Origin of the sequence: Paenibacillus sp. Aloe-11 (assembly GCF_000245715.1) — a bacterium.
Classification (GTDB): domain Bacteria; phylum Bacillota; class Bacilli; order Paenibacillales; family Paenibacillaceae; genus Paenibacillus; species Paenibacillus kribbensis.
Genome location: NZ_JH601057.1, coordinates 129,374 through 187,044 on the forward strand (window position 1 = coordinate 129,374; position 57,671 = coordinate 187,044).

At 45.9% G+C, this 57,671-nt stretch carries 47 protein-coding genes and 2 pseudogenes; 7 read left to right on the forward strand and 42 right to left on the reverse strand.

Annotated features, from left to right (window positions below; all coding sequences use genetic code 11):
• From WG8_RS28720 to WG8_RS17855, 11 genes and pseudogenes are all read right to left on the reverse strand, one after another.
• A pseudogene (locus WG8_RS28720) lies at positions 1-530 on the reverse strand (penicillin-binding protein 2); the annotation flags it as partial.
• 124 nt (positions 531-654) lie between these two features.
• Positions 655-2,883 carry a methyl-accepting chemotaxis protein gene (locus WG8_RS17810; protein WP_043891216.1) on the reverse strand — a complete coding sequence of 743 codons (2,229 nt, stop codon included), beginning with the start codon at positions 2,881-2,883 and terminating at the stop codon, positions 655-657.
• Between the two features lie 224 nt (positions 2,884-3,107).
• Positions 3,108-4,439 (reverse strand): peptidase U32 family protein, encoded by a 1,332-nt coding sequence (locus WG8_RS17815; RefSeq protein WP_007431618.1) that lies wholly within the window; start codon positions 4,437-4,439, stop codon positions 3,108-3,110.
• Between the two features lie 30 nt (positions 4,440-4,469).
• Positions 4,470-5,399: a peptidase U32 family protein gene (locus WG8_RS17820; protein ID WP_007431619.1), complete on the reverse strand. Its 930-nt coding sequence runs from the start codon at positions 5,397-5,399 to the stop codon at positions 4,470-4,472.
• 11 nt (positions 5,400-5,410) lie between these two features.
• Positions 5,411-6,439: an endolytic transglycosylase MltG gene (mltG, locus tag WG8_RS17825; protein WP_043891217.1), complete on the reverse strand. Its 1,029-nt coding sequence runs from the start codon at positions 6,437-6,439 to the stop codon at positions 5,411-5,413.
• Between the two features lie 95 nt (positions 6,440-6,534).
• Positions 6,535-6,837, reverse strand: a complete 303-nt coding sequence (locus tag WG8_RS17830) for a DUF1292 domain-containing protein (RefSeq protein WP_007431621.1) — start codon at positions 6,835-6,837, stop codon at positions 6,535-6,537.
• Positions 6,834-7,136 (reverse strand): DUF1292 domain-containing protein, encoded by a 303-nt coding sequence (locus WG8_RS17835; protein WP_007431622.1) that lies wholly within the window; start codon positions 7,134-7,136, stop codon positions 6,834-6,836. The genes WG8_RS17830 and WG8_RS17835 overlap by 4 nt, the downstream gene beginning before the upstream one ends.
• Before the next feature lie 13 nt (positions 7,137-7,149).
• On the reverse strand, positions 7,150-7,566 hold the full coding sequence (gene ruvX, locus WG8_RS17840) for a Holliday junction resolvase RuvX (RefSeq protein ID WP_043891218.1): 417 nt from the start codon (positions 7,564-7,566) through the stop codon (positions 7,150-7,152).
• 9 nt (positions 7,567-7,575) lie between these two features.
• Positions 7,576-7,836: an IreB family regulatory phosphoprotein gene (locus WG8_RS17845; RefSeq protein ID WP_007431624.1), complete on the reverse strand. Its 261-nt coding sequence runs from the start codon at positions 7,834-7,836 to the stop codon at positions 7,576-7,578.
• Between the two features lie 137 nt (positions 7,837-7,973).
• Positions 7,974-10,607, reverse strand: a complete 2,634-nt coding sequence (gene alaS, locus WG8_RS17850; RefSeq protein ID WP_007431625.1) for an alanine--tRNA ligase — start codon at positions 10,605-10,607, stop codon at positions 7,974-7,976.
• A 354-nt stretch (positions 10,608-10,961) separates the two neighbouring features.
• Positions 10,962-12,029 carry an AI-2E family transporter gene (locus tag WG8_RS17855; RefSeq protein ID WP_007431626.1) on the reverse strand — a complete coding sequence of 356 codons (1,068 nt, stop codon included), beginning with the start codon at positions 12,027-12,029 and terminating at the stop codon, positions 10,962-10,964.
• A 212-nt stretch (positions 12,030-12,241) separates the two neighbouring features.
• On the opposite strand from WG8_RS17855, the gene WG8_RS17860 reads away from it, so the two are divergent.
• Complete coding sequence (locus tag WG8_RS17860; RefSeq protein ID WP_007431627.1) at positions 12,242-14,215, forward strand: methyl-accepting chemotaxis protein; 1,974 nt, start codon at positions 12,242-12,244, stop codon at positions 14,213-14,215.
• A 180-nt stretch (positions 14,216-14,395) separates the two neighbouring features.
• Here WG8_RS17860 and WG8_RS17865 read toward each other — a convergent pair whose 3' ends face one another.
• From WG8_RS17865 to cymR, 4 genes are all read right to left on the reverse strand, one after another.
• Positions 14,396-14,608 carry a hypothetical protein gene (locus WG8_RS17865; RefSeq protein ID WP_025718630.1) on the reverse strand — a complete coding sequence of 71 codons (213 nt, stop codon included), beginning with the start codon at positions 14,606-14,608 and terminating at the stop codon, positions 14,396-14,398.
• Positions 14,609-14,618: 10 nt separating this feature from the next.
• Entirely contained in the window at positions 14,619-15,140 is a 522-nt protein-coding gene (locus WG8_RS17870) for a PRC-barrel domain-containing protein (protein WP_007431629.1), read from the reverse strand.
• Positions 15,141-15,275: 135 nt separating this feature from the next.
• The gene (locus tag WG8_RS17875) at positions 15,276-16,427 is read right to left on the reverse strand and encodes a cysteine desulfurase family protein (RefSeq protein WP_007431630.1); all 1,152 of its coding nucleotides are present in this window, start codon (positions 16,425-16,427) and stop codon (positions 15,276-15,278) included.
• Between the two features lie 12 nt (positions 16,428-16,439).
• Positions 16,440-16,859, reverse strand: a complete 420-nt coding sequence (gene cymR / locus WG8_RS17880; RefSeq protein WP_007431631.1) for a cysteine metabolism transcriptional regulator CymR — start codon at positions 16,857-16,859, stop codon at positions 16,440-16,442.
• A 304-nt stretch (positions 16,860-17,163) separates the two neighbouring features.
• On the opposite strand from cymR, the gene mnmA reads away from it, so the two are divergent.
• Positions 17,164-18,285 carry a tRNA 2-thiouridine(34) synthase MnmA gene (gene mnmA / locus WG8_RS17885; RefSeq protein ID WP_007431632.1) on the forward strand — a complete coding sequence of 374 codons (1,122 nt, stop codon included), beginning with the start codon at positions 17,164-17,166 and terminating at the stop codon, positions 18,283-18,285.
• A gap of 138 nt (positions 18,286-18,423) precedes the next feature.
• Complete coding sequence (locus tag WG8_RS17890; RefSeq protein WP_007431633.1) at positions 18,424-18,663, forward strand: IS3 family transposase; 240 nt, start codon at positions 18,424-18,426, stop codon at positions 18,661-18,663.
• A 53-nt stretch (positions 18,664-18,716) separates the two neighbouring features.
• Here the strand turns inward: WG8_RS17890 and WG8_RS17895 are convergent, their stop codons facing one another.
• Genes WG8_RS17895 through WG8_RS17905 form a run of 3 tightly spaced genes read right to left on the reverse strand, consistent with a single transcriptional unit; the run spans position 18,717 to position 22,521 of the window.
• The gene (locus WG8_RS17895) at positions 18,717-20,486 is read right to left on the reverse strand and encodes a CocE/NonD family hydrolase (RefSeq protein WP_043891220.1); all 1,770 of its coding nucleotides are present in this window, start codon (positions 20,484-20,486) and stop codon (positions 18,717-18,719) included.
• 55 nt (positions 20,487-20,541) lie between these two features.
• The gene (locus tag WG8_RS17900; protein ID WP_083837595.1) at positions 20,542-22,257 is read right to left on the reverse strand and encodes an FAD-dependent oxidoreductase; all 1,716 of its coding nucleotides are present in this window, start codon (positions 22,255-22,257) and stop codon (positions 20,542-20,544) included.
• Positions 22,258-22,293: 36 nt separating this feature from the next.
• A complete protein-coding gene (locus WG8_RS17905; RefSeq protein ID WP_043891221.1) occupies positions 22,294-22,521 on the reverse strand; it encodes a 4Fe-4S dicluster domain-containing protein in 228 nt (75 codons plus the stop codon).
• 180 nt (positions 22,522-22,701) lie between these two features.
• On the opposite strand from WG8_RS17905, the gene WG8_RS17910 reads away from it, so the two are divergent.
• Positions 22,702-24,225 carry a PucR family transcriptional regulator gene (locus WG8_RS17910; protein ID WP_043891222.1) on the forward strand — a complete coding sequence of 508 codons (1,524 nt, stop codon included), beginning with the start codon at positions 22,702-22,704 and terminating at the stop codon, positions 24,223-24,225.
• A 168-nt stretch (positions 24,226-24,393) separates the two neighbouring features.
• On the opposite strand, the gene WG8_RS17915 is transcribed toward WG8_RS17910, so the two are convergent.
• On the reverse strand, positions 24,394-24,642 hold the full coding sequence (locus WG8_RS17915) for a zincin-like metallopeptidase toxin domain-containing protein (protein ID WP_052310873.1): 249 nt from the start codon (positions 24,640-24,642) through the stop codon (positions 24,394-24,396).
• A gap of 514 nt (positions 24,643-25,156) precedes the next feature.
• On the opposite strand from WG8_RS17915, the gene WG8_RS17925 reads away from it, so the two are divergent.
• Both WG8_RS17925 and WG8_RS17930 read left to right on the forward strand, forming a co-directional pair.
• Positions 25,157-26,902 carry an alkaline phosphatase gene (locus WG8_RS17925; protein WP_007431636.1) on the forward strand — a complete coding sequence of 582 codons (1,746 nt, stop codon included), beginning with the start codon at positions 25,157-25,159 and terminating at the stop codon, positions 26,900-26,902.
• Between the two features lie 189 nt (positions 26,903-27,091).
• A complete protein-coding gene (locus WG8_RS17930; protein ID WP_007431637.1) occupies positions 27,092-27,922 on the forward strand; it encodes a PPK2 family polyphosphate kinase in 831 nt (276 codons plus the stop codon).
• A 143-nt stretch (positions 27,923-28,065) separates the two neighbouring features.
• On the opposite strand, the gene crcB (WG8_RS17935) is transcribed toward WG8_RS17930, so the two are convergent.
• From crcB (WG8_RS17935) to WG8_RS18040, 23 genes and pseudogenes are all read right to left on the reverse strand, one after another.
• Complete coding sequence (gene crcB, locus WG8_RS17935) at positions 28,066-28,422, reverse strand: fluoride efflux transporter CrcB (protein ID WP_007431638.1); 357 nt, start codon at positions 28,420-28,422, stop codon at positions 28,066-28,068.
• On the reverse strand, positions 28,419-28,820 hold the full coding sequence (gene crcB / locus WG8_RS17940; RefSeq protein WP_007431639.1) for a fluoride efflux transporter CrcB: 402 nt from the start codon (positions 28,818-28,820) through the stop codon (positions 28,419-28,421). The genes crcB (WG8_RS17935) and crcB (WG8_RS17940) overlap by 4 nt, the downstream gene beginning before the upstream one ends.
• Positions 28,821-28,904: 84 nt before the next feature.
• A complete protein-coding gene (locus tag WG8_RS17945; protein WP_007431640.1) occupies positions 28,905-30,215 on the reverse strand; it encodes a replication-associated recombination protein A in 1,311 nt (436 codons plus the stop codon).
• Positions 30,216-30,502: 287 nt separating this feature from the next.
• Complete coding sequence (locus WG8_RS17950) at positions 30,503-32,644, reverse strand: HelD family protein (RefSeq protein ID WP_007431641.1); 2,142 nt, start codon at positions 32,642-32,644, stop codon at positions 30,503-30,505.
• Positions 32,645-32,896: 252 nt separating this feature from the next.
• A complete protein-coding gene (citG, locus tag WG8_RS17955; protein WP_007431642.1) occupies positions 32,897-33,784 on the reverse strand; it encodes a triphosphoribosyl-dephospho-CoA synthase CitG in 888 nt (295 codons plus the stop codon).
• 61 nt (positions 33,785-33,845) lie between these two features.
• Positions 33,846-34,376, reverse strand: coding sequence for a citrate lyase holo-[acyl-carrier protein] synthase (citX, locus tag WG8_RS17960; protein WP_007431643.1), 531 nt, complete (start codon positions 34,374-34,376; stop codon positions 33,846-33,848).
• 1 nt (position 34,377) lies between these two features.
• Positions 34,378-35,424, reverse strand: a complete 1,047-nt coding sequence (gene citC / locus WG8_RS17965) for a [citrate (pro-3S)-lyase] ligase (protein ID WP_007431644.1) — start codon at positions 35,422-35,424, stop codon at positions 34,378-34,380.
• Between the two features lie 113 nt (positions 35,425-35,537).
• Positions 35,538-36,710: an NAD(P)-dependent malic enzyme gene (locus tag WG8_RS17970; RefSeq protein WP_007431645.1), complete on the reverse strand. Its 1,173-nt coding sequence runs from the start codon at positions 36,708-36,710 to the stop codon at positions 35,538-35,540.
• Between the two features lie 54 nt (positions 36,711-36,764).
• Complete coding sequence (citF, locus tag WG8_RS17975) at positions 36,765-38,324, reverse strand: citrate lyase subunit alpha (RefSeq protein ID WP_007431646.1); 1,560 nt, start codon at positions 38,322-38,324, stop codon at positions 36,765-36,767.
• Positions 38,325-38,334: 10 nt separating this feature from the next.
• Positions 38,335-39,216 (reverse strand): citrate (pro-3S)-lyase subunit beta, encoded by an 882-nt coding sequence (citE, locus tag WG8_RS17980; protein ID WP_007431647.1) that lies wholly within the window; start codon positions 39,214-39,216, stop codon positions 38,335-38,337.
• Positions 39,217-39,510: a citrate lyase acyl carrier protein gene (gene citD / locus WG8_RS17985; protein ID WP_007431648.1), complete on the reverse strand. Its 294-nt coding sequence runs from the start codon at positions 39,508-39,510 to the stop codon at positions 39,217-39,219.
• Positions 39,511-39,555: 45 nt separating this feature from the next.
• The gene (locus WG8_RS17990; RefSeq protein WP_007431649.1) at positions 39,556-41,799 is read right to left on the reverse strand and encodes an ATP-binding protein; all 2,244 of its coding nucleotides are present in this window, start codon (positions 41,797-41,799) and stop codon (positions 39,556-39,558) included.
• A gap of 190 nt (positions 41,800-41,989) precedes the next feature.
• Positions 41,990-43,339 carry a 2-hydroxycarboxylate transporter family protein gene (locus WG8_RS17995; RefSeq protein ID WP_007431650.1) on the reverse strand — a complete coding sequence of 450 codons (1,350 nt, stop codon included), beginning with the start codon at positions 43,337-43,339 and terminating at the stop codon, positions 41,990-41,992.
• A 366-nt stretch (positions 43,340-43,705) separates the two neighbouring features.
• Positions 43,706-44,404: a response regulator transcription factor gene (locus WG8_RS18000; RefSeq protein WP_007431651.1), complete on the reverse strand. Its 699-nt coding sequence runs from the start codon at positions 44,402-44,404 to the stop codon at positions 43,706-43,708.
• Between the two features lie 440 nt (positions 44,405-44,844).
• Complete coding sequence (locus tag WG8_RS18010) at positions 44,845-46,662, reverse strand: ABC transporter ATP-binding protein (RefSeq protein WP_007431652.1); 1,818 nt, start codon at positions 46,660-46,662, stop codon at positions 44,845-44,847.
• 97 nt (positions 46,663-46,759) lie between these two features.
• The gene (locus tag WG8_RS18015) at positions 46,760-48,058 is read right to left on the reverse strand and encodes an NCS2 family permease (protein WP_007431653.1); all 1,299 of its coding nucleotides are present in this window, start codon (positions 48,056-48,058) and stop codon (positions 46,760-46,762) included.
• Positions 48,059-48,233: 175 nt separating this feature from the next.
• A complete protein-coding gene (locus WG8_RS18020; RefSeq protein WP_007431654.1) occupies positions 48,234-48,983 on the reverse strand; it encodes a tRNA threonylcarbamoyladenosine dehydratase in 750 nt (249 codons plus the stop codon).
• A gap of 151 nt (positions 48,984-49,134) precedes the next feature.
• Complete coding sequence (gene aspS, locus WG8_RS18025; RefSeq protein ID WP_007431655.1) at positions 49,135-50,913, reverse strand: aspartate--tRNA ligase; 1,779 nt, start codon at positions 50,911-50,913, stop codon at positions 49,135-49,137.
• Positions 50,914-51,002: 89 nt separating this feature from the next.
• The gene (hisS, locus tag WG8_RS18030) at positions 51,003-52,247 is read right to left on the reverse strand and encodes a histidine--tRNA ligase (RefSeq protein WP_007431656.1); all 1,245 of its coding nucleotides are present in this window, start codon (positions 52,245-52,247) and stop codon (positions 51,003-51,005) included.
• 645 nt (positions 52,248-52,892) lie between these two features.
• A pseudogene (locus WG8_RS28725) lies at positions 52,893-52,982 on the reverse strand (protease); the annotation flags it as partial.
• A gap of 49 nt (positions 52,983-53,031) precedes the next feature.
• Entirely contained in the window at positions 53,032-53,193 is a 162-nt protein-coding gene (locus WG8_RS27475; protein ID WP_007431657.1) for a hypothetical protein, read from the reverse strand.
• A gap of 133 nt (positions 53,194-53,326) precedes the next feature.
• Entirely contained in the window at positions 53,327-53,773 is a 447-nt protein-coding gene (gene dtd / locus WG8_RS18035) for a D-aminoacyl-tRNA deacylase (RefSeq protein ID WP_007431658.1), read from the reverse strand.
• A 139-nt stretch (positions 53,774-53,912) separates the two neighbouring features.
• Positions 53,913-56,090, reverse strand: coding sequence for a RelA/SpoT family protein (locus tag WG8_RS18040; protein WP_007431659.1), 2,178 nt, complete (start codon positions 56,088-56,090; stop codon positions 53,913-53,915).
• Between the two features lie 268 nt (positions 56,091-56,358).
• On the opposite strand from WG8_RS18040, the gene uraA reads away from it, so the two are divergent.
• Entirely contained in the window at positions 56,359-57,669 is a 1,311-nt protein-coding gene (gene uraA, locus WG8_RS18045) for a uracil permease (protein ID WP_007431660.1), read from the forward strand.
• Positions 57,670-57,671: the final 2 nt, after the last annotated feature.

Below are 57,671 nucleotides of genomic sequence, written 5' to 3' on the forward strand. Positions count from 1 at the left end.
CCAAGCCATTGCCTGCCAGTGGGGAGATCCGTATAGCGTTTCGCATAAGGAACAAACTCGATGAGTGAAGGGGCTAGCTTCAGCAGCTTGCCCGCTTCATTCGGCTTAATTTGTACGGGCTCTCCGCGCCCATCCCGCCATATTAGCGGTGATTGCAGACCTTTCCACTGTGTCAGCAGCTGCTTCTTGTTCGTCCGCCGCAGCCTGGCGAGCTCTTCGCCATGGAGAGCCGCTTTGCCGTCAACGTCGGGAAAAAGCACCGGTGCCCATACGACACCACCCGTCAATGGCTGTCCATATCGATCCGTGAGCTGTCCACGCCCAGAGTCGATAGCAATTCCCTCCTGACGCTGACGCACAGACATTTCCTTCAGCGAACGTCCCCCGTAAGCAGACATATGTATCCCCGCCGTCCCCTGAATCCAAGCCAGTCGGAATAGTAAAATTAGCAGCAGCACCGTCATCCCCAAGGCCATATATGCAATTCGACGTTTTTGCATGAAGCTGTTGCCACGCCTCGGCACACGCATCCTTCTTTCATCTTTTTCCAGTAGTATGTCCTGTAGCTAAAAAAGAAAACCCATTCCGCTTTTGAACACGGAAATGGGTTTCCTGCCATTATCATAAAATAAGCAATACATCATTTTGTTGCATTTACACCGTAAACCGCGAAAGCTGCTCCTTCAACTTCACGGATACGCCTTCCAGCTTATCAGACAAGCCTACCAGTTGATTACCGATATTTGCCTGCTCGTTGCTCAGGGAAGCGACTTCCTGCGAAGTGGCCGAGGATTGCTCAGCTACTGCACTTACATTGGTCATTGCCTCAGATAAAGTTGTCTGCGATTCACTCAATTCCTGAATGGATGAGGTGACCGTTCCCAATCGAAGCGCAAATTCTTCCATTTGCTGCTGCACCGATTGGAAAATGTCCGTCGTCACCTGCACGGCTCCCATCTGCTCACGGAACAGTGGATACACCTCGGATAATGCCTGCACCGTTTCATTCATCTCATTGATGATGTTGTTAATAATTCCTGAGGCCGTTTGAATGGCTTGACGTGATTGCTCAGCCAGCTGCCGAACCTCATTCGCCACCACCATAAAGCCGCGTCCGGCGGTTCCCGCCCGTGCCGCTTCAATCGTCGCATTCAGCGATAGAATATTCGTTTGCTTGGCAATATCCTGTAATACGTCCAGCACCTTAAAGACATCGGAAGTGGTCTGCTTCAGCTCATCTACCTTGCCTACCAGAGCATGCGTAGTTTCTTCTGTAACCCGCGTCTTGCTTAACAGGTTTTTCAGCTGAATCGTCCCTTTTTCACTGGATTGCTCAACCTCCCGTGCGGCCAAGCTCATTTCATGATTAGAAGCCATCACCACATCCATTTGCTGAGATATATTCCCGGTTAGTCCGCTGCCACGTTCAGCCTCGGTTGCCAAACTGGTGGAGCCATGAGCGATTTCCTCAGTTGCGGCTGCAATTTCCTTGGCTGAAATAGCCGTTTTCTTCGAGGCATCACTCAGTTCCGTCGCTGTATTCAGAACCTCCTGAGCCGACGCGTTCGTCTGCTCTACCAGCAATGTAATTTGCTCCATCATCATGTCAAAGCTGACAGACAACTGGCCAATTTCATCCTGAGCCTTGTAGTTCGTTCGGATTTGCAGGTTCCCTTTGGCACCTTCGACCATTAAATTTTTCAGATGGGTCAACGGACGCGCTACGAGGCGTACGATCCACAGGCCAATGAACAATGCAATGAGTGCAGCCACCGCAGCAAATATCCAGGTCGTCGTTAAAATCCCCCTAGCGTCTCTAACCAGCTCTGATACAGGTACTACACCCACGAGAATCCACTTGGAGGTTCCCAGCGTATTATGAACCGTAAGCACATTTTGTTCTTCCCCATTTGCTTCCTGCTCCATAAATTGAGTTCCTTCGATCCCTTCAAGCTTGGAAACGTAATCCAGCTTTTTCTTTCCTCCTGACAAGCTATCTATGTTGGAGCCTACAAATTCGCCCTTGTCTGTCACAAGGCTAATCATACTACCTGAGCCCAAATTAACACTTTTCAACTCGTCCTCCACCACACTGGACTTTAAATCCATAACCAGAACGTAGGTCCCTCCGAGCCCGGACATACTGTTCATGGAGCGTGCCAGACGAAAGGTCTTGCTTCCATTGTCATTCACCTGCGTAGGCAACCAAACAATTCCCTTGTTTTTCAGAATATCCTTAAACCACGCTTCCTGCCGTACATCCTTTTGTGTTCCGGTGCCCATCGCCGCCAAACTGGCTTCTTCCGGGTACAAGTACAATGAATCAATCGCTTTATTCGTAAAAGCAAGATTCGTTAACTTCTTGTTTACTTCACCCATAGCAACAAAAGATTCAAAAGAGTTCTTTTCTTGCTTTGCCGCCTTTTGCAGCTGATCACTTAATTCCGTATCAAAAAACACCTGTGTCGAGGTATCTTGAAAGCGTTCTAAAATAATATCAAGCTTTTCCGAGGTTTGCTGAACGGTTTGCTGATAAGCGGTAGCCGCATTTTGCTCAATCGTACTTTTTGCCCTGTAGTAAGAGATCATCCCCAAGCTGACCACAAATAACATAATTGCCGCAAAAAAGATCAGGAACAACTTCATTCCAACCGAACGGATCGGATTATAGTTTTTGACCAAATGCATGAAATCCTTACTGTACTTTTCCGGCTTAAGTAAACGCTTTAAATTATATGCGCTCTTACGGGTGGCTTTGGCTACCCAGGGAATAACTTTTGAGGATATCCCTTTATTCGCTGTAATGCCCTTCATGCCTTTCATGAGTTCTATTTTCTTCGGTTGCCTTTTTGAAGTCTTCCCTTCTTTTTTCCGAAAACCCATTCCTCTCACCTGCCGCCATATAATTAGTTTCCTGATCCACGTCATCCATTATGTATCTGTTATCTATATAACATCTATCGGAACTATTCGACGCGGAATGTAGCTTTCCTTTGAGGAATGACTAAATTTTGTGAAACTTTTTTCCTAGAAAGGTATTCAAAAAAAAGCCTCTCCAACCGATAGGAGAGACTTTTGAATCTTTTCACCCGCGACTTAGGGCCTATTCACTTCTTTTTACGCATCATATCAAAATACGATACAGGCTGATCTACCTTCATTTTAATCCGTTGAAGCGGGTGACGTGCAGCATCCAGCTCATTGCCTTCCTCATCCCAGATCGTTCCGACCTTTTGTTTAAAGAATGTTCCGTTCGGACCAAAAAATTCAATTTCATGATCCGGCTTAAAATGATTGCGCTGCTGAATCGTTGCGATGCCGCTCGCAGCATCATAATCCATGACCAATCCGGCAAAATCATAAGGTACTGCCTTCTCCTCCGGCTCATAAATATGATCCTCATGATCCGGTGTATCGTAGAAAAAGCCTGTATTCAGCGGACGATTGGCTGCCTTGTTAATTTCTTCAATCCATTCTGGCTTGAGCACATAATTTTCAGGATCAGCCATATAGGAATCAATCGCTTGACGATAGACATTCACGACCGTAGCCACATAGTGAATGGACTTCATGCGTCCTTCCACTTTAAAGCTGTCTACACCGACATCAATCAGATCGGGAATATTTTCAATCATGCACAGGTCCTTGGAACCCATTGAAAAAGCGTTATCGCCTTCTTCAAACAGCGGAAGCTGGTTAACGCCAAGCTGAAACTGTTTCAGCACATTGTTATCCTGCGCCTCTTCCTCAGATATCCACACCTCGCCCGGGCGGGCATCCTCGAACAGGTCGTATTTCCAGCGGCAGGACTGACAGCATCCCCCACGGTTGGAATCTCGGTCTGTAAAGTGATTGGACAGCACACAGCGACCGGAGAATGAAGAACACATCGCACCATGGACAAAAGCTTCGATCTCAATATCCACATGCTTTTTAATTTCTTCAATTTCTTCCAAGCTGGTCTCACGTCCCAAAACAACACGCGGCAATCCCTCATCCTTCCAGAACTTTACCGCTTGCCAGTTCAATGTGGACTGCTGTGTGCTCAAATGCACTTCCAATCCCGGAACAGCACGCAATGCCACAGATACAATGGCCGGATCAGCAACAATCACAGCATGAATGCCTACCTCGTACAGATTGCGCAGATATTCCTCGATCCCGGCAATATCTTCATTGTGAGCATAGATATTCGTCGCCACAAGCACCTTGGCACCGTACTTGTTGGCAAATTCTACACCTTCCCGCATTTCCTCAAAACTGAAATTGTCGGCGTTAGAACGCAGACCGTATTTCTGTCCACCAATATATACAGCATCCGCGCCATAGTGAACCGCAAACTTCAGCTTTTCCAGATTTCCGGCAGGAGCGAGCAGCTCCGGCTTATCCAGACGGTTCCGCTTGCCATTATATTTTCTCGTTTTGGTCAACGTTCCCATAACGTTCCCCCCTTGTGTGTTCATGTAATATTAATAAACCTGCTCTTTATAGAAAAATCCGAAGGATAGCTCCCGTTCAGGGTCTTGAAGACGGCGAACCTCGTCCAGCCAGCTTTCATCATATGCGTAAGCTTCCGGATCAGCTGTATAGGTGTCAATGGCTTTACGATAAGCACGAACAACTGCTGCATTGTAAGCCGTAGTTTTTAGCAGCCCTTCGATTTTAAAGCTGTGAACGCCTGCCTCCATCAGAATATGCAAATCCTCCATGATACAGAAATCGTCCGAGCTCATAATATGAGTCCCGTTCATATCCTCATAAATGGGGAACTTCTCTTCCTTCCGCTCGGCTTCAATCAGGAACAAGCCGCGCTTCCTGCCCAGATCGCCTTCTACCGGGCGTCCCTGATGCAGCATGTAGCTTTGTACAAGCTTACGCTTGGAATGATAAATATTGGTCATGCCATGTACCTGAACCTGTGCCTCCATGTTCAGCTTCGGAATCATTTCCGTAATTTCGTCCATACTGAGCTCACGGGCCAAAATAATGCGTGAGGCTCCCTTCTCCCCCCAGTAGTTAGCGGTTGCGTAATTGGTGGAAATCATTTCTCCGTTCCAAAACAGCTTCAAATGGGGGGCATACTCCTTTACCGCCATGAGTACCGACGGATCATTAAACTCAATGGCATCTATACCGCACCCAGCAAGTGTCTGCACATATTCGGGAATGAGCGGCAACAGCTCGTTCGTCATCAAATTTGTCATAGATACGTATACCTGTGCCGTATGCTTCCGTGCTTCTTCTACAACCTCACGGATTTGATCCGGTGTAAAATGTCCCGGTAGCCGCATGCCAAAGCGGTCATCTCCAATAAGCAATGCATTCGCTCCGGCCTTTAGCATTTGGCGGGCATCCTCCGGAGAGCTGGCGGTTACCAGCAGTTCGGGTTTGTAAGCCATGGGCTCACCTCCTATTTTGTCTTACGGTTACTTACCTGAATGTTATGCAAATGTTCTTTATATGTGGCGGCAAACAAATGTTCATGTGTTCCGTCTTTTTTGGTCACATAAAATAAATAATCCGTAGTTGCCGGCTGTAAGGCCGCCACTACTGATTTCAAACTCGGACTGGCAATTGGCCCTGGCGGAAGTCCCGGATGCAAATACGTATTATAAGGACTTTCTACAGCCAAATCCTTATAATACAGCCGTTCCTTCTGCTTATCCAGCATATATTGAACGGTGGCGTCAATTTCCAGCTTCTTGTCCTGTTTGAGTCGGTTATAAATGACTCCAGCCACTATAGGCCGTTCATCATCTACAACCACCTCGCGCTCCACCAAAGAAGCAACACTCAGCAGCTGATGCAGCGTTTCGCCCCGCTGCTTTAGCTTAGCCTCCAGGTCAGGTATGGTATTCAGACGTTTTTGCGTCTGCTCCAGCATCGCCTGAACAATATCCTTGGTTGTGCTGCCTTTTTTCAGCTCATAGGTTTCAGGGAAGAGATAGCCTTCCAGCGCATAGCGAAGCCCTGCCTGCTTCGGAATATCCCGCACCAGCGGGACATCAAAAGCAGACGGCTCGTTGGCCAACTGCAAAAATTGCTGCCGGTCCGCAAGTCCTTCTTTTTGCAGCTTATCAGCCATCTGTCTGATCGTATAACCTTCCGGTATTGTAAAACGAATCATTTCCTCTTTGACAACGTCCCCTGCCGATAGCTTGGCAATCAGCTGATCAAAGGTTATGCCAGGCTGCGCCTCATAATTCCCGGCCTGGAGTGCATTCCCTTGCTGTTTGAATTTTACATAAGCCTTAAACACAAGCGCATTACGTATAAGTCCCTTTTGTTCCAGTGTATCTGCAATAGCTGAGGTCCCTGTTCCCTTCACTACCGTAAATGCAACAGGCTGCGTTTTCGGCTGAACAGGCTGCATAGCACTCCAAATATAGAAAGCTGCTCCTCCTGCTATGATAACAAGCAGCAAAAACAGCGTGGTCATCCTCGTCCTTCGCTTCACATCCACTCACACTCCTTCACAGCCAAAAAGGGCGGACAGGTCCGCCCTTTCAGGTTTGATCTCCTCGTTATCCAGCCTTACAGCTCCGGCAGCGTACATTCATCGTACAGCTCGGAAATATCTTCCCATTCATCATCATCTTCGATGGTTGTGATGGAGACTTCGCCGTCTGTGGATGAGCTCACATGATATAGCTCATGCTCGCCTGCAGCAGCCCCAGGTCGACGTAATACAGCGTACCGTTGATTACCTACCTTGAACTCTGCTTCCAGCTCCATGCGTACCGCATGACCCTGTTCATCCTGCAACTCTACATCACCGTCGAATGCTTCCTTTAAATCAGAGGTCCAGCTTAGGTCTTCACGTGAATAGTTCGTCATTTCCCGTCTTCCTCGTCCTCTTCTTCCACAAATGTATTAAAGGTCTCTTCAACGATTTCCCACTCGGCATCGTCTTGGATCACATACAATTTAATATCATCGCCTTCTTCCTCATAACGGAAGGCGTAAACATCGGACTCATCAGCTTCAGGGTCCACTGGCGCAACCATCATGTACTTCGCTTCGGAACCGTCTACCTCAAACTTCATAATGACCTCGAACTCTTCTTCGTTGCCCTCGTCATCGGCAATATAAATAATTTCCGGCTCTTCTTCCATACCCACTTGATTTTCAGCCATTACGATATCCCCCTCACCTTGTACTGTGTGCGTCCAAATAGTTTTGCAAGATCAGGCTTGCTGCCAGCTTATCTACCACCTGCTTGCGTTTTTTTCGGCTGACGTCGGCTTCCAGAAGCGCACGCTCTGCCGAACGCGTCGTCAGCCGTTCATCCCAAAGGTGAACGGGTAATCCCAGCAACTCCTTGAGCCGGTTCGCAAACTCAATGCAAATCTCACCGCGTGGACCCACGGTTCCGTTCATATTTTTCGGCAAGCCTACAACCACCTCACCGATTTCATGGTCACGGATTAAATCTGCAATTTTACCGAACTCACTGTCGTCACCACGTCGTTCTATGACTTCCAATCCTTGGGCGGTCCAGCCGAAGGCATCACTTACGGCGACCCCAATTCGGCGGTCCCCGTAATCCAATCCCATTACTTTCATGCCTGTCTCCTAACGGTGCTTCGCCAGATAGAAACGAACCAACTCTTCAATCAATTCATCGCGTTCTTTTTTGCGTACCAGGCTTCTGGCATTATTATGCCGCGGCACATAAGCAGGATCACCTGATAACAAATACCCGACAATCTGATTGATTGGATTGTATTCCTTTTCTACCAAAGCATCATATACGGTCAACAAAATTTCCTGAGCAGAAGCTTCCTTCTCATCCGCCTTGACATTAAATTTGACCGTTTTGTCCATGGAATCCATTGTTGACACCTCGCTTCCACAAAACATGTGTACATGTTTATGCCAGCTTATTCTTATACATCATACCATAAGCAGAGCCTTTCAAGGAAATGTCTTAGCCCGTTTTTTTTCCAAAAATCCGCAAAAATGATCGAACTTTATCCTTGAGAAGCTGCCGCCACCAGTTCATGGGCACGTTGAAGCGCTTCGTCCAGCTTGCTGGCATCCTTGCCTCCAGCTTGTGCCATATCAGGACGTCCGCCGCCGCCGCCGCCGCATACGGCAGCAATTTCCTTCACGAGCTTGCCTGCATGAAGTCCTGCCTTCGTATGCTCTGCAGGTACAGCTACGACAAAATTGACTTTGTCATCCATCGCAGCGCCGAGCACCAGCACAGCAGCCGGAAGCTTCCCTTTCAACTCATCGGCAATGGCACGCAAAGCGTCCATACTGGAAGCCTGTACGCGTGCAGCGAGCAGTTGTACTCCACCGACTTGCACCACCTGATCCGTCAGTTGACCTGCCTCAATAGCGCTCAGCTTGCTTTGCAGTGATTCATTTTCACGACTAAGGTCTTTAATGTGCTGCTGCAGGGACTCGATGCGCTTCGGCACCTCGGACAGCTTGGATTTAACCAGCCCGGCCGATACCTTCAACAGCTCCAATTGTCCTTCCATATATTCAAAGCCAACACGCCCGGTTACCGCTTCAATACGACGCACACCTGATCCGATACCACTCTCGCTGACAAGCTTGAACAGTCCGATTTGCGAGGTGTTGCTGACATGACAGCCACCGCACAGCTCGATGCTGTAATCGCCTATTTTAACGACTCTTACGATATCTCCGTATTTTTCACCGAACAGCGCCATCGCTCCCAGTGCCTTGGCTTCATCAATCGGTTTCAGTTCAATATTCACATCCAGCTGGCTCCAGATCGCACGGTTTACCCGCAACTCAATATCCGCCAGCTCTTCCGCTGTAATGCTTCCGAAATGGGAGAAGTCAAAACGTAGTCGCCCAGGCTCTACCAAAGAACCTGCCTGATTGACATGGTCACCCAGTACTTCTTTAAGCGCTTTGTGCAGCAAATGTGTAGCCGTATGGTTTTTCTCAATTTCTCCACGCGAGGCTTGGTCTACTTCTGCTTTCACCGTATCGCCAACGTTCAGCTCACCGGCCTCTACAACGACCTGATGCACATGCTGGCCTTGTGGTGCCTTGAACAGTCCTTCGACCTTCGCAGTCACCGTACCTCCACGCAGCAAGCCATGGTCACTGACTTGTCCGCCGCTTTCAGCATAAAAAGGAGTCACATCCAGCACGACCTGGCAAGTTTGTCCTTCACTAACACTGTCCACCAGCACATCCTCATATACAATCGCCACAATTTTAGACTCAGTTACGAGGTCATTATATCCAACAAATTCACTTTTAACCGCCAAGTCGGACAAAGCTCCGCCCTGAATCTTCATGCTGGCATTGTCCTGATGAGCGTCACGCGCGCGTTTGCGTTGCTCCTGCATCGCTTCATCGAAGCCCTCACGGTCGACTTTCAAGCCCTGCTCATCCGCATAATCCTCGGTGAGGTCAAATGGGAACCCGTACGTATCGTACAGTTTGAATGCGTCTGCTCCGCTAATCATATCGCGGCCTTCCGCCTTCGCCTGAGCGCTGATGTCAGCCAAAATAGCCAATCCATCTGTCAGTGTTTCGTGGAAGCGTTCCTCTTCTGTTTTGATCACCTTGATGATGAAATCACGCTTGTCCACCACTTCAGGGTAGTACACACCCATGATATTCCCAACCGTTTCCACCAGTTCAAACATAAACGGACGGTTCATACCGAGCATTTTTCCGTATCGCACAGCCCGGCGCAGCAAGCGGCGAATAACATAGCCCCGTCCCTCGTTGGAAGGCAGTACGCCATCGCCAATCGCAAAAGCTACGGTACGAACATGGTCGGCAATGACTTTGAGAGCCACGTCGCTGTCCACATTTTCGTTATATTTAACTCCTGCCATTGCAGCTGTTTTCTGAATGAGCGGCTGGAAAATATCTGTGTCAAAATTGGAATCCACATTTTGCAAAATGGATGCAAAACGCTCCAAGCCGGCTCCTGTATCAATATTTTTGTTTGGAAGCGGCGTATAGCTGCCGTCTTTGTTATGGTTGAATTGTGAGAATACGAGATTCCATACTTCCAGGTATCGCTCATTCTCTCCGCCCGGATACATTTCAGGGTCTGTCATATCGCTGCCGTAGGCCTCGCCACGGTCATAAAAGATTTCCGTACATGGTCCGCAAGGGCCCTCGCCGATATCCCAGAAGTTGTCTTCCAATTTGATAATGCGTTCAGCAGGAAGGCCGATTTTTTCGTTCCACAGCTTGTACGCTTCTTCATCTTCCGGATATACGGTAACAGCCAAACGCTCTGGATCAAAGCCAATCCATTTCGGATCAGTCAGAAACTCCCATGCCCACGTAATGGCCTCTTCCTTAAAGTAGTCGCCAATGGAAAAGTTGCCGAGCATTTCGAAAAAAGTGTGGTGACGGCGCGTTTTGCCGACATTTTCAATGTCATTCGTACGAATGCATTTTTGTGAATTGGCGATACGTGGATTTTCAGGCTTCACACGTCCGTCAAAATAAGGCTTGAGCGGCGCCATGCCCGCATTAATCCACAGCAGGGAAGGATCTTTATGAGGAACAAGCGGTGCGCTTGGTTCAATCACATGTCCCTTGCTTTCAAAAAACTCCAGCCATTTGGAGCGGATTTCACTAGCTTTCATATAAGTAGCCTCCTAGTTATGGTGTCACTTGTTCTTGGCACAGGCCATAAAAAAACAGAAAAACGCCCCTGAACGGATCAGGGACGATTGTATCGCGGTACCACCCTGGTTATCGCCGTCCCCTCTGTACGAAATGCCACATGTGCAAGCTGCACACCCAGGCATCTGTTTAACGGACGAGCGATCGCCTTGTTTTCACTGGTAACGGGAGCATCCCGGCGGGTTCAGCCCGCACTCCGAAATGAGCTTTCCCTACTGGATAAACACATTTAAACATACTCAATTCAGTATATCCGTGTCATTTAGCCGTGTCAACGCGATTTCAGACAGGATGCATTAGGAAAACATACAAAATCAGATCGGTTTACGCTTCACATAATAAGCAAAAAAATGCTGAAGCGCTACCTTTAATACGGCCATCACCGGAACTGCCAAAATCAAGCCGGTAATTCCCGCTATTTCTCCACCCACCAACAGGGCGAATATGATGGATATCGGATGCAGATGCAGGGTTCGTCCGACTACTTGAGGGGAAATTACATTACTTTCCAGTATTTGAATACAGGTGTTCACGGCCACGACCAACAGCACCATTTTGAAGGAAACCGTAGAAGCCATCACTACCGCCGGAGCAGCCCCCAAAAAAGGGCCCAAATACGGAACAATATTAAAAATCGCCACCACACCTGCCAGCAACAGCGCATAAGGCATACCAACCAGCATATATCCGATATAAGCCATTACGCCGATAATGACGCATACCAGCAGCTGTCCTCTGACATAGTTGCCAAGTGCCTGATCAATTTCCTTAAGCACCGTTACAATCGCCTTACGGCGAGAACGCGGGAGATAAGATACAATCGTCCGCTCGAATACTTCAAAATCCTTTAAAATATAAAAAATGAGAAATGGCACAATGAATACATTGAACAGCATGTTGATCATGCTACCAATGTTATCCATAAAGTTGGAAATCCCCGTAGCCATGCGGTTTTCCAGTTGGAAAAACCATTGGTTCATCCCCGTTCGCACCCCTTGGGGCAAAATGCCGCTATCCATATTCGACATTAATCCCTGTGCATGCATGGTCAGTTCAGGCAAATGCTCATTCAGCTCATCCAGTTGTTCAATAAACATCGGGATCAGATTCATCAAAATGACAATAAGGCTGGCCAAAAATACAGCATAGATAAGCAGCACGGCTACACTTCGAGGCACCTTGCGACCGCCCAGCATACTGACAATAGGATTGAGAACATAGGAAATGATCATCGCTACCGCAAACGGAGCAATGATTGTTTTCAGAAAATCATACAGATTCAAAAACAAAGGTCGCAGCAGCCAGATAAAATATAGAATGACAAGTCCCAGCAGCGTCCATATTCCGTACCGGAACAGTCTACTTTTCGTTAATTGCTCCATATTGTGCCCCCTTACCGGACTAGCCTTCTTTAAGTATATGCCTGTATCTTTACTTTAATCCTTCCTTTGAATTCTGGCGTTTACCATTAATATCCATTGTAAAAAAATGATGAAAACGGATGAAATTAATTAACAAAGTCATTCCATCTGTCGATATAAGTACAAAGAACTATTTTAAGCTTTCATATTTCTGAATCATCGGAGGTCGTTACATGAACTTGAAAATGAAACTTATTCTCCTTTTTACTTGCATTGTTGTCGTTGCGGCTGGACCTTTGTCTGTCATTAGCATGACAAGCATTAAAAATCAAGCTAACCGTGACATCCAAGAGCTTATGAGCAGCAAAGCCTCCGAAACTGTCAACCAGCTCGACGGGTGGACGCGCGGGAACGCCCAAATTATCGAAACGCTGGCTGCCGAATTGCAATCAGCTGATATACCATCAGATGTCAAATTAGTTTCCCTGAAAGCGGCCTTTCAAAATTATAAGGATCAAAGTATCGCTAACATTTATGCTGGACTTGAGGATGGAACCTACTGGGATGGCTCCGGCTGGTTTGAAGCAGGCTATGATCCTCGTGCCCGTCCGTGGTACAAGGATGCCAAAGCCAAAGGGGAAATATATTATTCCTCCCCATATATTGATGCGGCCAGCACCGATTTCACCATCTCGATTGCGAAGCCACTCAAGGATTCCAACGGCTCCATCACGGGGGTTGTCAGTGAAGATATTTTGTTAAACGATATGACCAAAATCATTAAAGACATAAACCTGAACGGATTAGGCTATGCATTTCTGATTGACCAAAACGGAGTCGTGGTCGCACATCCAGACAGCAAGCTGGCTGGTAAAAATCTCAAGGATACGCCCGAGCTAGGTTCGTCAACTGCAGCCCTGCTGAGCGCCACTTCGGGAAAAACAGACTACAGCTACAATGGCAGTGAGCGCCAGCTTTATTTTAAAAAGATGCCCAGCACAGGCTGGATTGTAGGATTGTCTATTTCAAAAGATATTGCTTTTCAGGAGTACTACTCCACTCGTAACCAACTGTTGATTACTGTTGCTATTATCTTCGTCGTTGCCATGCTGCTGGCGATCTGGGCGGCAAACAGCTTTATCAAGCCGATTCGGAAGCTTCAAGTGAACGTCAAACGGGTAGCTGAAGGGGATATGACAACACGAGTGGATATTAAGGGTAAGGATGAAATCGCCAGCCTGGGTGCAGATTTTAATATCATGTCTGATAACCTCTCTAACCTCCTGCGCAAGGTAGCAGATACAGCCGCCGATGTCAGCTCAGCTTCGCATGATATGCACCAGCATGCCAAAGATACGGGAACCATCGCGTCACAAATCGCCAGTGCAGTTCAAGAGCTTGCTCAAGGAGCGAGCGATCAGGCTGAGGCCGTGTATTCCGGCTCTGAGAAGCTGACTCACATGACAGACTCTATCAACCTGATTGGGGAAAGTGTCAAACGGACTCAAACTGCGGTGTTCGAGACAGATTCTGCCGTGGTGGCAGGGTATGAAACAGCAGAGCGTCAAGCGAAGCTGGCAGCAGAGTCCAGACAAACGACGACTGCGGCAGGAGAAGCGGTAGATTCACTCACTCTAAAAACTCAGGATATCGAGCGTCTGGCCGGTGCCATCCACGATATCGCTGCCCAAACAAACCTGCTGGCCCTCAATGCGTCCATCGAAGCAGCAAGAGCCGGGGAACACGGACGAGGTTTTGCCGTCGTCGCAGGGGAAGTGCGGAAGCTGGCTGAACAAGCGGGCAGTTCCAGTGACAGTATCATGAATAAGCTGGAAGAAATCAAAATTGCAGGACTACGAAGCACGGAGGAAATGAAAAAGGCTCTTACTGTAACTGCTGAACAGGAGCAGGCAGCCACCGCAACGAGACAGGCGTTTGAATCCATCCGCGGAGCTTCTCAGCATATGCTTACCCAAATTGGGGACGTTTCCGCCGCGACGGATCAACTCCGCGTGAATGCCGGACATATTTCCGACGTTATCTCCAGCGTGGTCGCCGTCTCTGAACAAAGTGCAGCTTCTACCGAGGAAGTCGCTTCCTCCGTGCAAGAACAAGGCCATGCCATGAACAACATTGCCGACCTTTCCGCCAAACTCGATTCGCACGCGGATCTTCTACTGGAAGAGGTCAAACGCTTTAAACTGTAAGCATTGATGTCTTCGCAGAACCGTGCAAACAAAAGAGGGTGACTCCCAGGCCAATACAGCCACCGGGGGTCACCCTCTTCGTTATTTTTATCAAGCCATATCTACCCATTGAGTCATATTTCAAGCAATGGGTTAGAAAACACTCCATAGTAGACAGCCTGTCCGCTCCGTGCGTAAAGCTTAAGAAGAAGCGTGGATCTGCGGCAAGTCCTGTTGCACCATTTCATCTCCGAAGAACAGGTCATCCAACGAACTAAGCGTTCCATCCTCTTCTACCTGGTAGACGGACATTTTCTCACCATTCACCTGAAGTTCGATAAAGCATCCCCAGCAATAAAATTGATGGGAGCCGATTTTGCCGATATCTTTCGAATTACAATTCGGACATCTCAATAAACTCACCCTATCCATTAACAGAATATATGGCTTTTTCCAGACGCTGCTCGCTTAACGGGGGCACCATGACAGCATTTTCCCCGATGGACATATCTTCGGTGCAGGGCAGCCATTTCCGCCCTTCTATAATATCCGATACAAAACCATCGCTGATTTCCAAGCCTATTATGTTATTGCCCATTTCCTGATCGAAATAAACATCCGAAATGTGTCCGAGCATAAGCCCTTCCTCTGTCAGCACAGATAAATCCTTCAGTTTACCAGGTCCAAGCAAGTACGTATGTTGTATCTCACGAGCCTCCGTTTTACGTACCGCCTGCTGATTACGGATCATGATCGCATCTTCACCATACGCAACGATGTCATCCCAAGCAACGACCTTCACTTGAGAAGAAAAAAGGCCTTTGCCTTCCAGCTCGATCCCCGTAATTCTCCAATCAGCAGTCACCATAAAATCATGTATTTTACCAATCTGCTTTCCGTTCTCCACATCAAAAACGGTAAGCCCGATCATATCCTGAAGCTTCATATATAGGGTACCTCCTCATTCTGCAAATCCGAACGAAGGTGCGGTCCTTTTCGTACATGCCTGTCAGACCTTGCTTCCGTTCATGTAATGAAATGGAAAACCGCCCTCCCTTCTTATTAAAATGCGGAGAAAACCCTAGTACCTAGTACGCAGCCGCTTCCATATGGTTTCAATTTTCTTGGCCGTGTATTCCATTTCTTCCGTAGTATTACCCAAACCGAAGCTAAAACGAATCGCTGATTTCAAAACATCTTCAGGAAGGTTCATCGCCTGCAGTACATGCGACAGCTCCAGAGACCCGGAAGTGCAGGCTGAGCCGCTGGCCGCTGCAATGCCTTCCATATCGAGATTCATCAGCATGGTTTCCGTACCAATGTCCGGGAAGCTAATATTCAGGACATTCGGTAAAGAATGCTCTGGATCACCATTGATCACAAAAGCATCGCTTCCCAAAGTGTCTCCCAATGCTTTCAGCAAGGTTTGACGAAGCGTTGTATCGTACGCCGATCGTTCCTCTATGGAAGCACTGGCGAGCGTTGCGGCTTTTGCCAGACCGGCAATTCCCGCGATGTTTTCGGTACCGGCACGGCGTTTCTTCTCCTGGAGTCCTCCATGCATTAGCGGCTGGATGCGTGTACCCTGACGGATATACAAAGCCCCCATCCCCTGTGGACCGTTAATCTTATGACCAGATACGCTAAGCAAATCAATCGGAAGGCTCTGGCAGTCTATCTGAATATGACCAAAAGCTTGAACCGCATCTACATGGAATACAATGCCGTGTTCTCTCGCAATCTGTCCTACTTCATGGATGGGCTGGATGACGCCTATCTCATTGTTGGCATACATCATGCTGATCAAAAACGTATCCGGCCGTATGGCAGCCTCTACATCCGCAGGGTTGACACGTCCAAAGCCGTTGACCGGAACGTAGGTTACCTCATAGCCTGCTTTTTCAAGCTCGTCGCAAGCATGAAGCACCGCATGATGCTCAGTCGTGGTCGTAATGATATGGCCGGAAGTACGTCCATCTGCCGTAGCCGTCCCGAACAGGGCCAGATTATCGCTTTCTGTCCCTCCACTTGTAAATACGATTTCTTCAGGCTTGCAGCCCAAAGAGGCCGCAACGGCATCCCGCGCAGCACTGACGGTGCGCTTGGCATCCCGGCCAAAGGCATGAACGCTTGAAGCGTTGCCGAATTGGCCGGTCATGATGTCCATCATAGTCTGCGCAACCTCAGGATGCAAAGGAGTCGATGCGGCATGATCCAGATAAATTCTGTTCATGTTAATCCCACCTCAAATATAGAACATATAATTATCAAACTCATCATGTTCCTGGTATGTGATCAAGTCCTTCAGCGTTGTGGAATCCAGCACTTCTGCAATGCTGTCACGAATTCGCAGCCAGAGCTGGCGTTTGGCCGGATCGTCTTCTTCCGTGAAATCGACTGGTGAAATCGGACCCTCCAATACACGAATGATGTCTCCCGCTGTTACTCCTGCCGGTTCACTGGCAAGAATATAACCGCCGTAAGCACCACGGATACTTTTTACCAAACCTGCATTACGCAAAGGTGCAATAAGCTGCTCCAGATAATGCTCGGAGAGCTGATTTTTTTCGGCAATACTTTTCAAAGAAGTTGGACCTTCGCCAAACTTGGCAGCAAGCTCCATCATAATGGTCAGGCCATAGCGGCCTTTCGTTGATATTTTCAATTGTGCCACCTCACTTATAGTAACAATTCCGTTAAACACGCGGAATAATTGGTGTTGTAAACCTCTCTATTCCGATCCTAACCCTCAGCTTATGTTAACATATTAGGGCAGGTAAAGGGAAACATTACAGATACAATCTTAAAAAAAGTTGTTTTCGAGCGATTTGGAACGGCTTTAGCCCGTTTTATGTAGCTTTCTCCTATCATTCGCCTTGTCGTTTAATCGTCCAAACATCGTAACTCATTATCGTTTATGTTACAATAGGTGGGTTCTACAACAATAATGAAAGAATTGGGTGATGACCATGGCAAAAGCCAATCATGAAACCCGTGTCGTCGTCGGGATGTCCGGTGGCGTCGACTCATCCGTTACCGCGCTGCTGCTAAAGGAGCAGGGCTATGACGTAATCGGCATCTTCATGAAAAATTGGGATGACACGGATGAATTTGGCCGTTGTACGGCTGAAGAGGATGCAGAGGATGTGCGCCGCGTCTGTGAACAGATCGACATTCCTTACTATACCGTCAATTTTGAAAAAGAATACTTTGATAAAGTATTCTCCTATTTTCTTGATGAATATAAAGCTGGACGCACACCTAACCCGGATGTCATGTGCAACCGTGAAATTAAATTCGGTGAGTTTCTCAATAAAGCGCTGGATTTGGGAGCAGATTATGTTGCTACTGGGCATTATGCACGGGTTGTGGAAGAAGACGGCCGCTTTACTTTGCTGCGCGGTGTGGATAGCAACAAGGATCAGACCTATTTCCTGAATGCGTTAAGTCAAAAGCAGCTGTCCCGGGCCATGTTCCCGATCGGTCATTTGCCAAAGCCGGAAGTTCGCAAAATCGCAGAATCCGCGGGATTATATACAGCCAAGAAGAAAGACAGCACGGGCGTTTGCTTTATCGGCGAACGTAATTTTAAGGAGTTTCTGAGTGGATATCTGCCTGCAAAAGGTGGAGACATGGTGGATATCGCTACTGGTGAAGTCAAAGGACGCCACGATGGGCTGATGTACTATACACTGGGTCAACGGCAAGGCTTGGGCATCGGCGGCTCAGGTTCAGGCGAACCATGGTTCGTAGCCGATAAGGATCTGGAGAAAAATATTTTGTATGTGGTACAGGGTGATCGTCACCATAGCTTGTATTCTACCGGCCTGATTGCAACAGATGTGAATTGGATTGAAGGCGCAGATGCACGTCCATCCGGGGAATTCCGTTGTACAGCCAAGTTCCGTTACCGCCAGCCTGACCAGCAAGTAACCTTGCGATGGCTTGAGAATGGAACTGTACACGTCGTATTCGATGTACATCAAAAGGCCATTACCCCTGGACAAGCTGTTGTATTTTATGATGGGGAACGATGTCTGGGTGGCGGAACCATTGATAAGGTTGAGAAACTCCAGCCTGAAATGGTTTAAATGAATGCCCGTTTGACGTGGCCTAAATGCTTAAATAAAGGGCGTATAATTTCTAATTAAACGGCGACCTCTTCCCGTAATTCAATCGGGAAGAGGTCGCCGAGTTTAACGGACCCATTCAGGAGATCTGCCGAGTATTTGGAGTTTCCAGGAGTGGATATTACGCTTATTTTGAAACGTAAATCTCTGGAACGAGATGCTCCAGCCAAGAAGCTCACCCTTCGGGCATATCGACGTTATGAGGGCAAGTATGGCTATCGCCAACTTCAGCTCTTTTTGCAGCAGGACGATGGAGTTTGGATGAACCACAAGAAGGTGCTACGTCTGATGCAAGAGCTCGGTATTCAGTCCAGAGTTCGCTGGAAACGTCGCTATTGAATCAGCTTATAGCCTAGGTGTTTTTTTCAATGTCCATTAACTCATTGTTTATATTATTTTGGAACTATTGGTAACAATAAATGTGAAGGATGCTCTCCATCACGATATATTTTATGATACACCGTCTTACTTTGGCATATATGATATGGTATGCATTCAACATTAGTTGCTCCAGATACCCCTGTCGGTAAATCTAAGCATGTTATCTCAATACATATCCTATGTCCCGCCTTGAACATATGACATACAGACATTATTTCAATGTTAAATTCATTAATTTCTCCTGGAACCACCATTTTCTGTGATTCCTTTGTTAACTTATGCCATGGCTTGTATGGGGTAGAAAGTTCTTCATCAAGCTCACGCATAGATGCTCTGAGATACCCATGAGTTAACACTTTTTCTGGTAGTGGCTTTTGATCTCTTTCACCTTCACGCCCTGTCCTATCACTATAATCTGGTCCAAGATCTTTCAATGCAGCTATCCAAGTAGTATCATCACTGTCCAAAGCTGCAAAGAAGTTCATTGATATAGGTCCTGCTATTAGTGAATCATCAGCTAAAGGCTCAGTCATATATCTAAGTGATGAAATCTCATTTGTCATTGTAGGGGGCATTTGAACGAATGCGTCTGGCTCTTTATATCCATCACGTGCATATGGATCGATTTCATCTGTACGTAATCTTTCCCAGCTGTGAAGATAATATTTAGTCCATTGAGTTTCAGGAACAGGCCAGTTTGTTGCATAATGCCATTTATTTTCTCCTGTAACCCAATAACGTACTGGTGGCTCATTCATAATCCCTGTATCAATACCTTTTAACCAATAATCATACCATTTCATCACTTCATTATGGAATGAATGGAAAGGTCTTTCATTATGAGCAGGCCCACCCAATTGAAGCTTTTTAGGTATATCCTTTAATGCTTCAAACCAGTTTTGGGCTCCTTGCCAATGGAAGTGATAATCAATGGCATATTGTCCTGAGCCTGTGTACACAGGAATCTTTATTTTGTCAATTTTTGCTTTTGACATTTCCATATAGCCTTCCACCTCATAAGGATAAAGTAAATCTTGAAAAAATGTCCCAAAAGGATTGTATTCACCTTTTTGGCATAATAAATTATAAATATTTGCATACATTTTATAATCTGGATTTTCCATTGCCTTTCTCCATAAAACTTCTATTGGTGCATCGAGTTCAGGCGGTTGTCCAACACTTCTATGAGCAACAGAAAAATTTTCTAATTGATATGCTAAAGTATTAATTATCCCACCAAGATGCATTTCTCTAAAGAATCCATAGCACCAGCAAGGATCATGGGGAAATATTGCTTTTAAGTGAGGTGGCTGTTCTGAAGCTGCCGTCAATTGGTTTCCTCCAAAAGCCGATAAACCTAACATTCCGATATTGCCATCACACCAATCTTGCTCTGCCATCCATTCAATAAGATCATAATGATCCATTCCAGATTCAAATATTGTGCCCGAATCGGATTTACCATTTCCTCTTGCTTGTGCGATAACGTGAACATAGCCTCTAGAAGTAAGATATCTTGTATCCCCTGCTTCTATATTTCCAAACCAAAAGTGAGACCATGATGGCTGCGGAGGTATACTATCACATAAATCAGGGCTTTGCAGCTCCTTGTTATGAAGCGAGATTGATAGTATTGCTGGATATTTACCTTCTACATCTGGCATATATATATCAATACATAGCTTCTTTCCATCGCGCATATTAACATAAACATCTCTAATTTCTCTCATGCCTTTAAATTGCGCTGGTGGATTATATTCTTTAAATTCTTTATATTTCATATCAAATCTCCTCCATCCATATATTATTTTTAGTTTTAATATTTTGTCTTATTGATTAAGGTTGTATCTTATATTCATTTATAGGTATATCCTCAGTAGAAATTACAATCTTTCCATCCTCATTATCTGCAAGCACCCATTTAAGCCAGTTCTTATTGTCTGTTTCAGGATAGTCTTCTCTAAAGTGGAACCCTCTAGATTCTTTTCTTTCAAGAGCAGACCTTAACATAATTTCAGCAGTATGAGTCATAGCTTCTGCTTCATGGCAAAGCATCAATTCATGAAAATCTTTTATCTTAACTGTATCTAATAAATTCTTAAGTTCTTCCAATTTTCCTATTCCTTCAAGCAGATTTTCTTCGCTTCTGCGTAGATTATACTTAACTTGACAAACTATATTCTGTAGATTTATAATAATTTCACGAACATTAGCACCACTTTCTCTATTAAGGGCAGCATATGTCTTGACTTTTGCTTTTTCTACATCACTTGAAGAAATATTCCCTTGAGTTGTGCTTGCTGCGTATTTTGCAGCTGCTGGACCTCCAAACATTCCAGTTGCTACAGCATTCATTAATCCATTTCCTCTTTGTAAACCAGGATTAGGAACTGCACCACCAACAGCTGAACCGTTCCAAGTATCAGTTCCAGCTGCATAGAGACCATTAACTGTAGTTGCCATATCTGAGTTAACTCTGATGCATCCTGTATTTCCATGTAGACCTACTTTTACCTCTGGCTTTTTGCCTGGATCAAAATACATATGTTCTCTTTCACTTAATCTCTTCATCCATTTAAGTTTATCAGGAAACATTCTCGTTAAACCATCCATATCGTCAACGTCCGCCCCCATAGCTTTCCATGAATCACCTACTTTTTCCATATCAACATAAAGTGGTCCTCGGCCTTCTCTAATTTCTTTTTCCATGCCTAAAAGCAACTCTGGACATACGTCTGGAGAATCCCATGTAACATACTTGTCCCAAATATTTTCACCATTTTGGTTATAAATAAAGTTCTGTGTTCCATAGATTGATTCTCCCATTTGAGTTGAAACAACTTCAAAGAAGTTACCAAACTCAGCATTACGCATTTGAGCTCCTGCATCCCATGCCAATTTGATACCTTCCCCACGTCCTGTGAACATACGTATACTTCTATACCCACAACCAGCTGTAGCAAGAACTACTGCTTTTGCCTTAAATATATAGAAAGAACCATCCAAAACATTGAATCCAACAGCTCCAACAACAGCGTCACCATCTTTAAGTAATGCAGTAATCTGTATGTTGTTCTTAACTTTCACTCCTGATTTTATCGCCCGCTTTTTTAGAGTATTTGTCATATTCAACTCAATCCCTAAATACTGCCATTGACCAGCAGGATGATTAAAATAACCTAACTCTCCATTTTTGTCAGTGGTTACTTTTACCCCCCATGCAAGCAATTGTTTAAGTGCATTCCTATTGACTTCTGTCATTTTATGAAGCATGTTCTGATCATTTAGATATTTACCTATATTCCTAACATGATATTCCATATACTTTTCTAAATCCGTATTATTATTAAATCCTAAAATTCCATTACCGGCACGTGAAGCCTGACCTGCGAAGCCCACATTCGCTTTATCTACTATTAAAACATCAATGTTACTTTCTTCTTTAGCTTTCAGTGCTGTAACTAGGCCTCCACAGCCTCCTCCAACGACTAGAACATCTGTAGATATTACATTTCCTTGACTATTAATATCATGATGTGTACCTATCATCATATTTCTCCTTTCCACACTAAATGTTTTCTCTTGAAATTAAAAAGCTTCTGGAATATGAACAGGAATCTTAGGCTCAATAAATATGCACTGTTTAGGACACTGCCCTTCACATACAAGACACCATTCGCATTCCTCTGGATACGCTGCTACAATCTTTCTTTCCTTTTCATCATAACGAAAAACATCAGTGAAGCATGCGTTCATACATTTTTTACATCCAATACATTTTTCTTTATCAATATATATACTTTTTACTCTATTCAACAAAACCCCTCCATTAATTCATTTTGTAAACCAAAACCTTTATGATAAAGTTATAACTAAGAGATGTTGCAATCACTTTGTTATGAGTAAATTATATCACGGATAAGCATTGGACTCTTTGGCTATTACAGCCTAAATTTAACATAAAAACTGTGTTCCAATTAACAAAAAGGAGGAAAAATGAAAACCACTATTACTTATATAATGAAAAAACTAGAAAGATTTTCTCCATCTCTTGTTGGAAAAGTTGACACTTATTCTATTATATCTGTTGAATGGCTTGACTCCACAAATTCCTTATCAAAAGATATATTATATATGGTAAAGGATGCCAAAGCATTTGATGGTCTAAATACTATTTCAGATATTCATACTGTAGCATGTCTAGAAAATATAAGCCTTCCAGACATAAATGCATGTGTAATATATTTCCCTAGTTCTTGCAATCTAGATGAAATATTTTATGAAATTAAGGAAATGCTATTCCACAATCTAAGACTTACTAGCTATTCAGCAAATTTTATAAAAATTCTTTCAGACGGAGGCGGATTGCAAAATTTAGTTGATGAAGCATATGAAATTATTAATAACCCTATATATATTTTTGATGCTGGCTTAAAATTATTAGCTGCTAACTGGGATGTTAGCATGGAGGATGAGCAAACAAAGCGTATATTATCTGATAAGTGTCTTAGTGAAGAGGATATTAAATATATGAACTTTGACCATATGCATGATAGAGTTCGTAAAAGTACCTTTCCTCTACTTGTAAACAATAAACGATATGATAAGGAGCGCATAATAACCATGATTAATAAATCTGGAAAAGATGTGGGTCATATTGTGGTTATTTCTAATGAGCATCCTTTCAAAGATGTGGATTTAGAGATAGTGTCTCTTCTACGTGATGCAGTAGCACATTATCTTGAAAAAGATTCTTTTATCAGAAATACAAAAGGATCTAACTATGAATACTTTATTGCTGATCTGTTAGATGGAAAAATTCCACTTGGAAGGCAATTTAATAATAGAATGAACTATATTGACTGCGTATTTTTAGACGTTATATATGTACTAGTAGTAGAGACAAACAGAAGTAGTAACGCTTTGAGTATTAGACACATTTGTAATAAATTCGAAAAAACAATTGTTGGAAGTCGAACAGTAATACATAATGGTCAAATTATTGTAATAATAACCAAAAAATATGATCAGCTTTTGACTGATGAAGAAATATACACCATGAGAGAAATTTGTTTAGAAGATAACCTTTACACTGGATTGAGCAACCCTTTTAACAACATAATAGATCTTCCTGAATACTACCAACAAGCATTAAGATCTATAGATCTTGGAGTATGTAAATGTAACCAAGCAGATTTGTTTATCTACGAACAATATTATTTAGATCATATAGCAAGCACTTTTACAAAGCTGGAATCTTCTGAAACATTTTGCCATCCTTCCATGCGTTATCTCTTGGATTATGATAAAAATAATGGCACAGAACTTGCTTATACTTTATACAGTTATTTTCTTAATGAGCGTAGCATATTGAATACCTCAAATGCATTATATGTTCACCGGAATACTATAACTTATAGACTCAAAAAAATTGAAAGTTTAATTAATATTGATTTTGAAGATTATAATACACGCCAATATATTATATTATCTTACGTTATGAGTAAAAAGACTAATTAGTTTGAACTTGATATAACCAAAAGTCACACTTTTAGATACAGATCTATTTGGAGTCAAACTTAGAAAGCCAAAAATATTAAGAGGACTCACAGTCGAGAAACTTAGGACCTGTCAAGATTTTTGTGTAAACTCATTTCAAGGAATCCCCCGAGGGGGGAGTTGGTGTTTCTAGCAAAAAACCTCCCCGTCATTAAATATCTCTTTATTTTTCATAATTTCATTATAAACGAATTCTTCTCTCTCAAGAGTGCTTTGTTGTAAATAGTTATCCTTCCCCAGTTCCTTCCACTGCTTGGCATGATAGGACTTATGAATTGCGCTCAAATTTGTCGGTTCTTTTCTCAACACTATTTCTCCCGTAGCTGGATTAAAACCAGCCGCAGCACTTTCAGGCAAAATTTTATCCTTTTTTATCAATCAAAATCTTTATATCCAGTTCATCCATTTATTTTCACCAATTTCTAAATCTTCAAGTATCCCAAGGTCGTCGTGTTTCGCATGCCGGACGGCACCCGAACCCGACAGCTCGCTCGCCCTTGACCAAAGAGGAAACTCGCGTGTTGAACAGTCTCGGTCTGGAGGAATCGGTCTATCTCGGTTAATCGAATGGAATGGCCTCAGCGGTGGTTTTGCATCTGGAACCATCGCTACCTCCGTTTGGCGGCTTATTCCCCCCTGAAAATTCCATCCACTGCCACATGCCGCGGGTGCGGAATGTGAGATTTACAATAGATTTACTTTAAATTTATAGTAGGTTAACATTCTACCTCTAACATGACATTTGTGAGTTGAAAGAAGACAAACAGTACGGCCTCGAAGGAGTAAAGTAAAGTTTTCGAAAAAAATACAATATTCATAAGGATTTAAAACTCGAGATCTACAATGTTATTCGTTGAGTACAAAGAAATTAGGATGAGAGAGGTTACCAAGAATGAGTTTTATCAAGAAATCAGTTCCAGTATTACTTGCATTGAGCACAACATTAACTTTAGCTGCAGACCAAATTGATGCAGCTTCGTCTAGCTCAGCTTCATCAATTAGTGGTGCCGCTTCCAAAGAATTAGCTAGTCAAAAGTCAGCCGCTAAGCAAACAGCCGCTGGATATGAGGTTGAACAACCGGATACAAGTCGTCCATTATATGAGGATTATTCAAAAATTAATGATAACAAGGCTAAATACGTTTTCCAATTCATTGGTGATGGTATGGGTGTAACACCTGTAACGGCTGCTGAACAATATGCAGGTAAAGTAGAAACAGGGAAAATTGAACCTAAATTTACGAACTTTACCGAATTTCCTGTAGTTGGTTTACAAAATCCGTATGATTGCCACTCTTTTATTCCAGACTCTGCTTCAACCGCTACAGCATATGCTAACGGTGTAAAAACACAAACTGACACTGTCGGAATGAACGGTGATTTAGATAAGGCTACTGATTCAGTAGCGGAAAAAGCGCATCGTGCAGGAAAGAAAGTTGGTATCATTACTTCAGTTACACTAAATCATGCAACACCAGCGGGGTTCTATGCCAACGTTCAGAATCGTAATAGCTATTATGATATTGGATTACAAATGGCAAAAACTGACTTTGATTACTTCGCAGGCGGTTCACTAGTAGACCGTACTGGTACAGATGGAAAGCAAAAAGATTTATATACCGTTATGAAAGAAAATGGCTATACAATTGCCGATACGAAGGCTAAATTTAATAATGTTAGTGCAAAAACAGGTAAAGTATATGCAATTAGTGAACGTCTTCAGGATGAAGGCTCAATGCCTTATGCAATGGATACCAGGCAAGGCGATCAAACGTTAGCAGACTTCGTTCAAAAAGGTATCGACGTGATGAAAGATGATAAAGATGGTTTCTTCATGATGGTTGAGTCAGGTAAAATTGACTGGGCTGAACATGCTAACGATGCGAAAGCAACCATAACTGAGGTAAACGCATTCCAAGATTCGATTAATAAAGCGATTGAATTTTATAATGAGCATCCCGATGAAACCTTGATCGTTGTAACAGCTGACCACGCAACAGGTGGCTTCACCATTGGTAATACAGAGACTGGATATGAAACTTATTATGATTTATTAGAAGCACAAAAAGAATCATATGTTGAATTTGATAATAGGCTGGCTGCAATGAAAGAAAAAAAACCTAATCTAACATTAGAAGACGTTACTCCTTTAATAAAACAGAGTTTTGGACTTAAATTAGATCCAAATGTTAAAGAAGAAATCATGACATTTGCAGAACGTGAAGCTTTAAAAATAAATGAAAATAAAGTTGATACTTCAGGCCTTTCGGGCGAAATGAAGAAGGTTGCCGAAAAACAAAATAAGGACGCCGCTGCTTCAAAAAAGGATCCATATTTACTAACGGAAAGTGAGTATCATGAAATGGGAGCTGCCTTTAAAGAGACAATGAAAGCCCCTGAAGATCGTATTGATAGTCAAGAAACATTGGTTCGTTACGGTGGTTATGAACCACTAACAATCACTGCTACGCGCATATTGAATAAGAAAGCAGGTTTAGCTTGGACAACTGTTGAACACACTGGTGAGAAAATTCCGGTATATGCAATTGGTGCCTCAGCTAAGATGTTTGATGGTCACTTTGATAATACCGATATTGCTATCCGCTTGAATGCTGCGATGGATCAAACGAATAAATAAACTTTCTGTTTCTTGAGAGAGGCGAAGCGATGACGTATTGTTGCGTCATCGCTTTTATAATGCTCATTCATAAACCCCAGATGGTTTCGAATCAAATTTTAGTTACATAAGGAATTTTTGATAACAATCTCATTTGGGTATATGATGTAGACAAGATATCATACTTCAATTGAAAAGGAGCGTGCCTTTATGTCTAATTCATTAGGAATGCTGACACCGGGTAAAAAAGTTTCTTTAAAAGATTGGGACCCCAAAGATACGCAGGATATCAAAAATAAAGAAGAAATTCAGCAGGAAACAGATCAATTGAAGGAACGTTTCGCGGAATTGCAAAGTAAATTATTTACGGAGAAGAAACAAGCCGTATTGTTTGTGTTTCAGGGTATGGATTGCAGCGGAAAAGATGGCGTGATCAGGCATGTATTCTCGAATCTGAATCCAGCAGGGGTGACGGTCCATAGCTTTAAATCACCTACGGCTGAGGAATTAAGCCATGATTTCCTGTGGCGTGCTCACAGTGTAACCCCCGGGCGTGGATATATTGCAGCATTCAACCGTTCTTATTATGAGGACGTACTGATTACACGTGTTCACGGACAGGTATCCGATAAACTGGCCAAACGGAACATTAAGCATATCAAACATTTTGAACAGCTGCTGCTGGATAGCGGTGTGAAGGTGGTTAAAATCTTTTTACATATTTCCAAGCAATTTCAGTTGGAAAAGCTGATCGACCGGATCGAGAAGCCCCACAAAAACTGGAAGCTTGATCCAAGTGATTTGCAGGAACGCAAATTTTGGAAGCAATATACCCAATACTATGAGGACGTGCTGGAGCTGAGCGCAACCAAGCAAGCTCCCTGGTATGTTGTTCCTTCGGATAACCGTTGGTACAGAGATTATACCGTTTTGCGAATTGCGGTCCAGACGCTGGAGGAAATGAAGCTGTCCGATCCTGATCCAAGACCGGAACTGCAATCCCTTTTGCCTGAGCTATATAAAGAACGGGATAAAAAATAGCTTCATAAGCACTGCGCTAAATCCACATTTGGTGAAACACGCCTCATAAAAAAGCCATCGAAACCGACCCCGGCTGAAAATACCACGGTCTGGATTCGGAGGCTTTTTTCTTTTGTAGTCTGCATGCGGGGTATTATAATTATTTAACTAAGTCTATAACCAATAGCCGCAGCTGCAACTCCTACGACCACCGAAGCCAGTACATACGCAACCATCCGCCGGTATTCTCCACGCTCCATCAGTTGAAGAGATTCATAGCCGAATGTTGAAAAGGTCGTATAGCCGCCACAAAAGCCTGTTCCTAGTAGCATCCAGAGTGCAGGAGACAGATGGTGCTGCATAAATTCGCCATACAACCACCCCAACAGCAAGGAACCGCTGATATTAATGATCCACGTTCCCCACGGAAACGCGGCTCCAAACCGCTTTCCAGCCCACATGCCAAGCCCGTACCGCGCCAATGTACCTGCAACCCCGCCTGCCGCCGCCCACCAGATCATAGACGTTCCTCCTTAGGGGGAGCTTCCGTCATATTTGTGCCCAGACGAATACCAGTCCACGTCAAAAACAGGCCTCCGCCTACGCTAAGCAGCAGGTACAACACAGCCGTCAGCATACGATCGTGAACGGTGAGGCGTACAGCATCTACTGCAAAGGTGGAAAAGGTAGTGAATCCACCTGTAAAGCCTGTCCCAATAGCAAGTCGCAAGCGGGGTTTGATCCGCCATGAGCGCAAAGTTACCGTAAAGAACCAACCAAGGAACAGACAGCCGAGCCAATTGATTAGCAGCACGCCAAGTGGAAAATCCGCCCCGGCCGCAGGCAGCAGTGACTGCACGCCATATCGGGCAGAAGTTCCGAGCGCTCCACCGGCGGCAACGAATAGCATGTCTTTCATCTTTTTTATCCCCTTCTTCGCTCTTGCATGATCACAATGTAATCGTATCTAACACACACCGCTCATCTGTCTGCAACAAATTTTCTATGACTGTGATTCCCGCCACCGTTGGTTTTGCCTGATTTTCGACTCATTCCCCTGCTCAGTAGCCTGGTAAAAGGTCAGATCTGCTATCGAATCGGGCAAATATTGTTGTTTGACATAATGATTCGGAAAGTTATGTGGGTATTGATAACCAACATGTCCGAGCTTTTCCGAGCCTTTGTAGTGTGCGTCGCGCAAATGCAGCGGCACCTCGGCTGATTTGATATCGTCCATCGCCGACATGGCCCGTGAAATCGCCGTATATACGGCATTCGATTTTGGGCTTTCCACAGCAAACATAATGGCCTGTGCAATGTTCAGCCTGGCCTCAGGCCAGCCGTTATTGCGGTAGGCTTCAAGCGCACTTACTGCTTGCACCATCGCCTGCGGGTTCGCAAGGCCAATATCCTCGCTGCTCGCCGCGATGAGACGGCGAATAAAGGTCATCGGGTCCATGCCAAGCTTCTCTACGGCGTACAGGAACCAGAACAGCGCCGCGTCGCTGGAGCCGCGAATGCTTTTGTGAAAGGCAGACAGCACGTCATACTGCGTGGACTCGTCTGCCTTGACAATCGGGCGGCGGATGGATTCCTCCGCGACTTCCAGCGTCACGTGAACCGTGCCGTCTGCCAGCGGAGGCGTCGTGAGCGCCGCCAGTTCCAGCGCGTTCAAGGCGCGGCGGATATCGCCGTTCGCCATGGACGCGATGTGATCCAGTGCAGCTTCGTCCACCTGAAGCTGCATATAGCCAAGCCCCTTGTCCGCATCGCCCAAGGCGCGGCGCATGGCAGCCAGCGAATGCTCCTGCGTCAGCGCTTCAAGCTGAAACAACGTAGAACGGCTCATCAAGGCGCCGTTCACGTAGTGAAAGGGATTTTCGGTCGTGGCGCCAATAAACACGATCGTCCCCTTTTCCACCGCAGGCAGCAGTGCATCCTGACGTGAGCTGTTAAAACGGTGTACCTCGTCGAGAAACAAAATGGTTTTTTTCCCATACATCGATTTATTCGTTTGCGCACGGTCAATGACTTCCCTTACGTCCTTCACAGATGCTTCTACTGCATTCAGACGGACGAAATCGCCTTGCGTATGCTGCGAGATAATATGCGCCAACGTTGTTTTGCCGCACCCCGGCGGTCCGTACAGCAAAATAGAAGACACCTGATCCGCCTCTATAGCTCTGCGCAGCAGCTTGCCCGGGCCAACGACGTGCTCCTGTCCAATATATTCATCCAGCGAGGTTGGACGCAGGCGATCCGCAAGCAACCGATTGCTTGGCGTCGACTCCTCGGAATATGAAAATAAGTCCATTTTATTCACTTCCTTATAGTTAAAAACCTGAAAATTCAAATCATCAATTGTACTGAAACGCTATGAACCGCCTCTTATTCTACCATAACCGCTAACAAGTTGCAGATAGCATGGTCATGGCACAGCTGTATACCTGAAAGCTGCCGCGTACAATAAGAAAGAACAGCCTTGGACGAAAGATGTACTCCGTGGCTGTTCTCAGACTGGTATACTTCGGATCGTATCCACCACAACGGTGAACAGTAGTTTGAATACTAATGCAAACGATTTTCTACTGTGTTTTCCCCTTACTCCGGCTGCTTCTGCACATAGCTGGGAAGCGCACCGTCATACATGAGCCATAGCTCATGGAGCGCACGGGTACATCCCACATACAACAGCTTGGCATCCCATGCCAGCTCTCCATAATGCTCATGGTCGGCATCCGCTACAATGACTGCGTCGAATTCCAAGCCTTTGGAAAGATACACAGGCAGAACGGACAAGCCGCCTTCATATTGCTTTTTACCGCCATCAATCAGATGTACATCCAGTCCTCCACTGATGAAAACCTCATACAGCTCTACAGCCTCTTTCAAGGTACGTGTCAGCACAGATACGGTGCGATACTCCTTGGAGGAAAGCTCTTTGAGAGCGGTAAGCAAATGCTGTTCACGCCCCGATGTGTCATAAGACACGGTACGCACCGGATCGCCACTGCGAAATACCGGAACTGCGGTAATGCCGCCGCGAACTCCCTGCTCCAAAATCGTATTTGCAAATTCTATAATTTCCAGGGTTGATCTATAGCTCCGCGTAAGTGCAAAATACCCCGTATGTTCCGGTGCAAAAAGAGAGCTCATTTCCTCCCATGCATGTACGCCGCGGTATTCGTGAATCCCTTGTGACAAATCGCCGAGTATGGTAAAGGAGTGCCCTTTTACGAACAAATCCAGCAATGCGATATGAAAAGGCGAAAAATCCTGCGCTTCATCAATGACCACATGGTCAAAACGCTGAGACGATTCCACCTCATGAATCAGTACATGAAGATAGACCAAGGCAGTCAAATCCTCTTCGCGGATCACCTGATTTCGTAAATCCGACTGTGTGGTCTTGAAAATAGCAGCCGGCAAAGAGGTCTTCATCTCCGCAGCCGTATCTGCAGGTAATCCTTTGGCTGCCTGAAAAAGCTGCTTGTAAAGCGTCAGTGCGTCGTATTGGGGCCATTTTTTAGCATATGCCTTTTCCCGGGTCCCTGCTTTTTTCTTACGTTCCTTGAGCGCAGCCGCCGAAGGCGATTTTTTCAGCTCCATTTCAATCCAGCGATGGACTCTTGCAAGCACACGCTCCTTCCGCTTCGCGAGCGGATAGGGCTTGTATTCCTCATTGAACCAATTCAAAATCTCAGTCCGTGACAGCACCGCCCCATCCCATGGAGAAAAGTCGCCGTCGGGAACTGAGATAGGCTCCAGCCGTTCCACAAAAGCCTGCAGCAGCTTCATAAAATGAACCGAGCCCTTGAATCGTCCCGGCGCCTCATCCATAGATTCTCTTCTCAGGCTGCCACTCTCAAACCAATAAGATAACGTTTCGACAGGGTCCGCCATTGGTAAATCCAGCCCCAGCAACTGGAGCGCCCAGTCCGCAAATGTACTTTGCTGAATATTTCCGACGCCCAGCTCTGGAAGTACATCTGAAATATAATCGAGAAACATATGGTTCGGCGCGAAAATGACCATCTTGTCCGCCGATACTTGATCCTTGTATTGATAAAGCAAAAATGCGAGACGATGCAGCGCTACCGTCGTTTTGCCACTTCCCGCTACCCCCTGAATAACGAGGGCTGTATTTTTAGCCGCACGGATGATCTGATCCTGCTCGGCCTGAATGGTAGAGACGATATCCCGTAGACGGTTATCCTTGTTCTCCCCCAAACGATACACGAGAAATTCATCGGAAACGGCGGGCCTGTCGCTTTCGCGATTGTACGTATCGGCTACCCGTTCCAGGATTCTTTTACGGATGACAACGTTGCGCTTCAGATACACTAGACCCTCAATGGTTCCCTCGGGAGCTTCGTAAGACGCGGTTTCTTCACCACCTGTAAACGAGTAAAACAAGCTGGCAATCGGCGCACGCCAATCAATCACGAGCGGATACGCTGACGTTTCTTCACGCTCCACTCCGACCTTACCGATATACAGCGGCTTACGCTGCCCTCTGCCACGCTCGTCAAAGTCCATACGTCCAAAGTAAGGCTCCTGCGCGCTTTTGGCCAAATCCTGACGCTTTTCCTCCCGCGCGGATTCCAGTACTTGCTCCGTAAAATCATGTCCGGTGTATACCGGTATATTACGAAGCCGCTCCAATCTCCGATCAATTTCCTCCATAGCAAGCGACAGCCTGTGCTGTTCTTCTTGATAGGCACTTTGAAACTCATTCTCCATTTCAGTTACCTCCTAAGAATATCAAGTCTCGATTTCTGCATCTCTTCACTTGCTCCGACACAAAAAAGGAAAGTAATCATAACATATATATCCAAAAAAATCCAACCTTATTTCCTGGTACGTCCATTTCCATAAAAAAATCCCCTTACAGCAGCAGGTTTTACGAATGAACCTGCCTGTTGTAAAGGGGATATATCACTTTGGGAACAGCCTTTTTTCATTAAATTGCGACGGCTATAAACCGCATTGCCGTTATATTGCAGGTGGTGTTAGACATAAATTTTCCAACATGATTGTGACTGCCAGTAAATCAGCGGAGCCACCAGGACTAACATTTTTTTGCACAAAATCATCGTTCATTTGATGAATCATGGCGACACCTCTCTCTGACAAGATACCGCCCGCCTCCAGCACCTGCTTGGCATATTGCTGGACATAGGCTAGCATCTCCCTGTCGTGTCTGCCAACGACATTCGTATCTTCGTTAACAACCATCAGTTGCAACAGGGTTTGAACACAGATATCATTCACATGGTATCGTTGCGATGACTTCAACTCACGATAGACGGGCAGAGCATACTCTCGCACGGTGGGAAAGCCTGCTTCCACCTCACCACGTATACCCGTCATGCCCCACTCTCTATACAACCGTTCGCCGACCGTTAAGCCTGTTGGTTTTTTCAGAGACGCAAGCTCACTCGCACATAAACCTTTGGTCATCTGAGCAATGGTCTCACAAATGATTTGTTCATCCAGCCTGCCAGCAACTGCTCGTGTCGTACAACAATACGCAGCAGCAGCACAAATAATTCCTAGCGAAAAAATAAGACCTTTATGTGTGTTCACCCCGCCTGTTGCGGCAAACATAGCCTGTTCGGCTTCCTGTCCCAAGGGACGTAGATTCGCAAATAGTATACGAAGATCCTCTCCATGAAAGGAAGCTCCTGCCTTTGTACATCTTTCAAAATAGCTGGAAAGTGCGACCGCACTAGACATAAACGTAAAGAAGTCCATATCCTTGTGAGCGCCACGATTAAACCGATCTACCAGTCCCGGCTTTGGGCTGGCGGAGACCTCTGTTAGCAGCGCAAGGACAGCTTGTTGACCAAGGCTATCACTTAATAGGCTTGTTGCAATCATACATACTAACAACCTTCTTCTCTGGATTTTGTAATGATGATGAACGATCATGCTCGTTTGACTACTTGATGCTTTCGCGTATATAGCTGTCCACCAGTGCTTTGACAGCTTCCAGCAATTCGGGAAGTGCATGTGCTCTGCTCCGTCCACAACTATGCGCAGCCTGCTCGCACATAAGACATTTTCGCTTGTCCAAACCAAGTTCATCTCTGGAGATTGCCCTTCCATGAAGTCCAATCACATCCAGATCCAGTAATCTTCCTAGTGGATGCCCATCTTCAATCGCAATGGCCCACTTTTTTAATATTCGCGCGTCTGCCTGAACGGCAACATATGCTTCCGGGCCTGTCAGCAGATCATGCACTTCACTGTGCAGCGGTGTCATTTGGTTCACCGCCAGTTGGCTCATCAAGATACGATAGCCTTCTTGAAAAACGTATTTACTAGTTGGAGAGGACTTCTGTGGTCCCGGGATATTGATCGTCACGCTGATCAGAGGCACCGCGTACCTGCTGATCAGTTGTCTTTGTCTATCTGCCCGGTTTTCGCGTGCCTGCAGCATTTCTTCAAGGGTAACCTCATACGAATCCATGTTATGATATCTCCCTGATACGCCTGATAATTTTTTCAGCTTCCACTGACAATAAAAATTGATAGGTCGTGTCCGGTACAAGCTGCTTCACTTTATCCATTTGACCCAGACGGATATATTTGCGGACCGCAGAGGCGCTGATTGTGTCCCCTTCCCATAGCAGTCGCGGTATTTCCTCTACGTCGATTCCAACGGAAGGCAGTAATTTTTTCATGATCGTGTTGTACCTGCGGGTCAAGTCACAGCTTGGCTCCTGACCGATATACCGTTTTTGAATATTTAGCAACGGAGCGATATACTGGCTAAATATTTTTAAATCCAGTGATATATGCGTACTTGCTGCCTCTTCATCATTTTTGAGGAAGTAAGAAGGAAACGTTGCGCTCGAGATGATATAGTCTTTGCCTTTGTGCAAGACCACATTGGCCAAATGTCTCACGCCTTCTTCCACTAGTCTGTATCTGACATCTGATGGAAAAATGGATCGATCCTCCCAGACTACAAAAAGATGCACCTTTTCCCAAACCGCCGCTGCATGCTCGATTAAGTGCAGATGTCCAAGTGTGAATGGATTACAGTTCATGACAATCGCAGCCGAAGGTACAAGATCGCCCGATTCCTGCAAAAGTTCCTGCTGATACTGCCGCACACCATCCCATCGGTTTTCCAACAAGACAGCCTTGGAGGATTCCTCCACGATTGGATAAAAGCCGAGATCCTTGAAAATTTGTTTATTTGCTGGTTTTGTATAAATAAACAGGTGAGCCCTTCCCCGCCTGTATTCTTCATTTACTAAATGGCTAACGATTTGTGCCGATAGCCCCTGGTCTTTATAAGCTTCATCCACAGCAATGCACTTCAGTACACTGCCTGAAAAGGAACCTGTAGCGGCAATGTCGCTGCCATCTACAATTTCCATCGTATATTCAATTTGATGGTCCATTCCAAGACCTTGGCGCTTAAGAAAATCGCGAAGCTTTCTTTGAGCGTCATCAGAGGTTGGATTTAAAATCTCTTCACGCAAATGTTCCATCCACATAGCCATCATAATCACCGTTTTTCTGCATGGAAGTCATAATAAACAGAATGACGCATCCCACACTCTGCAAGCGAAAGGATAGGATGCGCATCCTGTTTATTTGTTCTGAAAAGACAATGTCTTTATTTTCTTACAACACCGCTTTGTTCTGCGACGATTTTTACTGCTTTGCTAACTGCTGCACTTACTCTTTTGTCAATCGCATCTGGAACGATATAGGTATCATCAAGCTCCTCGTCTGTTACCAGATCTGCGATGCTTCTGGCTGCCGCTAATTTCATTTCCATCGTGATGTCCGTAGCTTTGGCATCAAACGCGCCTCTGAAAATACCAGGGAATGCCAGCAGGTTATTGATTTGGTTGTGAAAATCCGATCTGCCGGTCGCTACAATTCTTGCTCCGCCTTGGTGTGCTTCCTCCGGCAAAATTTCCGGAATCGGATTGGCAAGGGCAAAAATGATGCTTTCATTGCTCATGGTCTGCACCATTTCTTTTGTCAGCACATCTGCAACCGATAAGCCGATAAAGATGTCCTTGCCTTGGATGACTTCTACAAGGCTGCCTGTTTCTTTATCACGATTCGTCAGCTTGGCGATTTGCTGCTGAGGTTCATTGAGAGAGGTATCGCCTTCGACCAAGGCACCATTCATATCACAGAGAACCATATGCTTCGCTCCTGCAGCAAGCAATAGCTTGGCGGTGGCAATACCCGAAGCTCCTGCCCCATTGATGAGGATGCGCACATCCTCCATTTTTTTGCCCACAAGTTTCAAGGCATTACATAACCCTGCAAGCACAGCAACTGCCGTTCCATGCTGATCATCATGATAAACCGGAATGTTCAGTTTTTCTTTTAATTTGTCTTCAATATAGAAGCATTCTGGCGCCTTGATATCTTCAAGATGAATGCCTCCAAAACCTGGGGCAATCACTTCAACCGTGCGCACAAACTCGTCTGGATCAATGCTGTCGATACAGATAGGGTACGCATTCACCCCACCAAATTCTTTGAGCAACAGGGCCTTGCCCTCAATGACAGGCAGCCCTGCCTCAGGGCCAATATCCCCCAGACCCAGCACGGCTGTCCCATTCGTCAGAATCGCCACGGTGCTCCCTTTAATCGTGTATTCATAGGCTTTGCTCTTATCTTTGGCGATTTCCTTGCATGGCTCGGCTACGCCAGGTGTATAAGCTATCGCCAAATCCTCTTTACTTACGACCGGTACTGTCCCTGCAATCTCCAGCTTACCGTTTCTTACGCGGTGTGCCTGTAAAGCGGCTTCTTTTATACTCATAAGTTTGTTTGTACTGAGCAGATGCTCAATACTTCCTCCTTTGGGTTTATAATTTTAGCGTCCTTGTTTCACTTGACGAATGACATCAATTACGGAACCATCACGATATTTAATAACACCCACAATTTTATCTTCCCATGAAATCGGCTCTGGTTTGCCGACAATCCGCGTAGCCTTCTCTTGCAGCTCTTCGATCGTGAAGACAGGGAGCCTGGCGGCTTTGAAGCTAGCCAGGAGATCTTGGCGAAGAGGGTTCACAGCGATGCCCTGATCGGTAACCAGTACGTCAACCGTATGACCTGGTGTGATAATGGTATTTACACGATCAAGAATGGCAGGCATTCTTCCGCGAATCAGCGGAGCGACGATGATGGATACTGCAGCGCCTGCGGCAGTATCGCAGTGTCCACCGGAAGCTCCACGGATGACCCCATCGGACCCGGTAATTACGTTCACATTAAAATTCAGATCAATCTCCAGCGCACTCAGCACAACAACATCCAGCTGGTGAGCAGCGCAGCCTATATTTTCAGGGCTTGCGTAATATTCCGCACTAATTTGTTGATGGAATTTGTTCTTTCTCAGCGATTCTACGGCCCGCAGGTCAAAGCTCTGCACATCCAATAGCTTTTCAATCAATCCTTCTTCATGCAGGTCAACGATTTGTTGGGTAATACCACCCAGCGCAAAACTTGCTTTGATATTGGCGGCAAGCATTTTTTCCCGCAGAAATCTGGTCGTTGCAAGCGCAGCCCCCCCGGAGCCGGTTTGTAATGAGAATCCATCCACGAAATATCCGGATGCTTCAATCACATCTGCCGCGTTTTTGGCAATTAACAGTTCCTTCGGATTCTTCGTGTAACGGGTAGCCCCTGAGACAATCCCCTTCTGATCACCGATGCGATCCACGACGACCACATAATCCACCTGGGTTTCAGGAATGGCGAATGGAGTGTTCGGATAGGAGACCAAATTGTCCGTGATCATCACAACATTGCGCGCATACTGTGCATCTACCATGGCATAACCCAGGGAGCCGCATGCCGATGGAGCTTCATTTGCGCTGGAAGTTCCGTTTGCATTGCCATATGCATCGCAGGAAGGAGCGCCCAAAAAGGCTACGTCAATCGGGCATTCCCCTGATGCAATCGCTCTTGCGCGACCACCGTGAGAGTTAATTGTCACCGGAATATCAAACCATCCGTAGGAATATGCCTGAGCCAGCTCGCCTCTAAGGCCACTGGTCTCGATTCTGCGGATGACACCGTTTCGCACATGCTCTACCAACGGCGCATGAATATCCGTCAAGGAGCTGGCTGCCAGGACAAGATCACGAATACCCATTTTGGCGATTTTATCCATAACCATATTCAAAATAAAGTCCCCGTTGCGGAAATGGTGGTGGAACGAGATCGTCATCCCATTACGCAGGCCTGTAGCTTCAATGGCTTTCTCTATCGAATCCATAATTTTGTTTTTGGCAGGATTTTGCTGGCGGTCTTTTAACCGCTCTGTATTTTTAAATTGCCCGTAAGTCGATTTGCGATCAAAGGGAGATATCGCGTCGAGTCCCTCAATAGCCAGAGGAATTTCTCTCCCAGCACCGTTTAGCATAACATTCACCTTACTCTACGTTTATTTTTGCCGCTTCCGCCAGGTCAAGTATTCTACGTGCACGTTCTACAATCGGACGGTCAATCATTTTACCGTCGAGACTGATCACACCTGAGCCTTTTGCTTCCGCTTCGAGACTGGCCTCTATGATCCGCTTTGATTTTTGGATCTCTGCTTCTGTTGGCGTATAAATGCGGTTTACAATCTCGATCTGACGCGGGTTAATAATGGATTTACCATCAAAGCCTAGCTGTTTGATCAGCTCCACCTCGCTCGCAAAGCCTTCTTCATTATTTACATCCGAGTAGACCGTATCGACAGCCGCAATGCCAGCAGCTCTTGCCGCAAATAATATAAGGCTTCGTGCTGTCAACAGCTCAATGCCTTCTGGCGAGCGCGTTGTCTTCAGGTCTGTGACAAAATCCTCCGCCCCGATGGCGATGCCGATCAGCCGCTTGCTGGCAACCGCAATTTGCGCCGCATTCAATGCGCCCTTTCCACTCTCAACCGCTGCAAAAAGCTTGATTGTCCCATGCTCCATGCCGATCTTTTGTTCAATTTCGGTAATCAATTCATCCGCCTCAATCACGTCATCGGCGGTCTCCGTTTTCGGCAATCGAATGGCCGTTGGCTTCGCTCGTACAATCGCTTCAAAATCGTCTCTGCCATACGGCGTATTGAGCGGGTTTACCCTGACCAGCACCTCGGTTCCCCCGAAATCAAAGGTTTTCAAAGCCTGGTAAACCAGCAAACGTGCCGCATCTTTTTCGTATAATGAAACGGAATCCTCAAGATCGATCATAATCGAATCTGCCCCATAAATATGGGCGTCCCGGATCATCCCCGGGTTATTCCCTGGAACATACAACATGGTCCTTCTCAGTTTCTGCATCTATTCCGCCTCCCATGGTCGGCAGTCGCCCTCGACCACTCTGCTTACGGCTGTCATTACTCTAGCCTTAATGGCGCAATCCAGTGCGCCTTTATCATTTGCGCGGACATATGCATGTTCAATGCCCATTCCTTGTAATGTTTCGAGAATCACTTTGCGAATCTGGTTCCCGAACTGGTTCTCTACGGTACTTTTCAACTCGATTTCAATGCCTTTCGTCCCGTTCGGCTCGACGGAAATCGTAATATCGCTTGATTCCAGTGTACCGGCCATGCCTGCTTGCTGAATAATCAATGTCTACACCTCTTTTGCCAATTGGATGGTAAATACTCACCATCTTCAGGATTGCAGAACCTTATAAATCATTTGTGCCATATCTGAACCTGCTACAGGCTTACACATGTATTCATCAATGATCAATCTCTCCTTGTATGCCACCACGTGATCCTCGACATAACCAGTAATCAGGATGATCTTCATACTTGGGTTGATTACCTTGATACGTTCAGCCAATTCTGTACCCGTCAGATAAGGCATTGCCTGATCCGTAATGACCAGATCGTAATGGTTTGGAGACTTTTCAAACCGCTGCAATGCTTCCACACTGTCTGATTCTGTCTCAACATGGAAACCATACGCTTCCAGTCCTCTTCTCATCGCTTTCAATACGCGCTGTTTATCATCGATCAAAAGAATGCGCTTTTGTTCCGTAAACACAGGGTTCATATTGATCTCTGTCTCTTTTGCTACAAACTCCGTTTTCGGCAGATACACCGTAAACGTACTCCCCTTGCCCAGCTCCGAATCCACGGTAATAAATCCTTGATGTTTTTCGAGAATGCTTTGGACGATATACAATCCAAGCCCCGTACCCTCTCCTGCCGGTTTGGTTGTGAAAAAAGGATCAAAAATTTTCTGCAAGGTGTCGTCACTCATCCCTCTACCCGTATCCGAGACAGATAAAGTAACGTAATCGCTGACTTCCAAGACGTTCTCGCGGATCTTTTTTACCTCTTGCAAGGGAATGGTATCCAATATGATTTTTAGTTCGCCACCGGCTGTTTTCATTGCTTGATAGGCATTGTTGCACAGGTTCATAATGACTTGATGAATCTGTACTTTATTTGCAAAAATAACGGCTGAATCTACCCGTTTGTTGAACACAGCACTCACTTTGGGCGAGAGGAAGGATTTGATGAGTCCCAGTGCCTCTTCGACCTGCTCTTCAACTTTGACCGGAGCGTTTTTCTTGACCTTCCCACTCTCCAGCCGGCTCAATAACAGGATTTCCTCGATGATCACTCTTGCTTTCTCGGAAGCATCATAAATCTCACTGACGTAATCATAAATTTCTTCAGTAGGTTCTATACTGCTAAGCATGATTTCTGCATAGCCTCTGATGGGAGTTAGAAAATTATTGAAATCATGGGCGATTTCCCCTGATAGCGTGCCGATCAACTGCAGCTTCTGCGAGTGCTGCAATTGTAGATCCTTTTTTCTCAATAGCTCGTTTTTGTTATTCAGTTCCCGCAAATACCTCGTCTCGTATTCCAGAGCCTCTTTATTTTTCTTCGTCCTCATGATGATATAAACGGCACAAGCCAACGTCAGGACAATCATTGAAAAAATCTCAATCGTTTTAATCCGATTTTGTGCAATCGGTTCTCTCACATCATCGTAGTTCATGGCGGCGGCAACCACCCAAAACGAGTCACCGAGATGAACACGGGAAAATGCCTCGATCTTTTTCGTCTTGGTATAGGATTCGTCACCCCACCAGTACGAATGGTAGAAAGCTGAGCCTTGTTCCTGGGTAAGCTGCATTTTGAACAGTTTCTCCAGGTCGCGGTAATCAAGCCCCGGGTATTTGGCCTTCATCGCTGATAGCGATAAGCCGATATTTTCTTCGCTCGGGTGCATGAGATAGTAACCTTGCTGATCCTTGACATGGATATAACCCTTGGTCCCCACACGAATCGGCTTCAACAGCTCCTCATACACAGCGTTTAGATTTACCACACTGATAAGCGCACCTTGAAATTTCCCATCGAGATAAACGGGCTGAAACAGATGCACAATATAATGGCCTTGCTTCTCCAGCTTGGCACTTGCGATGAACGGTTTTTTTTCTCGCAGCACCCTTTGTATATCATCCTTGATTAATTCATAGGCTTTCATTGCATCCGTACGATTGCGCTTGGGAAAAGTGTGTACCACTCTCCCTTCCAGGTTCACCTGGCTAATCCGATAGATACTATCTTTTTTGGCGGTATAATAAGCAGATAGGCTTTCGTTAATCACAGCTTCATTCTTATTGGCTATAGCGAGCGATATCTGCCGGTTGCCTGCCAATATTTGCAGCGTGTGCATTTGTTCGTCGAAAAAAGATTCAATAGACGTGCTGTTTAACTTGGCAATCGTTAGCAATTGCTGCTGCTGCTGTTCAATTACGGTACGTTCTCCGTCCATATACGAGCCGTAGGCCATCCACAGCAGAACTAGAAAAGAAATCGGAAGCGCTAGCATCGTGATGAATGAAAAATGGCTTCGATAATGAAATGGTATCTCTCGTTGAAATCTCATCCTGTTTTGTCATCTCCATCGTGCTAGTAGCCCATCATTCCCTGGCCCTAGTGCTAGGGCTAGTTCGCTTCCGATTATATCAGTCATTCACATTCGTCTACTAACATGGTGTCTCAAGACAACTTCATTGTAATGACAAGATCTTAAAGTATCCTGTCAAATTATTAATTTTTTTTAAGATTTCACTATCTTAGTGTGTAAGGTATCGCAGCAGGAAAATAGCAAGTGTTACCGTTGCTGCACCACCGAGACGTGTGGATACCTGGGCAAATGGCATGAGTACCATTCTATCGGCTGCGGAAAGAATCGCAACATCCCCTGTTCCACCCTGGCTGCATCGAGTAGAAGTAATAATCGCAGCTTCAACCGGATACATTTTCATCCACTTGCCAGCAAAATATCCACTCACAACCACCGTTAATACAGTTACAAAAATGGTGATGAAATAAGCAGGGCTAATGACAGAAATCAGTGCCTCCCATGGTGTTTTAGCAACACCTACCGCAAGCAGGAGCGGATACGTTACGGCGATAACAAAGAAACGTTGCATCTGTTGCGCTCCGTCTTCAAGGAATTTTGGCAACCAACCAAAATATTTGGCCAGGAATGCCGCAAAGAGCATGACGATCGGACCAGGCAGACCAACTAACTCAGCGGCTAAGGTACCTAACATGAAGAATCCGATAGCTAAAATGGCTCCGGCAGCCATTTGGTAAAGATCAAGCGGTTTTTTGTTTTTATCCTCTGCAAGTCCCAAAACATCGCTATCTCCTGTTTTGAGCAGCGTGCCATTGCCGGTAAGTTCTGGTTTTTTATCCCCCAGTTTTTTCAACAAGCCGGACAAGATAATTGCACACAAGCTACCCAACATGACCGCAGGAATAACCATGGCAAATTGTTCACCCTGGGTCGAACCTAAAATTTGGCTGTAGCCGATAGAGAGTGGAATCGCACCTTCACCAACGCCTCCCGCCATGATAGGAACAAGAATGTAAAACAAGGTATCATACGCAGGGATTCCCAAAGCCACACCTGTAAGCAAACCAACGCCTGTTCCGAGAACGGATCCGATCGTCAAAGGGACAGCCAATCGAACGACCGCTTTTATCATGAGTTCCCGGTTCATGCCAAGGATACTGCCAGCGATAACAATTGCGATGTACACATACAGGAAATTGGTATTTTCCATAAAATCAGTCACGGAATCAATGGCTGACTGCGGGAGAAGATGAGCATACACCATGTAAGAAGGAACAAATGTTGCCATAATTGCAGCGCCGCCGATATCCTTCAGAATAGGAATGCGCTTTCCAATCTCCGCCAGAATAAAACCATACAATACCATGACAGATACAGCCCCAGGCATATCACTATCGAGCTTTCCGGAGTTCATCAGCAAGTAGACAACAGCCATAAACGGGATATACAGGCCTACAGGAATGACCCCTCCAATCTTGTAATTCAACACCTTTTTCCATTTGGACTCTGTTCGTGGCTGTAGTTTAAGCTCTGCGGCTTCTTGTAGATTATTTGTGACCACTTGATCGCCTCCTAGATGATCAATCTGCGTTTTATCCTCGAATCAATCGCTAGCCCAGGTGTTCACAAGACTTTGTAGTAGAACGCTTTCACTCATTGGATGATTCGAGATAACTAAATTGTAAAAAGCAAATCTTAAAGTATTCTGACTAATCCTTAAATGTTTTTAAGAACCATGTGACAAAAATATGTCAGCGTTTTCAACATGTTTGAGGCAGGCTAAAGAATCTCGACGAGTACGACAAATTCACCGCAGCGGAGAATGTGTTCGTTGGATAGAGAAATAATCAGCCATAGAAAAAAAGCCCCCCGGGTCCATCGGCGCGCTTTCAAGAGAACGTATGTAATTGGATCATGTATAGCTAATCTATCTTTCAACGGAAAAACGATACCCGATTCCCCAGACGGTTTTGATATATTTCGGATTTGTGGGATTTTCCTCAATTTTGGTCCGCAGGTGTCTGATATAGACCATAATCGTATTATTATCGACAACCGTATCTTTCCAGATGTTTTGATATAGCTGTTCTTTCGAGAAGACCTGATTGGGGTGCTCCATAAAAAATTTCATGAGTTGTAATTCTTTTGATGACAGCGCGATTTCCTGATTATTTTTTTGAAACGTATAGGTATGATGATTGAATAGAAATGGTCCCAACGCAATGTGTAAGGCTTGTTGTTTTGATTCCTGAAACTGGCGATATCTTTTAATCTGGTTCTTTACCTGAGCACAAAGCACAGGAGGACTAAATGGCTTGGTAACATAGGCATCTGCCCCAAGTCCAAGTCCAATGATCTGATCTGTGTCTTCTTTTTTCCCGCTCAAAAAAATGATTGGCGTATGGATGCCCATATTACGCGTTTGACCAAGCACATCATATCCGTCAATATTTTCCATCATAATGTCCAGGAGGACGAGATCGAATGGCTCCTCGCTTATCATCCGCATAGCTTCCATGCCGTTTTCAGCCTGAAGCACAACCATTCCATCGCCTTCAAGAACCGTTTTAATCAATTTTCTGACAGCGTTTTCATCATCAACTACCAATACTCTTGGTTTGCTCATTCTTAACCCCATTCCTTTCTATAAGTCCTCTTACGAAAACCCTTTTTAACAATACAAAAAACATCACTTTTTAGTCTAGCATCATTTTAGCCAACTCTATATGTTGTATGTCATACAGTTTCAAAAAACTCCCTGATTCCTTGTTGAATATCTTTATAAAACCTTTTCGTCAAGATTTTGGAAAAATCAATTTCGGATGGATCACACTAATCCTCTAAAAACCCAAAGCTCACTCTACATAGCCTTCATTCACATTATTTCTTTGTCCCTGCTCTTCCAGCAAAGTATGGACCTTTGCGGCATCAGCGAAGCGGATGATTGGAATGTGGAGAAGCGGAGCGTTCGCCTTTGCCTCTGAATTCCCCCCTTGTTCTCGTTTAGAATCAGAGGAATTCAAAGGCAACAGCGATCGGAGGATCAAATCACACGCGCAGCGGTCTCTAATGCTCCATACTCTTTTCTCTCATCTCCACAAACTGCTTTTGAGCCAGCTCGCGATATACCTGATGGGACTCTATTAACTCGGCATGAGTTCCTGCACCCGTCACCTTGCCCTTGTCCAACACGATAATCTGATCGGAGTGAACGACCGTTGACAAACGGTGAGCGATGACAATCGTCGTTCGTCCTTCCATCAGGTTCGCCAGCGCCTTCTGTACCTCATGCTCAGATGAGCTGTCCAAACTGGAGGTAGCCTCATCCAGCATGAGAATGTCCGGGCTGCGAAGAAGCGCACGCGCAATGGCAATCCGTTGGCGCTGCCCGCCGGACAGCTTCATCCCCCGTTCCCCTACCTCAGTATCATAGCCTTGAGGCAAATCCATAATAAACGTATCTGCATATGCCATCTTGGCTGCTTGTCTTACCTCTTCCAAATCAACTTCCCGTCCCAAGCCATACGTGATATTATCTCTGACTGTTCCAGTCATCATGGAGCTTTCCTGCGACACATAACCGATTTTGGAACGCCAGGAGGATAGCGTATATGACGATATCGGCTCATCTCCATAACAGATTTCCCCGACATCTGGCACATAAAAGCGCTCCAGCAATGAAAACAGAGTCGATTTGCCACTTCCACTCGGACCTACGAACGCTGTTGTGCGGTTAGCTGGAATGACCAAACTCGCCTTATGAAGAACCTCTTCTCCTTCGGTATAGGAAAAAGCAACATCACGCAGTACAATATCCCTGCTCTCTTTTGCTGCTTCCTGCTTCAATTCAAGCGGCTCCTCTTCATGATCCAAAATCGTCTGAATCCGTTCAGTAGCTCCAACCACCTTTTGCAAACGAGAATACAAGGTTGTAAACTGTGCCATAGGTGTAATCACTTGAAACAGCAGTAAAATAAAAGCCACTAAATCCCCGGCTGTCAGCACGCCTGATGCCACCCGTACACCACCTACACCCAAAATAATGACCAGCACTGCGGTCAGCAAGAAGGTAGAGATGGGTCCTACAAGAGCCAAAATACGGGATTCCTGTAGACCAAAGCGGAACATCCGGTAGATACGATCCTCTCCGGCCTTCGCTTCTCGGCTTTCTGTTCCGTAAGCCTTCACTAGCCTGATTTCACCGATAACCTGGGTCAGCACTGAGGTCAGATCTGCCATCTCATCCTGCTGCTTTTTGGAGATGCTGTACATTTTCCGTCCTACGGGAAACAAAATAAGAGCTGTTAGCGGAACAATAGTCATAATAATGAGTGTCATAACCCAATCCAGATAAAATAACAACGCAATACCGCCAATAATTGCAATCACATTAGAAATCAGGTTGACAAGATACTCTGTAATGAGGTTCATAATCAGGCTAGTATCATTGGTGACACGACTCATCGTATCTCCTGACCGATTCCGATCAAAGTACGGGATGGGGAGAGACAAAATTTTATGCCATAAGCGTTTGCGCAAATTAGCCACAATTTTGTGTCCGGCATAGTTCAGCATATAAATTGAAACCGCCGAAGCCACAGCTTGAAGCACAAACGCGCCTAGCAAGCCAAAAATGACCATACGGTTCAGTGAAGAAAAGGTCAAACCATCGATTAGTCCCTTGGTCATCAGCGGTACAATTAAACCGGCAATCGTCTGAACCAGGGTCAGAATCATGGCAATGGTGAGAATAGCCTTGGGCGGATGCGCACTCGCAATTAATTTGATAAACCGGCTCATGCCAGCCTTATCGGGTCTTTTACCTGTTTTTTCCTTCTCCCAGCTTTGTTGTTCATCTTGCTGTACATGATGCTCATTTTCCATAAACCATCACCCCCGCTTCCATTCTGACCATTCTTGTCCAAACAACAACACCCGCGCTCTGCGCGGGTATGAACAGTACAGCCTATCTTCGAGTTTACTACACCAGAGAATGAAGTACAAAGTTAGCCACGAACAGTACAGATATGATATACAATGCGACAGGCACTTCCTTGCCTCGTCCTGCTGCCAGCTTGGCTACGGGGTATGCAATAAAACCAAAGGCCATCCCGTCGACAATGCTGTAAGTAAAGGGCATCATTACCATAATCAGAAATGCAGGAAACGCCTCGGTAAAATCACTAAAATCCATCTCACGCACATTTTGCACCATAAGCCCGCCAATAATGATTAATACAGGGGCAATGGCACTATCAGGAATGTAAGCCAGCAGTGGAATGCAGAAGAACGTAGCCCCGAATAATATAGCAGTTACTAACGGTGTCACTCCCGAACGTCCCCCTGCTGCAATACCGGCTGTCGATTCCGCCGCAGCTACCGCCGGACTGCTGCCTAAAATACCGGCAAAAATATTGGTCACCGCCAATACACGCAAACTATTCTTAAAGGTGTCCGGTCTTCCAATCATGTTGGTCTGCGCAGTAATCATACCAATATTCTCAAACAGTACAATCAACAGCAGGAGAAAAACAGCGATCCAGAAGGCTACCGAAGCGATGCCCGAAAAGGACAGTGCTCCAAACAATTGCCCGTATTGCTGCACGGTTTCAGAGGTTCGCACTGTACTTGTCGGCTCAACAGCTCCCAGTACGTAAGCAAGTCCGGTTCCTGCCAGAATGCTGATCAGCAGCCCCCCCTGAACGTTACGGACAAACAACACAATAGCCAGCAGCAACGTTGCACAAGCCGTGATCACCTTAGGGTCATTAAAATGACCGATGGCCACAAAGGTCGTTTGATGAGCAATCACGATACCGCTTTTTTGTAATCCAATAAAGGTTAAAAACAAGCCGATTCCTACCGTAATTCCATGCTGCAAATTATGAGGAATGGCCTGGCTAATCAGCTTGTACAAAGATGTAAATGCTACAATGGCGAATAACATTCCGGTGATGCTTACCACCATCAACGCTTCCTGCCAGCTCAGCTTCATCGAATGTACGAGCGTATAAGTAAAAAAAGCATTGATCCCCATCCCTGGCACAACGACCATGGGGGATTTGCCACCAAAAGCCATCAGCAGACAGCCGATCATGGACGTGAGCAGTGTCCCGAGCATCGCCCCTTGCAGGGGAATCCCAGCATCTGCCAAAATGGTCGCATTGACCATCACAATATATACAACGGAAAAATAAGAAATGGCGCCAGCGGCCAATTCCTTTTTCCAATGATGCTCGGGTTTGAAACCGAGACTTCTGGACCATAGTCCACCCTTCATAGTAATACCCTCCAGCACGTTGTCCAATCTGGTTGCAGCAAACTACGTTATTCCAAACAAAAAGAGCTGCAGTTAACTGTGACACAGGTGAATGTGCCGCACAGAACTACAGGTCTTTAAAGTAAATCCATACAGCTACAGAATCTACAAATATACAGCCATGCTATCTTTGAGACTACACGCCAGCACGCTCCAGCAAATCCTTGACGGCTGCACCGACCATGATCAAGCCTGCTACCGGAGGCACAAAAGCATTGCTCGCAGGCGGCTGCTTCGCTTTCCGGATTTCCGGTGCGTTCGCAGGTACGATTTTTTTCGTAATGTCCTCACGCGGCTTCATTGGCTCCTCATCGGAGAAGACGACCTTGACGCCTTTGGTAATGCCTTCCTTACGCAGCTTGGTCCGAATGACACGGGCAATCGGGTCCATTCTCGTCTGGGAAATATCCACCACCTTAAAACGGCTTGGGTCCATTTTGTTGGCAGCACCCATGCTGGAGATCATCGGAATCCCGCGTTTTAGACATTCCTTGATCAAATGAATTTTGTAAATAATGGTATCCGAGGCATCCAGCACATAATCCAGATCGTATTTAAACAACTCTTCATAAGTTTCTTCGGTGTAAAACATGTTCAATGCAATAGCTTCACATTCAGGGTTAATCAGCTTTACGCGCTCTACCATCAGATCAGCCTTTTTTTGACCTACCGTTGTTGTCAGTGCGTGAATCTGACGGTTAATGTTGGTGATGTCTACGACATCTTTATCAATCAAAATAATACGTCCAATACCCGTCCGGGCCAGTGCTTCGACTGCAATCGAACCGACACCGCCAATACCCAGCACGGCTACCGTACTATTCTTCATAGCTTCCAGACCCTCAGAGCCAATTGCCAGCTCCGTTCGTGAAAATTGATGCAGCATGTGGTATATCCTCCTTACTGATTTTAACTTTAGGCTTAAACACTAGCATACAAACCACGAACCCATTATCCAAAAAAGGGTAACGGGTTCATGGCATTTTATAAGCTATTCACAAGTCAATGAATGGCACTTGTTAAGCCTCACGTTGGTCTTAGGCTTTAGGCGCAACAGGCTTCGGAGCAAGACGAATATGAAGCTGCTCCAATTGGGCATGATCCACTTCGGATGGTGCATCCATCAGCAGGTCTGTCGCACTGGCTGTTTTCGGGAATGCGATGGTTTCACGCAGGTTCGTACGACCTGCAAGCAGCATCACAAGTCGATCAAAACCGAAGGCAATGCCACCATGTGGAGGTGTACCATATTCGAACGCATCCAGCAGGTACCCGAATTTATCCTTCACTTCTTCCGGCGGCAGGTTGAGTGCTTTGAACATTTTCTCCTGAACTTCACGCTTGTAAATCCGCATCGAGCCGCCGCCCACTTCGTAGCCATTCAGTACGATGTCATAAGCCTGAGCACGAACCTGACCTGGATCTGTGTCCAAGAGGGCAAGGTCTTCGTCCTTCGGACGAGTGAACGGATGGTGTTCCGCCACATAACGTTTTTGTTCTTCGTCATAGCCAAGAAGCGGGAAGTCCACGACCCATGCAAATTTGAATGTGTTGTCGTCGATCAGTCCCAGATGACGGCCAATTTTCAGACGAAGCGCACCCAATACATCTGCAACGACTTTTTTATTATCCGCAGAGAAGAGCAACAGGTCGCCTTCTTCAGCTCCCGTGCGCTCCTTCAATACTTCGATTTCTTCCGGTGTAAAGAATTTAACGATAGGCCCCTTGAATTCGCCTTCCTTCACTTGAATCCAGGCCAAGCCCTTAGCTCCATAGCGTGCAGCGTAAGGACCCAGATCATCAATGTCCTTACGGCTCCATGTGCCGCATCCTTTGGCATTGAGGACCTTGACCTCGCCACCCTTTTCAATGACGGAAGCGAACACTTTGACACCACTGGTTGCCACGATATCACTTACTTTAATCAGTTCAAGACCAAAACGCAGGTCTGGCTTGTCAGAGCCGTACTTGTCCATTGCCTCTGCATGTGTAATTCGTTGGAACGGTGTTTCCAGTTCTACACCAATCGTCTCTTTGAACAGCTTGACCATAAGACGCTCCATCATCGGCAGCAAGTCATCCTGTTGCATAAAGGAGGTTTCAATGTCGACCTGCGTAAATTCAGGCTGGCGGTCAGCACGCAAGTCTTCATCACGGAAACAACGAGCAATTTGATAGTAGCGCTCCAGGCCGCCCACCATCAGCAATTGCTTGTACAGTTGTGGCGATTGCGGCAAGGCGAAAAACTCGCCTTCATGTACTCGGCTAGGCACCAGATAGTCACGTGCGCCCTCCGGCGAGCTTTTCGTCAAGATCGGTGTTTCCACCTCGATGAACTCTTCACCGTCCAGGAAGTCACGGAACACCTTAGCCGCTTTGGAACGCAGCTTCAAGGTCTGATGCATCTCAGGACGACGCAGGTCCAGATAACGGTATTTCAAACGCAGCGACTCGTCTACTTCTACGCCATCTTCAATGAAGAATGGAGGTGTTTTGGATGCATTCAATACTTCGATTTCAGTGACGCGCACTTCAATTTCACCTGTCGGCAGGTTCGGGTTAATCGTTTCTGCATCACGCTTGACAACAGTACCAGTAACCTCAAGCACATATTCACTGCGAACACGGTCCGCAATTTGCAGTGCGTCACCAGAATATGCCGGGTTAAACACAATTTGTACAATTCCGCTGCGGTCACGCAGATCGATAAAAAGTACGCCTCCCAAGTCACGACGGGTCTGTACCCAACCGTTCAATGTAACTGTTTCTCCGATATGCGCATCGGTTAATGCGCCGCATTGATGACTCCTTTTCATCATACACACTCCTGTTTATGTTTTAGTGGTTCATGCTATGTGAATCCATCGAAGGAAGCTGCCCCCCGACTGATGCTACATCATGTTCTTTAGCCCAGCTCTTCCACCAGCTGATCCAGCTTCACAGTACGCTGCTCGCCAGTTTCCATGTTTTTCAGTGCAATCTCACCCTGAGCCAGCTCATCCTCACCCAGAATTGCAGTATATCTCGCTTTAAAGCGATCAGCTGATTTCATCTGTGCCTTCATTTTACGGCCCAGATAATCTCGCTCTGCGGAAAATCCGGCTTGACGCAGCTTAAACAGCTGTCTGGTCACTTCCGTTTCTGCCGCTTCACCCAATGCCACCATATAAACATCCAGCGGCTTGGTTTCGTTCAGTTGGATACCCTGATGCTCCAGGATCAACTGAATGCGCTCCAGGCCAATACCGAAGCCGATACCCGGCTGATCCGGTCCTCCCAGTTCTCCAACCAATCCGTTGTAACGGCCGCCTCCACCGATCGTGTCAATGGCACCAATACCTTCGGCTTTGAATTCGAACGCTGTCAGCGTATAATAATCCAGCCCCCGCACCAAACGCGGGTTGACTGTATATTCCACGCCCATGGCATCCAGATTTTGCTTTACTTTCTCAAAGTGTGTGCGGGATTCCTCATCCAGGCTATCCAAAATAGAAGGCGCACCGCCAAATTTGTCCTGATCATCTTTGCTATCCAGCACCCGCAGCGGATTGCGGTCAATCCGTGCTTGGCTCTCCTTGGTCAACGTATCCTTAATAGGCAACAGGAAGTCGACCAGATGTTGACGATAGGCCGCACGGCTGGCTGCATTGCCAACGGAGTTAATCTCCACCTTTACCCCTTTCAAACCCAGCTCACGGCAGAACTGGTACCCGAAAGCGATAACCTCTGCATCCAGCGCCGGATCAACCGCTCCAAATGCTTCAATGCCAAATTGGTGAAATTGACGCTGACGTCCAGCCTGTGGACGTTCATATCGGAACATAGGTCCAATATAATACAGCTTGGTCACATCCGGCTCACCGTACAACTTATTCTCCACATAAGAGCGGACAACCCCTGCTGTCCCCTCCGGACGCAGCGTCATGCTGCGTTTGCCTTTATCCTCAAAAGTATACATTTCCTTTTCCACCACGTCCGTCGTTTCACCCACACCCCGAACGAACAAATTTGTTTGTTCGAACATCGGTGTACGGATTTCGCGGTAATTAAAGCGGCGGCTGATTTCACGGGCTTTTTCCTCGACAACCTGCCATCTTTCTACATTGCCCGGCAGCAAATCCTGCGTTCCTGTCGGCTTCTGAAAGGCCATTAACGTATCCCCCCTCTTAATAAAAACAAAAAAATCCCTCGCCCTGTTAAAATTAACAGGGACGAGGGATTGTCGTTTACAAATCACCCGTGGTACCACCCACATTCCGGAGTTTCCCGGACAACCAGCGCGTAAAAAACGCTCAGTGCCCGTCAGCCTTACACTGACTCCGCTCATACGTATAACGCCCGTAACGCGCAGTACGGCTATTATGCAGGATGGTCCGCTGTTTGGCACAGTTACCCGTGCGCTCTCGGCAGGTGCTCCTCAATTGTTCGCCGCCTGTTCTCGGGGAGGTCATTCGTCCGCTCATCAAGGGAATTTTTACAGCCTGGAAATTCCTCTCTGCGCTTGTGGGTTCGGAGTACTTGGTCCCGTCATCAAATCATTTTTCATTATTTTATGATTTTAATGAACTGCTTCGACAAAGTCAAGACATTCCCTCTAGAATCAAACAAATAGGTCCTATAAAAAGAAAAAAACCTGCGGAAACGGTCCACAGGTTCAAAAGATATATCAAAAGGGGGTCATGCTGTTATTATAATCAACGAATATTAAGGAATGATGTTTCGAATATTACATTTGTATTACAACCACTCTACAGCAGACTATATTCCTCAAGTATCGACAATTGACAATTTACAATCTGAACCCAATAATATCTGCCTTATGTCCAGCCTTCTTCAATTCATCGTAGGGTACCTGCATTTCAGAATCCTCAAACTGGCCAGCCAATAAGAAAAAGAGCCTTTCGGCTCCTTCACTGCGTGATAGATATCATGCCTTACCTACGCGGCAAAGCACCGTGCCCAGGCTTGTTCATGGCTGCTGCAGCATGCTGCAATAACGTATCAGCATCGCGGGTAAGGCTGATCGCCTCCTGAATACTACCGGGGAAAAGCAGTGTAGCGCTTCGATAACCGTCCATTTTTGGGATTTGACGCATTGCTTTGTCTCTCCTGTCACCCTTAAGGCTATCCACCCGGCTTATCACCAGTTGGGATAACATTATCGTCTCCATGAACGGTCATTTTATTCTGCTTCGTGCTGATCCATGCCCACGAACCAACAACGTGTACCTACGAACGTTCGCTATCCAGAATCAGCGTCACCGGGCCCCAGTTGGTTAATGATACATCCATCATCGCCCCAAAAATACCCGTCTCGACCTCCAGACCCTTGGCTCGAAGCTGGCTGTTGAAAAAATCATACAACTTCTCTGCTTCCTCAGGCTTGGCCGCTCCCATAAAATTAGGCCTTCTCCCCTTACGGCAGTCACCATACAATGTAAACTGAGAGACCGACAAAATGGACCCGCCGATATCCAGCACACTGTCGTTCATTTTACCTTCAGCATCATCAAATATGCGTAATCCCGCTGTTTTATCCGCCAAATAAACGGCATCAGCCGCCGTATCTCCCTGACCTATACCGACCAGCAGCATTAATCCGGTTCCGATCTTGCCGACCACCTTTTGATTAACCGTTACCTGAGCGTCTTTACAGCGCTGAATGATGATTTTCATCGACTATCCGCTGTCTCCTTTAACTTTCCCCTTTAAAAGGTGCCTGCAGCCGCAGCACGACTTCTCATAGCGACCTATGGGGGGCTTTATACCCAAATGCGCTACACAAGGCTACAAGCCTTTTTTCACGCTTACAAGGTTATTGCATAATCCGATGCACGGTATATACATCTTTCACCCGTTTGATCCGTTCGACAACAGAATGCAAATGATCCGTATTGCGAATGAGAATCGTAATGTGAATCATCGCCATTTTGTTTTTGTCGGTACGGCCTGTAACGGCCGAGAAGCTGGTTTTGTTCTCGGATATAGCCTGAAGCACTTCGTTCAGCAGACCGTTGCGGTCATGTCCTGTAATCTCAATATCGACGCTGTAATTGACCTCTGCTGCTTCCTCCCACTCAACCTCGATCACACGAGCCTGATCTTCCCCCGTACCCGCAGGAATATTCGGGCAATCTGTCCGGTGAACCGATACGCCGCGGCCACGTGTTACATAACCGATAATGTCGTCTCCCGGCACGGGATTGCAACATCGTGCAAAACGAACGAGTAAATTGTCGACACCTCTGACGCTGACGCCGTTGGTCGGTGTTTTTTTACGTTCGCCCTGCGGCTTGTACTCCTTGACCTCGGTGGTCAGCTCGATTAGCCGTGCCTCTTCCTGCTCCTTGCGCAGCTTCTCTGTCAGACGTGTACAGACCTGAGCTGCGGTGATGCCGCCAAAGCCAATCGCAGACAGCATATCCTCTATATCGTTGAAAGAGAATTTAGCTGCCACTTCCTGAAGCTTATCGTCACTCATCCATATCGAAGGCTCTATATCACGTTTTTTGAGCTCACGCTCCAGATTCTCACGGCCTTTTTCGATATTCTCCTCGCGCTTTTCTTTCTTAAACCATTGCTTGATTTTACTGCGCGCGTGAGAGGACTGGGCAATTTTGATCCAGTCCTGACTAGGTCCATAAGAATGCTTGGACGTCATAATTTCGACGATATCGCCGGTTTTAAGCCGATAGTCCAGTGGCACAATTCTTCCGTTTACCTTGGAGCCAATCGTTCGGTTACCAACTTCAGTATGAATACGGAAAGCAAAGTCCAGCGGAACCGATCCGGCAGGCAGCTCAATGACTTCCCCTTTTGGAGTGAACACAAACACAAGGTCCGAGAAAAAGTCCATTTTGAGCGATTCCACAAATTCCGACGCGTCCTTCGCCTCATTTTGCAGCTCCAGAATTTCTCGAAAAAAAGTGATTTTATCCTCAAAGTTCGTGTTATTGGCTCCGTTGCCTTCTTTATAAGCCCAATGGGCCGCAATCCCGAATTCAGCTGTGCGATGCATATCCACCGTGCGAATTTGCACCTCGGTAGGTTCCCCGTTGGGGCCCACGACTGTTGTATGAAGGGACTGATACATATTGGCCTTAGGCATGGCAATATAATCCTTAAACCGTCCTGGCATAGGCTTCCACAACGTATGGATAATCCCCAGAGTGGCATAACAGTCCTTAATGTTATCCACAATAATACGAATCGCCAGCAAATCATATATTTCATTGAATTGCTTGTTCTTCGTTGTCATTTTTTTAAACACACTGTAAATGTGCTTGGGACGCCCGGAAAGATCAGCCTGAATGCCCATTTCTTCCAGTTTTTCCCTGATACGTACAATAACATTATCAATAAATTGCTCCCGCTCTGCCCGTTTCTTATGCATCAAATTAGCGATGCGATAATACTGCTGAGGATTCAGATAGCGAAGAGCAATATCTTCCATTTCCCATTTAATCGCTGAAATACCTAAGCGGTTCGCAATCGGGCAGAAAATCTCCAGCGTTTCATAAGCAATTCGGCGCTGGCTTTCCTCCGACTGATATTTCAAGGTGCGCATATTATGCAAACGGTCCGCCAGCTTAATAACAATGACACGAATGTCCTGTGCCATGGCAATAAACATTTTTCGATAATTTTCGTTCTGCTGTTCTTCCTTGGAACGGAACTGGATACGCTCCAGCTTCGTCAAACCATCGACAAGCATCGCACATGTATCGCCAAAATGCTCGCGAATCTGCGCCAAAGACACCGTCGTATCCTCCACAACATCATGCAAAAGAGCGGCGATAATGGAGATGGTATCCATCTGCATATTAACGACGATATCAGCAACCGCAAGCGGATGCAGAATATAAGGTTCACCGGACTTGCGCGTCTGCCCCGAATGGGCCTGCTCGGCAAAATCATAGGCGTCCCTGATGCGGATAAGATCTGCTTCTCTGGTATAGGCCCCGGCCTTTTTAAGTAATTGCTCTATCCCCATTCTGCTCTATTCCGTGTCCTTTCTATGCAAAATGGAACCCGCCGATCAATGTCGCGCAAAGGTTCCCTTTTAAAAGTGATTTCCTATAATTATGACGGTTACTACGTCACACGTCAACTATTACAGGTTGGGTATTGTCGTGTTATTCCGTCACAAATAGACCAGTAAATCAGGAATGTTGACGAAATAAAACGAATTGTATTGAAAAAATTACGAAAAGTAATTAATGTATATAAGAATAATTGAACGAACTAAGGAGTGAACTGCGTTGCAACGCGAAATTCAAGTTAATGAAAAGCTTCCGGCAGGACCCGGGTTCCTGCTCAGCCTACAGCATTTGTTTGCCATGTTTGGCAGCACCGTGCTGGTGCCAAATATTTTCGGTGTCGATCCCGGCATGATTTTGCTGATGAACGGTATTGGCACACTGCTGTACATATGGATCTGCCGTGGCAAAATTCCCGCCTATCTCGGCTCCAGCTTCGCTTTTATCGCTCCCGTTAGTCTTGTGCTTAAAAGCAATCCAGGCGTTAACGGTTACGCTATGGCCCTCGGTGCTTTCATCGCGACGGGTGTTATTTTTTGCCTGGTCGCACTGGTGATCAAATATGCTGGAACCCGTTGGCTGGACGTGGTATTCCCACCCGCAGTCATGGGCTCCATTGTAGCTCTGATCGGACTGGAGCTGGTTCCGGTTGCAGCAGGCATGGCAGGTATTATCAATTCGGACCCTACTAAAGCCTGGTCTCCAGATCCCAAAACCATTACCCTTTCCCTTGTTACACTCGGAGTCACTATTCTGGGTGCGGTGCTGTTCCGTGGATTTGCCAAAATAATCCATATCTTGATCGGTATTGTGGTCGGCTATGTGCTTGCTTATTTTATGGGTATGGTCAATACACAGGCCATTGCGGATGCTCCCTTATTTGGACATCCTGTCATTACCACTCCAGTATTTAATACCTCGGCTATGCTGACAATTCTTCCTGTCGCACTGGTCGTCATCGTGGAGCATATTGGTCATTTGCTCGTAACCAGCAACATTGTCGGACGCGAGCTGTCCAAAGATCCCGGCCTGCATCGTTCACTGTTGGGTAACGGTATTTCCACTGTGATTTCCGGCTTTGTCGGCTCTACGCCCAATACAACCTATGGTGAAAACATCGGTGTCATGGCACTAACGAAGGTGTACTCTGTTTGGGTCATTGGCGGAGCCGCAGTGATTGCCATCCTGCTCTCCTTCTCAGGCACCTTCTCAGCAATTGTTTCGAACATCCCGGCTCCAGTCATGGGTGGCGTATCCTTGCTGTTGTTCGGTGTCATCGCTGCCTCTGGTCTGAGAATCTTTGTCGAGCAAAAGGTGGATTTCGCCAAACCGACCAATATGCTGCTCGCTACCATCGTACTTGTTGTCGGAATCAGCCGTACGACACTCACATGGGGCGCGGTTACCCTGAAAGGTATGGCGCTGGCAACAATCATCGGCATCGTCCTCAGCCTGTTCTTCAAGCTGATTGACGTGCTCGGCTGGTCGAATGATAAAACACAGGAGCCTTTAACGGAAAAAACACCGGATTAGTA

Bases quoted from the DNA above. Each gene is read 5' to 3' on its own strand.
- WG8_RS17810 (WP_043891216.1), bottom strand. From the start codon at position 2,883: ATGGGTTTTCGGAAAAAAGAAGGGAAGACTTCAAAAAGGCAACCGAAG.
- WG8_RS17815 (WP_007431618.1), bottom strand. From the start codon at position 4,439: ATGGGAACGTTGACCAAAACGAGAAAATATAATGGCAAGCGGAACCGT.
- WG8_RS17820 (WP_007431619.1), bottom strand. From the start codon at position 5,399: ATGGCTTACAAACCCGAACTGCTGGTAACCGCCAGCTCTCCGGAGGAT.
- mltG (WP_043891217.1), bottom strand. From the start codon at position 6,439: ATGACCACGCTGTTTTTGCTGCTTGTTATCATAGCAGGAGGAGCAGCT.
- WG8_RS17830 (WP_007431621.1), bottom strand. From the start codon at position 6,837: ATGACGAACTATTCACGTGAAGACCTAAGCTGGACCTCTGATTTAAAG.
- WG8_RS17835 (WP_007431622.1), bottom strand. From the start codon at position 7,136: ATGGCTGAAAATCAAGTGGGTATGGAAGAAGAGCCGGAAATTATTTAT.
- ruvX (WP_043891218.1), bottom strand. From the start codon at position 7,566: ATGAAAGTAATGGGATTGGATTACGGGGACCGCCGAATTGGGGTCGCC.
- WG8_RS17845 (WP_007431624.1), bottom strand. From the start codon at position 7,836: ATGGATTCCATGGACAAAACGGTCAAATTTAATGTCAAGGCGGATGAG.
- alaS (WP_007431625.1), bottom strand. From the start codon at position 10,607: ATGAAAGCTAGTGAAATCCGCTCCAAATGGCTGGAGTTTTTTGAAAGC.
- WG8_RS17855 (WP_007431626.1), bottom strand. From the start codon at position 12,029: ATGGAGCAATTAACGAAAAGTAGACTGTTCCGGTACGGAATATGGACG.
- WG8_RS17860 (WP_007431627.1), top strand. From the start codon at position 12,242: ATGAACTTGAAAATGAAACTTATTCTCCTTTTTACTTGCATTGTTGTC.
- WG8_RS17870 (WP_007431629.1), bottom strand. From the start codon at position 15,140: ATGAAGCTTCAGGATATGATCGGGCTTACCGTTTTTGATGTGGAGAAC.
- WG8_RS17875 (WP_007431630.1), bottom strand. From the start codon at position 16,427: ATGAACAGAATTTATCTGGATCATGCCGCATCGACTCCTTTGCATCCT.
- mnmA (WP_007431632.1), top strand. From the start codon at position 17,164: ATGGCAAAAGCCAATCATGAAACCCGTGTCGTCGTCGGGATGTCCGGT.
- WG8_RS17895 (WP_043891220.1), bottom strand. From the start codon at position 20,486: ATGAAATATAAAGAATTTAAAGAATATAATCCACCAGCGCAATTTAAA.
- WG8_RS17900 (WP_083837595.1), bottom strand. From the start codon at position 22,257: ATGATGATAGGTACACATCATGATATTAATAGTCAAGGAAATGTAATA.
- WG8_RS17910 (WP_043891222.1), top strand. From the start codon at position 22,702: ATGAAAACCACTATTACTTATATAATGAAAAAACTAGAAAGATTTTCT.
- WG8_RS17925 (WP_007431636.1), top strand. From the start codon at position 25,157: ATGAGTTTTATCAAGAAATCAGTTCCAGTATTACTTGCATTGAGCACA.
- WG8_RS17930 (WP_007431637.1), top strand. From the start codon at position 27,092: ATGTCTAATTCATTAGGAATGCTGACACCGGGTAAAAAAGTTTCTTTA.
- crcB (WP_007431638.1), bottom strand. From the start codon at position 28,422: ATGATCTGGTGGGCGGCGGCAGGCGGGGTTGCAGGTACATTGGCGCGG.
- crcB (WP_007431639.1), bottom strand. From the start codon at position 28,820: ATGAAAGACATGCTATTCGTTGCCGCCGGTGGAGCGCTCGGAACTTCT.
- WG8_RS17945 (WP_007431640.1), bottom strand. From the start codon at position 30,215: ATGGACTTATTTTCATATTCCGAGGAGTCGACGCCAAGCAATCGGTTG.
- WG8_RS17950 (WP_007431641.1), bottom strand. From the start codon at position 32,644: ATGGAGAATGAGTTTCAAAGTGCCTATCAAGAAGAACAGCACAGGCTG.
- citG (WP_007431642.1), bottom strand. From the start codon at position 33,784: ATGATTGCAACAAGCCTATTAAGTGATAGCCTTGGTCAACAAGCTGTC.
- citX (WP_007431643.1), bottom strand. From the start codon at position 34,376: ATGGATTCGTATGAGGTTACCCTTGAAGAAATGCTGCAGGCACGCGAA.
- citC (WP_007431644.1), bottom strand. From the start codon at position 35,424: ATGATGGCTATGTGGATGGAACATTTGCGTGAAGAGATTTTAAATCCA.
- WG8_RS17970 (WP_007431645.1), bottom strand. From the start codon at position 36,710: ATGAGTATAAAAGAAGCCGCTTTACAGGCACACCGCGTAAGAAACGGT.
- citF (WP_007431646.1), bottom strand. From the start codon at position 38,324: ATGCTAAACGGTGCTGGGAGAGAAATTCCTCTGGCTATTGAGGGACTC.
- citE (WP_007431647.1), bottom strand. From the start codon at position 39,216: ATGCAGAAACTGAGAAGGACCATGTTGTATGTTCCAGGGAATAACCCG.
- WG8_RS17990 (WP_007431649.1), bottom strand. From the start codon at position 41,799: ATGAGATTTCAACGAGAGATACCATTTCATTATCGAAGCCATTTTTCA.
- WG8_RS18000 (WP_007431651.1), bottom strand. From the start codon at position 44,404: ATGAGCAAACCAAGAGTATTGGTAGTTGATGATGAAAACGCTGTCAGA.
- WG8_RS18010 (WP_007431652.1), bottom strand. From the start codon at position 46,662: ATGGAAAATGAGCATCATGTACAGCAAGATGAACAACAAAGCTGGGAG.
- WG8_RS18015 (WP_007431653.1), bottom strand. From the start codon at position 48,058: ATGAAGGGTGGACTATGGTCCAGAAGTCTCGGTTTCAAACCCGAGCAT.
- WG8_RS18020 (WP_007431654.1), bottom strand. From the start codon at position 48,983: ATGCTGCATCAATTTTCACGAACGGAGCTGGCAATTGGCTCTGAGGGT.
- aspS (WP_007431655.1), bottom strand. From the start codon at position 50,913: ATGAAAAGGAGTCATCAATGCGGCGCATTAACCGATGCGCATATCGGA.
- hisS (WP_007431656.1), bottom strand. From the start codon at position 52,247: ATGGCCTTTCAGAAGCCGACAGGAACGCAGGATTTGCTGCCGGGCAAT.
- WG8_RS27475 (WP_007431657.1), bottom strand. From the start codon at position 53,193: ATGCGTCAAATCCCAAAAATGGACGGTTATCGAAGCGCTACACTGCTT.
- dtd (WP_007431658.1), bottom strand. From the start codon at position 53,773: ATGAAAATCATCATTCAGCGCTGTAAAGACGCTCAGGTAACGGTTAAT.
- WG8_RS18040 (WP_007431659.1), bottom strand. From the start codon at position 56,090: ATGGGGATAGAGCAATTACTTAAAAAGGCCGGGGCCTATACCAGAGAA.